This is a genomic window from Lacticaseibacillus camelliae DSM 22697 = JCM 13995, from assembly GCF_001436615.1.
GTDB classification, from domain to species: Bacteria; Bacillota; Bacilli; order Lactobacillales; family Lactobacillaceae; genus Lacticaseibacillus; species Lacticaseibacillus camelliae.
Genome location: NZ_AYZJ01000010.1, coordinates 1 through 57,671, shown reverse-complemented (window position 1 = coordinate 57,671; position 57,671 = coordinate 1). Strand labels below are relative to the sequence as shown.

Annotated in this window: 50 protein-coding genes and 1 other RNA gene (1 of these 51 running past the window's edge); 41 read left to right on the top strand and 10 right to left on the bottom strand. The window is 57.7% G+C overall.

Annotated elements, in window-relative coordinates:
• Positions 1-10: the 5' portion of a diphosphomevalonate decarboxylase gene (gene mvaD, locus FC75_RS01725; RefSeq protein WP_056988952.1), read on the bottom strand. The gene continues 953 nt to the left of window position 1, outside the view; only the first 10 of its 963 coding nucleotides appear in the window; its start codon is at positions 8-10; the stop codon falls past the left edge of the window.
• Entirely contained in the window at positions 10-951 is a 942-nt protein-coding gene (gene mvk, locus FC75_RS01720; RefSeq protein WP_054662610.1) for a mevalonate kinase, read from the bottom strand. The genes mvaD and mvk overlap by 1 nt, the downstream gene beginning before the upstream one ends.
• A gap of 105 nt (positions 952-1,056) precedes the next feature.
• On the opposite strand from mvk, the gene FC75_RS01715 reads away from it, so the two are divergent.
• From FC75_RS01715 to FC75_RS01675, 9 genes are read left to right on the top strand one after another with little or no spacing between them, the layout of a single operon-like run.
• Entirely contained in the window at positions 1,057-4,683 is a 3,627-nt protein-coding gene (locus FC75_RS01715) for a PD-(D/E)XK nuclease family protein (protein WP_056988951.1), read from the top strand.
• A complete protein-coding gene (gene addA / locus FC75_RS01710) occupies positions 4,676-8,488 on the top strand; it encodes a helicase-exonuclease AddAB subunit AddA (protein WP_056988950.1) in 3,813 nt (1,270 codons plus the stop codon). Before FC75_RS01715 ends, addA begins: the two co-directional genes overlap by 8 nt.
• A gap of 27 nt (positions 8,489-8,515) precedes the next feature.
• The gene (locus tag FC75_RS01705; protein WP_082623076.1) at positions 8,516-11,305 is read left to right on the top strand and encodes a helicase C-terminal domain-containing protein; all 2,790 of its coding nucleotides are present in this window, start codon (positions 8,516-8,518) and stop codon (positions 11,303-11,305) included.
• Positions 11,295-11,783 carry a cell wall elongation regulator TseB-like domain-containing protein gene (locus FC75_RS01700; protein WP_054662587.1) on the top strand — a complete coding sequence of 163 codons (489 nt, stop codon included), beginning with the start codon at positions 11,295-11,297 and terminating at the stop codon, positions 11,781-11,783. The genes FC75_RS01705 and FC75_RS01700 overlap by 11 nt, the downstream gene beginning before the upstream one ends.
• A gap of 21 nt (positions 11,784-11,804) precedes the next feature.
• Complete coding sequence (locus FC75_RS01695) at positions 11,805-12,983, top strand: pyridoxal phosphate-dependent aminotransferase (protein WP_056988949.1); 1,179 nt, start codon at positions 11,805-11,807, stop codon at positions 12,981-12,983.
• 16 nt (positions 12,984-12,999) lie between these two features.
• Positions 13,000-14,298, top strand: a complete 1,299-nt coding sequence (gene asnS / locus FC75_RS01690) for an asparagine--tRNA ligase (RefSeq protein ID WP_054662584.1) — start codon at positions 13,000-13,002, stop codon at positions 14,296-14,298.
• Between the two features lie 52 nt (positions 14,299-14,350).
• On the top strand, positions 14,351-14,962 hold the full coding sequence (locus FC75_RS01685; protein ID WP_054662581.1) for a DnaD domain-containing protein: 612 nt from the start codon (positions 14,351-14,353) through the stop codon (positions 14,960-14,962).
• 5 nt (positions 14,963-14,967) lie between these two features.
• Positions 14,968-15,621 (top strand): endonuclease III domain-containing protein, encoded by a 654-nt coding sequence (locus FC75_RS01680; RefSeq protein ID WP_054662619.1) that lies wholly within the window; start codon positions 14,968-14,970, stop codon positions 15,619-15,621.
• Entirely contained in the window at positions 15,618-16,085 is a 468-nt protein-coding gene (locus FC75_RS01675; RefSeq protein WP_054662578.1) for a deoxycytidylate deaminase, read from the top strand. Before FC75_RS01680 ends, FC75_RS01675 begins: the two co-directional genes overlap by 4 nt.
• 71 nt (positions 16,086-16,156) lie before the next feature.
• Here FC75_RS01675 and FC75_RS01670 read toward each other — a convergent pair whose 3' ends face one another.
• Both FC75_RS01670 and recU read right to left on the bottom strand, forming a co-directional pair.
• On the bottom strand, positions 16,157-18,445 hold the full coding sequence (locus tag FC75_RS01670; RefSeq protein ID WP_054662575.1) for a transglycosylase domain-containing protein: 2,289 nt from the start codon (positions 18,443-18,445) through the stop codon (positions 16,157-16,159).
• Positions 18,438-19,052: a Holliday junction resolvase RecU gene (gene recU / locus FC75_RS01665; protein WP_056988948.1), complete on the bottom strand. Its 615-nt coding sequence runs from the start codon at positions 19,050-19,052 to the stop codon at positions 18,438-18,440. Before recU ends, FC75_RS01670 begins: the two co-directional genes overlap by 8 nt.
• Before the next feature lie 70 nt (positions 19,053-19,122).
• Between recU and FC75_RS01660 the strand changes: the two genes are divergently transcribed.
• The 9 genes from FC75_RS01660 (at position 19,123) to FC75_RS01625 (ending at position 26,933) form a co-directional block, all read left to right on the top strand.
• The gene (locus tag FC75_RS01660; protein ID WP_056988958.1) at positions 19,123-19,686 is read left to right on the top strand and encodes an SLOG family protein; all 564 of its coding nucleotides are present in this window, start codon (positions 19,123-19,125) and stop codon (positions 19,684-19,686) included.
• Between the two features lie 56 nt (positions 19,687-19,742).
• Complete coding sequence (gpsB, locus tag FC75_RS01655; RefSeq protein WP_054662572.1) at positions 19,743-20,132, top strand: cell division regulator GpsB; 390 nt, start codon at positions 19,743-19,745, stop codon at positions 20,130-20,132.
• Positions 20,133-20,151: 19 nt separating this feature from the next.
• Positions 20,152-20,513: RNase P RNA component class B (gene rnpB / locus FC75_RS12365), an RNA gene on the top strand.
• A gap of 237 nt (positions 20,514-20,750) precedes the next feature.
• A complete protein-coding gene (locus tag FC75_RS01650; protein ID WP_054662568.1) occupies positions 20,751-21,881 on the top strand; it encodes a THUMP domain-containing class I SAM-dependent RNA methyltransferase in 1,131 nt (376 codons plus the stop codon).
• Between the two features lie 11 nt (positions 21,882-21,892).
• A complete protein-coding gene (locus FC75_RS01645) occupies positions 21,893-22,825 on the top strand; it encodes an NAD(P)-dependent oxidoreductase (RefSeq protein ID WP_082397700.1) in 933 nt (310 codons plus the stop codon).
• Between the two features lie 65 nt (positions 22,826-22,890).
• A complete protein-coding gene (locus FC75_RS01640; RefSeq protein ID WP_054662565.1) occupies positions 22,891-23,118 on the top strand; it encodes a hypothetical protein in 228 nt (75 codons plus the stop codon).
• Positions 23,119-23,274: 156 nt separating this feature from the next.
• Positions 23,275-25,173: a M13 family metallopeptidase gene (locus tag FC75_RS01635; RefSeq protein ID WP_054662562.1), complete on the top strand. Its 1,899-nt coding sequence runs from the start codon at positions 23,275-23,277 to the stop codon at positions 25,171-25,173.
• A gap of 11 nt (positions 25,174-25,184) precedes the next feature.
• A complete protein-coding gene (locus FC75_RS01630; protein ID WP_162261090.1) occupies positions 25,185-25,676 on the top strand; it encodes a GNAT family N-acetyltransferase in 492 nt (163 codons plus the stop codon).
• A 78-nt stretch (positions 25,677-25,754) separates the two neighbouring features.
• Positions 25,755-26,933 carry an iron-containing alcohol dehydrogenase gene (locus FC75_RS01625; RefSeq protein ID WP_056988946.1) on the top strand — a complete coding sequence of 393 codons (1,179 nt, stop codon included), beginning with the start codon at positions 25,755-25,757 and terminating at the stop codon, positions 26,931-26,933.
• Positions 26,934-26,985: 52 nt separating this feature from the next.
• On the opposite strand, the gene nrdF is transcribed toward FC75_RS01625, so the two are convergent.
• The 3 genes from nrdF to nrdH all read right to left on the bottom strand — a co-directional run bounded on the left by nrdF (position 26,986) and on the right by nrdH (position 30,461).
• Complete coding sequence (gene nrdF, locus FC75_RS01620) at positions 26,986-27,942, bottom strand: class 1b ribonucleoside-diphosphate reductase subunit beta (protein ID WP_056988945.1); 957 nt, start codon at positions 27,940-27,942, stop codon at positions 26,986-26,988.
• Between the two features lie 69 nt (positions 27,943-28,011).
• Positions 28,012-30,183, bottom strand: a complete 2,172-nt coding sequence (nrdE, locus tag FC75_RS01615; RefSeq protein ID WP_056988944.1) for a class 1b ribonucleoside-diphosphate reductase subunit alpha — start codon at positions 30,181-30,183, stop codon at positions 28,012-28,014.
• 47 nt (positions 30,184-30,230) lie between these two features.
• The gene (gene nrdH, locus FC75_RS01610) at positions 30,231-30,461 is read right to left on the bottom strand and encodes a glutaredoxin-like protein NrdH (RefSeq protein ID WP_054662556.1); all 231 of its coding nucleotides are present in this window, start codon (positions 30,459-30,461) and stop codon (positions 30,231-30,233) included.
• Positions 30,462-30,707: 246 nt separating this feature from the next.
• On the opposite strand from nrdH, the gene FC75_RS01605 reads away from it, so the two are divergent.
• Positions 30,708-31,034 carry a hypothetical protein gene (locus FC75_RS01605; RefSeq protein WP_054662553.1) on the top strand — a complete coding sequence of 109 codons (327 nt, stop codon included), beginning with the start codon at positions 30,708-30,710 and terminating at the stop codon, positions 31,032-31,034.
• Positions 31,035-31,069: 35 nt separating this feature from the next.
• Here the strand turns inward: FC75_RS01605 and cls are convergent, their stop codons facing one another.
• Positions 31,070-32,545: a cardiolipin synthase gene (cls, locus tag FC75_RS01600; RefSeq protein ID WP_056988943.1), complete on the bottom strand. Its 1,476-nt coding sequence runs from the start codon at positions 32,543-32,545 to the stop codon at positions 31,070-31,072.
• Between the two features lie 181 nt (positions 32,546-32,726).
• The gene (locus FC75_RS01595; RefSeq protein WP_054662550.1) at positions 32,727-33,125 is read right to left on the bottom strand and encodes a reverse transcriptase-like protein; all 399 of its coding nucleotides are present in this window, start codon (positions 33,123-33,125) and stop codon (positions 32,727-32,729) included.
• A 24-nt stretch (positions 33,126-33,149) separates the two neighbouring features.
• On the opposite strand from FC75_RS01595, the gene FC75_RS01590 reads away from it, so the two are divergent.
• From FC75_RS01590 to FC75_RS01530, 13 genes are all read left to right on the top strand, one after another.
• A complete protein-coding gene (locus FC75_RS01590; RefSeq protein ID WP_054662547.1) occupies positions 33,150-33,551 on the top strand; it encodes an EbsA family protein in 402 nt (133 codons plus the stop codon).
• A gap of 2 nt (positions 33,552-33,553) precedes the next feature.
• A complete protein-coding gene (locus tag FC75_RS01585) occupies positions 33,554-35,227 on the top strand; it encodes a formate--tetrahydrofolate ligase (protein ID WP_056988942.1) in 1,674 nt (557 codons plus the stop codon).
• Between the two features lie 12 nt (positions 35,228-35,239).
• On the top strand, positions 35,240-35,695 hold the full coding sequence (gene lspA / locus FC75_RS01580) for a signal peptidase II (protein WP_054662544.1): 456 nt from the start codon (positions 35,240-35,242) through the stop codon (positions 35,693-35,695).
• The gene (locus FC75_RS01575) at positions 35,686-36,606 is read left to right on the top strand and encodes an RluA family pseudouridine synthase (RefSeq protein WP_056988957.1); all 921 of its coding nucleotides are present in this window, start codon (positions 35,686-35,688) and stop codon (positions 36,604-36,606) included. The genes lspA and FC75_RS01575 overlap by 10 nt, the downstream gene beginning before the upstream one ends.
• A gap of 150 nt (positions 36,607-36,756) precedes the next feature.
• Positions 36,757-37,305: a bifunctional pyr operon transcriptional regulator/uracil phosphoribosyltransferase PyrR gene (gene pyrR / locus FC75_RS01570; RefSeq protein ID WP_156314304.1), complete on the top strand. Its 549-nt coding sequence runs from the start codon at positions 36,757-36,759 to the stop codon at positions 37,303-37,305.
• Between the two features lies 1 nt (position 37,306).
• Positions 37,307-38,617 carry a uracil-xanthine permease family protein gene (locus tag FC75_RS01565; protein ID WP_156403555.1) on the top strand — a complete coding sequence of 437 codons (1,311 nt, stop codon included), beginning with the start codon at positions 37,307-37,309 and terminating at the stop codon, positions 38,615-38,617.
• Positions 38,601-39,506 carry an aspartate carbamoyltransferase catalytic subunit gene (locus tag FC75_RS01560; protein WP_056988940.1) on the top strand — a complete coding sequence of 302 codons (906 nt, stop codon included), beginning with the start codon at positions 38,601-38,603 and terminating at the stop codon, positions 39,504-39,506. The genes FC75_RS01565 and FC75_RS01560 overlap by 17 nt, the downstream gene beginning before the upstream one ends.
• 9 nt (positions 39,507-39,515) lie before the next feature.
• Entirely contained in the window at positions 39,516-40,793 is a 1,278-nt protein-coding gene (locus FC75_RS01555) for a dihydroorotase (RefSeq protein WP_056988939.1), read from the top strand.
• Positions 40,790-41,878 carry a carbamoyl phosphate synthase small subunit gene (locus tag FC75_RS01550; RefSeq protein WP_056988938.1) on the top strand — a complete coding sequence of 363 codons (1,089 nt, stop codon included), beginning with the start codon at positions 40,790-40,792 and terminating at the stop codon, positions 41,876-41,878. Before FC75_RS01555 ends, FC75_RS01550 begins: the two co-directional genes overlap by 4 nt.
• Entirely contained in the window at positions 41,871-45,050 is a 3,180-nt protein-coding gene (carB, locus tag FC75_RS01545; RefSeq protein WP_056988937.1) for a carbamoyl-phosphate synthase large subunit, read from the top strand. The genes FC75_RS01550 and carB overlap by 8 nt, the downstream gene beginning before the upstream one ends.
• Before the next feature lie 8 nt (positions 45,051-45,058).
• Positions 45,059-45,778, top strand: coding sequence for an orotidine-5'-phosphate decarboxylase (pyrF, locus tag FC75_RS01540; RefSeq protein ID WP_056988936.1), 720 nt, complete (start codon positions 45,059-45,061; stop codon positions 45,776-45,778).
• A complete protein-coding gene (pyrE, locus tag FC75_RS01535) occupies positions 45,771-46,403 on the top strand; it encodes an orotate phosphoribosyltransferase (protein ID WP_056988935.1) in 633 nt (210 codons plus the stop codon). Before pyrF ends, pyrE begins: the two co-directional genes overlap by 8 nt.
• 41 nt (positions 46,404-46,444) lie before the next feature.
• Positions 46,445-47,386 carry a dihydroorotate oxidase gene (locus tag FC75_RS01530; protein ID WP_056988934.1) on the top strand — a complete coding sequence of 314 codons (942 nt, stop codon included), beginning with the start codon at positions 46,445-46,447 and terminating at the stop codon, positions 47,384-47,386.
• Positions 47,387-47,449: 63 nt separating this feature from the next.
• On the opposite strand, the gene FC75_RS01525 is transcribed toward FC75_RS01530, so the two are convergent.
• Positions 47,450-49,144, bottom strand: a complete 1,695-nt coding sequence (locus FC75_RS01525; RefSeq protein ID WP_056988933.1) for an Rqc2 family fibronectin-binding protein — start codon at positions 49,142-49,144, stop codon at positions 47,450-47,452.
• Between the two features lie 162 nt (positions 49,145-49,306).
• Between FC75_RS01525 and FC75_RS01520 the strand changes: the two genes are divergently transcribed.
• The 9 genes from FC75_RS01520 to FC75_RS01480 all read left to right on the top strand — a co-directional run bounded on the left by FC75_RS01520 (position 49,307) and on the right by FC75_RS01480 (position 56,208).
• Positions 49,307-50,179, top strand: a complete 873-nt coding sequence (locus tag FC75_RS01520) for a DegV family protein (RefSeq protein WP_056988932.1) — start codon at positions 49,307-49,309, stop codon at positions 50,177-50,179.
• A gap of 100 nt (positions 50,180-50,279) precedes the next feature.
• The gene (locus FC75_RS01515; protein WP_054665406.1) at positions 50,280-50,846 is read left to right on the top strand and encodes an NUDIX hydrolase; all 567 of its coding nucleotides are present in this window, start codon (positions 50,280-50,282) and stop codon (positions 50,844-50,846) included.
• Positions 50,843-51,658: an HAD family hydrolase gene (locus FC75_RS01510; RefSeq protein ID WP_056988931.1), complete on the top strand. Its 816-nt coding sequence runs from the start codon at positions 50,843-50,845 to the stop codon at positions 51,656-51,658. The genes FC75_RS01515 and FC75_RS01510 overlap by 4 nt, the downstream gene beginning before the upstream one ends.
• 36 nt (positions 51,659-51,694) lie before the next feature.
• The gene (locus FC75_RS01505) at positions 51,695-52,552 is read left to right on the top strand and encodes a hypothetical protein (RefSeq protein WP_056988930.1); all 858 of its coding nucleotides are present in this window, start codon (positions 51,695-51,697) and stop codon (positions 52,550-52,552) included.
• A gap of 93 nt (positions 52,553-52,645) precedes the next feature.
• Positions 52,646-53,332: a TVP38/TMEM64 family protein gene (locus FC75_RS01500; protein WP_056988929.1), complete on the top strand. Its 687-nt coding sequence runs from the start codon at positions 52,646-52,648 to the stop codon at positions 53,330-53,332.
• A 73-nt stretch (positions 53,333-53,405) separates the two neighbouring features.
• Entirely contained in the window at positions 53,406-53,744 is a 339-nt protein-coding gene (locus tag FC75_RS01495) for a S66 peptidase family protein (protein WP_056988928.1), read from the top strand.
• A 94-nt stretch (positions 53,745-53,838) separates the two neighbouring features.
• The gene (locus FC75_RS01490) at positions 53,839-54,510 is read left to right on the top strand and encodes a L,D-transpeptidase (protein WP_056988927.1); all 672 of its coding nucleotides are present in this window, start codon (positions 53,839-53,841) and stop codon (positions 54,508-54,510) included.
• Between the two features lie 294 nt (positions 54,511-54,804).
• Positions 54,805-55,257 (top strand): L,D-transpeptidase, encoded by a 453-nt coding sequence (locus tag FC75_RS12775; protein WP_082397822.1) that lies wholly within the window; start codon positions 54,805-54,807, stop codon positions 55,255-55,257.
• A 198-nt stretch (positions 55,258-55,455) separates the two neighbouring features.
• Positions 55,456-56,208 (top strand): nucleoside phosphorylase, encoded by a 753-nt coding sequence (locus FC75_RS01480; protein ID WP_054665441.1) that lies wholly within the window; start codon positions 55,456-55,458, stop codon positions 56,206-56,208.
• The last annotated feature ends 1,463 nt before the right edge of the window (positions 56,209-57,671 follow it).

Here is a 57,671-nt window from a genome sequence, read left to right as displayed (position 1 = left end):
TCGTTGTCATCAAAGCGCCTCGCTTTCAGCAAAGTCGTAGGTCCAGGTTGCGGCAGCGCCGGCAACAGTCAGCGCCTGCACCACGGCATGCGCCGTCGCATGATCCGCTGCCAATGCGATCATGCACCCGCCCTGGCCGCTGCCGGTCAACTTGGCGCCCAGCGCGCCGGCCTGAATCGCTGCTTCGATCAGCCGGTCGAGCGAAGCGGCACTAACACCCATTTGGGCAAGCGCCGTCTGGGCGACAGTGAGCTGAGTTCCCAGCGCCTTCAGGTCGTCTTGGGCGAGTGCGACCGCGGCCTTGCGACTGGCGCTGCCGATGTGCTCGATCACGGGTTGGAACTTGGTGTGATCACGGCGCAGCAAGTCCGCCACATGGCCGACTGCGGCGCCGGTTTGCCCTATTTCACCAGTGTCGGCAATCACCAGAAAGCCCCGGGTCGGGAAGTGAATCGGCTTGGGGGCCTCACCGCGAATAAACCACTGCGGCCTTTCCGCAGACGTGGTGGCCGCGTCCAGGCCGCTGGGATTGCCGTGGATCGCCTTTTCGGAAACGGCGGCCCAGTTCAGCAGGGTCGGCCGGTCCAGTGGCGTGTCAAACGCGCCGTAAAAGGCCCGGATGATGGCGATCGCGCAGGCCGCAGACGAGCCCATGCCGCGCTCGGCAGGTAAGGCGCTGTCAATCATGAGGTCAAAGCCCTGCTGCGCGGCGCTGAAAAACGTCAACAGCTGCTTGATCAGCTTCGTTAGACCGGTAAACGGCGGCTGGGCCGCGGCGAGCCTTCCGCTGTAAAAGGTCGAGTGGATCACTTGGGGACCGGCAGTGGGGGTGACGGTTGCCGTCAGCTTGATCGACTTGATGGGCAGGGCAATCGCCGGCTGACCGTACACGACCGCGTGCTCCCCAATGAGAATGATTTTGGCGCAGCTGGCGCCTTTTGCTTGATGCATGAAATCGCTCCTTTTAATTCCTATAAATGATACCCCATCGCCGCTGCCTCGACTAGTCGCTTATGCTAAACTTAGAGCAGCAAAAACGGGAACGGAGGAGCGCACATGACGTTGCAATTTTATCTGGGCACTGCGGCCAGTGACCACCGCGAGGCAATGGTCGAGGCCGTCGCCAAGGCGCTGAAAGCAGGCAAAGAGGTTTTCTACCTGGTACCGAATCACGTGAAATTTGAAGCCGAAGTCAGCCTGCTGCAGGGACTGCGGGATCTGAATGGGACGGGCCAGGCCCAGTTTGCCGTCAGCCGCCTCCAGGTGCTTTCCTTCAGTCGGCTGGGCTGGTATTTTTTGAAGAACACTGAAGCGTACCAGCGGCCGCAGCTCGATCGCGCCAGCAATACCATGCTGGTGAGCAAGGTTTTCAGCGACCTGCTGAACGATGACGCAACGAAGCAGCAACTCCACCTGTTTGCCGGCTCGGTCCACAACGCCGGCTTTTTTGCCGAGCTTGCGGATCAGCTGGCCGAGCTGCAAACCGGCCGGGTGACGTCCGCCATGCTGGCGGACGCCGTGACGCGCGGGGCAAGTCAGCTCCAGGACGCCGAAAAACTCAAGGAGCTGCAAATCGTGGCGGCCGCCTACGAAAACCAGGTGCAAAGGTTTGCGACCAGCGCAGCGCTGCTCGAGGAGTTGACCCGCTGGGTGGCTGCCCACGCGGACCGGTTGCAAAACGCGGCCTTTTTCCTTGACCACTTCAATAATCTGTCGGCCAGTGAATTCCACCTGGTCCATACCATGCTCCACACCGGCGCCGACCTGACCGTTGCCCTGACGCTCGACCAGGCGCCAGAAGCTCAGCCCCAGGGCCCGGGATTGTTTCTGCCGGCGGCCAAACTCTACTATCAGCTGAGCCAGTCGGTGGCTGATATACCCGGTCGGACTTGGCAGCCGCAAACCTTTATGTGCCGCGTGAATCACGGCCCAGAGTCGTTTCTCGGCGGGCTGGACGCGTTTTGGCGGTCGCAGTACGGCGGCGAAGCCAGCCCGGCCGTCTCGCTGACAGCAGCGGCGAAGGCGGCAGTGCAAGGCCACTTAACGCTGTACAAGGCCAGCGAGCCATACGTCGAGCTGCGGGCCGTGGCCCGTCAAATCGTGCAGGCGCTGCATGCCGATCCCACGCTGCGGTACCGCGATTTTCTCATTGTCGCTCGGCACCTGGCGCCATACGAGTCGTACCTGCAACCGGTCTTTGACGAACAGGGCCTGCCGGTTTTCATCGACCGGGAGCGGCCGATGGAGAATCATCCCTTGGTGGCGCTCATTCAGAGTCTATTTGCGGTGCAGCGGTACCATTATCAGTACGAAGACATGATGAAACTGCTGAAAACCGAGCTGCTGGTCCCAACTGGCGTGAGTGCCAAAGCTTTTCGTGACGCGCTGGACGTCACGGACAACTTTCTGCTAAAAACTGGTAAGCAAGGCGATGCCTGGGTCAAGGGGCCCAAGTGGCAGTACATTGACCACATCGAGCACCGCCCGACCAGTGGCGGCGCCGGCGATGATCAGGTGGTGCTCGATCAGGCCAAAACCGCCCAAATCAACTTGGTGCGTGATTTTGTGGCCGCAAGTCTGCCGCCGCTGTTTGCCAAGTGGGCCAAGGCCAGCAGCGGTGTTGAAGGCGCCACCGCGCTTTACCAGTGGCTGGACCAGGTCGGAGTCACGAAGGTGCTCGGCCAGTGGCGCCAGACCGCGATCGATGCCGGGGACTTAACGGCTTCGACCGCCGGCGAGCAGGCCTGGCAGCAGCTGGTCACCCTGCTGGATGACTACGCGACTATTCTCGGTGGGACCGCTGATGGGGATGCCACCGGTCAATTCGACCTGCAGGGGTTTGCCGACCTGCTGGACGCCGGCTTTGCCGGGGCCAGCTACACGCAGATCCCATCGACCTTGGATCAGGTCACGGTTTCCGAAACCGGACTGAGCCGGCTGGCAAAATTTAAGCATGTGTTTGTGATCGGGGCAACCAGTTCGGTCATGCCAGACACGCCGACCGATCATCCCATCATCACGGCGGCCGACCGGGAGGCGCTGCAGCCGTTGCTAGAGGAAGGGGCGTTTTTGCCTGAAGCCGGGGCGGAAAGTGCGCTGGGAGACGCGTTTCTCAATTATTTGGCCATGATGGCCGGAAGAACTGACCTGACGTTGAGCTACCCGGAATACGCCGATGATGAAAATCATGCGTCCAGTTATTTGACCCAGATGGCGGCCTATTTTGATGTCCCAACCCAGCCATGGCCAGAGGTCGCGCTGACCCTCAACGTCCCGCAGGACTTCAGCAGCCCGCGGGGGATGCTCGCAGACTACATGCGCGTTTTCGAGCAGGCCAAAGCTGACCACACTGCGATCCCGGCGGCCTGGGCCAAAATCATGACCACGCTGCAGGCCGCTGGTGGCGCCTTGGGCGGTTTGGCCAGTCGCTTGGCGGCCAGTGCCGGCACGCAAAATCCGATCGGCACCCTTCAGCCCGCGCTGGCCGAGCAGCTGTACTCGCCGCACATGAGCATTTCCATTTCTCAGCTCGAGCGTTTTTACGCCAATCCGTTCGAGTACTTTTTGATGTACGGACTGGGCCTGCGCAAGCGCCCTGAGTTCGAACTTTCGCCGCTGGACTCGGGCACGCTTTACCACAAGGTGATGGAGTTACTGCTCCGCCAGCATGGTAACTTGAACCAGTTAGTGCAGGACGGCACGCTGGCGCAAACCGTCGCGGCACTGGTGAAGGAAAATGTGCAGGCGTTCGGCATTGAGATTTTGGAGGCCGATGATTACTGGCGCTTTGTCGCCCGCCAAATCAGCGCGATGCTGACGCAAAGTGCCAAGATGATCGCCCGTCAGCAGCAAAACACGCGCTTTCGCCCCAAGCAGTTCGAGTTGAAATTCGGCCGCGGGAAGGGCATGAAAGGACTGGAGCTGCCACTTGACGGCGGGCGCAGCGTCACGGTAGCAGGGCGGATCGACCGGCTGGACGAGACGGTGATCGATGATCAGCGCTACTTCATGGTGCTTGACTACAAATCCAGTCCGCACGAGTTCAGCATGCAAAATGCTTACTACGGCAAATCCATGCAGCTGCTGACCTACATTGACGCCATCGATGAGACCACGGGTCCGTTTGCCGGAATGACGCCGGCCGGGGCCGAGTACTTTGTCTTCAACCTGCCGCGGATCGCCTACGCGGATTACATCGACCCGAAAAAGCCCGAGGCACTGTTGCAAAATTACCGGCTCAAGGGCCTGATCGTGCTGCCTGATGATGCGGATGCCGCTCACCGGCAGCAGCTCATCACCGCGTTTGACCAGAGTCTGACCCCAGAGCTGGCAAAGGATAAGGGTCAGCAATCGGCCATTGTGGAGCTGGCGGTGAAGAAAGGCGGCGCCCTGACGGCAAAATCTGAGAAGAAGTTGCTGCAGCAGTCGCAGCTGACCGCGCTTCTGGCGCACAATCAGCGTCTGATCATCAACGCCGCCACCGCCATTTTGAACGGCGTGATCAGCTTGGCGCCGCTGCAGTTCAAGCACGAGTCAGACATCATCACCCGCAGCGATTATCAGGCGATTATGCGCTTTGACCCGGCGACAGGCGGCGACCAGTATCACCACGTGGCGCCGCTTTCGCCTGAAGAGGTGCTGGCCAAGATTTTGGCAGAACAGGAGGACAAGAACAATGAGTGACGCTGTTAAACGCACCCCTGATCAGGAAAAAGCCGTGACCTTAAGCGGCAGCGATTTGTTGGTCTCAGCCAGCGCGGGTTCTGGGAAAACCAAGGTCCTGGTCGATCGCATTATTCACCGGCTGATCAACGATCCGACTGCCTCCCTGAGCAAAATGCTGATTGTGACCTTCACCAACGCCGCCACAGCGGAAATGAAGCTCAAGATTGAAGACAAACTGCGCGACCAGTTGGCGGAAGCAGGAGCGTTAACGACCGCGCAGCGTCAGCACCTGGCCAAAGAAGTGGCTCAAGTCAGCGCGGCGAACATTATGACGCTGGATGCTTTTTCCAAGCAGGTGGTCGACCACTACTACTACGTGATCGACCTGGATCCGGGCTACCGGATGATGACCGACGAGTCTGAAGTGCTCCTGTTCAAAACGCGAGTCTGGGAAGACTTGCGCGCGAATATCATGAGCCAACCGGACCGGCGCACCGCGTTTGCGACCCTGGCCGCGAATTTCACGACCAAGGCCACCCGCGACGGGCTTCAGGACGTGGTGTTTGCGCTATATGACTACGCCATGACCACCAAGGACCCGGCCGGCTACCTTGGTAACATTGCTGCGGCATACGGCGACCGCGACGAAGCCTGGATGACAGACGTCTGGGCTGCCGCCAAACCAATCATTGCGCAAAATGCCCGGCTGCTGGAAGAGGCGGCCAAGCTGGTCCAAGGCGACGCGCTGATGGCGCCTTGGCACGATAGCCTGGCCCAGACGACGGCGTGCGTTCAAGCGCTGCTGGCCCTGGCTCAGCCCAGCTACCGCACTGCCTATGACGCGTATCACGCGCTGACTTACCCAGGCTGGAAGGTCAGCACCGCCAAGAAGTTTGCCGACGTGAAGGCGACCATTGCCGAGGCCAAAGCGTTGCGTGATCAGGCCAAGGCCGCTTTGGATGATTTAAGCGGCTGGTTTGAGATCGCACCGGCTGACCTTGAGGCGGCAATGCCCCAAGCCATGGCGATGGCCCAAACACTGCAGGACACCATGCTGGAGTATGATCGAGCGATGCAGGCAGAAAAAACGGCGCGCCGGGTCCAGACGTTTGGTGACATCGCCCAAAACGCGTTGCGAATCTTGAACTCACCGCTTGAAGATGGTGGCGGCCACACAGTTGGCGACCACTACCAAGACCAGTTCCAAGAAGTGCTGGTCGATGAATACCAGGACATTAATCCGCTTCAGGACGCCTTATTAGATGCGGTCAGCAAGCCCGCTCCGGGAAACCGGTTCATGGTCGGCGACATGAAGCAGAGTATTTACGGGTTTCGGCTTGCCGACCCGCAAAAATTCCTTGCCCGTTATCACCAGTACTCTCAGACCGGCGCGGACGGTCAGCTGGTGACGCTGAACCAGAATTTTCGCTCGACGGACAATGTGTTGGCCTTCACCAATTTGGTGTTCACGCAGATCATGGATCAAGCGCTGGGCGACATTGATTACACCGAGGCCGAGCGGCTGCACGAAAACCAAGGTTACGACTATCAGACCGCAGCAGGTCAAACCAAAGCGTACCGCCTGAACACGGAATTTTTGCTTGAGGTTCAAGCGGCGCCTGATGACCAGTCCTCTGCTGAAGCCGCCGCGACTGACGATACAGATGAGTCTGGCGATGACCTCAGCGTCAGCCAGGCCCGCATGGTGGCGGCGAAAATCAAGGCCCTGACCGCCCCGGATAGTGACGCCCGCCTTTACACCAAAGCGGAGCACGGCGACCGTGCCAGTCATGAGCGGCGGGTGCAGTATTCCGACATTACGCTGCTGACGCGCAGCCGGACCAATAATTTGACCCTGCAGCAGGTCTTTGCGGAGGCCGACATTCCGGTGGTGATCACCAAGACTCAGAACTTCTTCAAAACCACTGAGCTGATGGTGATGCTCAGCCTGCTGCGCATTATTGACAATCCCAAGCAGGAGATCCCACTCACAGCCGTGCTGCGCTCGCCGATCGTGGGGCTGGACGCCAATGACCTGGCCCGCATTCGGATCTCGGCAAAGGGCCCGTACGATGAGGCCGTCTTTGGTTACGCCCAACGGCCGGCCAGTGCCGACCCGGATGAAAACCGGCTTCAGACGAAGTTGGCAAGTTTTACGGCGCTGCTGGACGAGCTCCGCGTTTTTGCCCGGACGCACGAGCTATCGGCGCTGATCTGGCACATCTACGAGGAAACCGGCTTTTTGGACATTGTCGGCAGTCAGGCCGGCGGCAGACAACGCCAGGCGAATTTACGCGCTTTGGCCAAGCGGGCTGCGGACTATGAAAAAGGGGGGTTCAAGGGCCTGTTCGCCTTTGTTCAGTTCATTGAAACGATGCAAAAGCAGGATAAGGACCTCAGCCAGCCGGTTTCATTGGCCGCCAATGTCAACGCGGTCCAGCTGATGACGATTCACAATAGCAAGGGCCTTCAGTTCCCGATTGTCTTTTTGCTGGATACCCAAAAGGCCTTCAACACGAGTGACTTGAGCGGGGCGGCAATTCTTGCCCAGGCACCGGCAGAACAAGCAGGGGGCCCCAAGCGCGAGCTGGTCGGGTTGAAATGGCGCGACCCGCAAACCTTTGTGGAGTACCAGCTGCCTCAGTGGCAACTGGCGAAAGATCAGAAAAAGAAACAGCTATGGACCGAGGAAATGCGTCTGCTGTACGTGGCGCTGACCCGGGCGGAGCAACAGCTGTTCATTGTCGGTACGGCCAAGACGCCACAAGGCAAGTTGCTCACCCAAGAGCAGTTGGAAACTAGTTGGCTGAGCAAGGCCGAAGGCGCAGCAGGCGATGTGTTGCCGGCAGCGACCCGATTGTCTGCGCAGTCCCTGCTGGACTGGCTGGGGATGGCCATGGCTAGGGCCGGCGTGCTCACGCAAGGCGGCGCCGCCAAGGCCTCCTTGGCGCAAGACGCCGAAAAAGCGGCAATTAAGTTCGACTATCAAGTCAAACCGGCGCGTGATGAGGCGGAAAGTACCGGCCTGCAGGAACCGGCCCAGGCCCTGCCGGCGCACTTTGACCAGGCGCTGACGGACTGGTTGGACTTCACTTACGCGGACCAACGCGCGGCGACGATGACCGGGTTTCAAAGTGTTACGGAGCTCAAGAGGATGTTTGAAGATCCTGACGTTGTGGATGCGCAGGACAGCTCGCCCAGTCGGCGAGGACGCCGGATGACTGGCGACTTTGCCCAACCGGCCTTTCTTCAGCAGAAAAATGGCGCCGGCGCCGCCGCAGTGGGCACTGCCACGCACTTGCTGCTTCAGCAGGTCCCGCTGACCGGCCCGCATGATGAGGCAACCCTGGCTCAGTTAGCGGACTCATTGGCGAGTCAACAACTGATCACGCCGGCGGTGCGGCGCGCTATGCGCCTTGACCGGGTCGCGGCATTTTTCCAGACGGCGTTGGGAAAACGGCTGGTGGCAGAGCCGGCCAACGTCCACCGCGAGCAGGCCTTTTCGCTGCTGTGGCCGGCGGCAGACTTTCCGCAGGCGGCAGGGGAGCAGCCTCAATCCGGCGAGTTGGAAGGCGACGTGCTGGTCCACGGGGTGATTGACGGGTTTATTGAGGAGCCGGATGGTATCACTTTGTTCGACTACAAGACCGATCACATCGGCGACCACCTGCACGATGTGATCGAACGCTACCAAGGCCAGCTGGAAGTCTACGCCGAGGCGCTGACCCTGATGAGCGGAAAACCGGTGCGGCACCGTTACCTGGTCCTGCTGGAAACCGGCGATGTTCATGAGGTGGCTGCGGCCAAGCACGCGCAGCGGTGATTTTGGAGAACGGAAGGAAGAATGCACATGCAGGGCGACACAGTGTACGCGGTGATCGATCTTGAAACCACCGGGACCGAGCGCGACTCGGACCGCATCATCCAGTTTGGGTGCGCGGTCATGCAAGGCGGGCACATCATCTCGACGATGTCGCAGATGATCAACCCGGACCGCCCGGTACCTGCGGCGATCCAGCAGCTGACCGGGATTCACCCGGCCGATTTGACCGCGGCTCCGTACTTCGCGGATGTGGCCGCCAAAATCCGCGATTTGATCGCGGATACAGTGATTGTCGCCCACAATGTCAATTTTGATTATCCGTTCTTGTCGCACGCCTTGACGCTGGCTGGGCAGCAGCCGCTGACCAATCCCGCAGTGGACACGGTGGAGCTGGCACAGCTCCTGCTGCCCACGCAGGCGAGTTACCGCCTCAGTGACTTGACCGCGGCGCTGGGCATCACGCATGACCATCCGCACCGGGCCGACAGTGACGCCATCAGCACTGCCAAGCTCCTGTGGCGGCTGCGCGCCGTGTTTCAGGCGCTGCCCAGTGCGACTCAGAGAAGCTTAAGTCGCCATGGTGCTTTTTTGCTGCGCGACACGGGGCACTTTTTGAGTGATGCCGTGACCTCTGACCGCCCGCTGCCCGATCAGCTCGAACAAGTGGGGGAGTTGGTGATCCGGCGGCCGCGACCGGCAGAACCCGAGGCAGGCCAGGCCGTTTATCCCGCTGATGCGACGGCCAAAAAGGCGCTGCTCAGACCGCGTTTTCGGTTCCGGCAGGTCCAGGCGCGCATGATGGATCTGATTCACGACAATGCGGTTGGTCCCCAAAAGCCGCTGATGATTGAGGCGGGGACCGGGGCCGGAAAGAGTCTGGGGTATCTGCTGCCGTACGCTTATCTGGCCGACCCCAAACACCAGCTGGTGGTCACCACCCACACCACGGTGCTGCAGACGCAACTGGTTGCCAAGGAGCTTCAAAGTGTGCGTGAGCTGACGGGCTTGACCCTGCCGGCGGTGCTGCTGAAAAGCCCGCGGCATTACTTGGACCTAGCCAAATTTGCCGCCAGTTTGCAGCTGCCGCGGCCTAACCGGCAGACGCGCCTGTTGCAACTGAAAATCATCGTGTGGCTGACGCAAACCGAAACCGGCGACTTGGACGAGCTGCAGCTGACGAATTATCACGCCCCGCTGTTTGCCCGCATTCAAGCGACCGGCGACGAGCGGTTAGCGGTGCGCGGCCCTTATGCCGATGCCGATTTTCTGGTGCGGCTGAAAGCCAAAATGCGCCAAGCGGCGATCATCGTCACCAACCACGCGTACTTAGCCCGGCATTTTCAGGCGCTTCCTGAGTCCTGCCACTACCTGGTCGTCGATGAGGCGCAACACTTTGCTGATACCACTGCGGAGGCTTTTTCCCGCACCCTGGACCTCGGCAAACTGAGGCGTCGGTTGGGCCAGTTGTTGACCTTCATTGAAGGGCAGCACGGGGAAGGGCTGAGTCAGTTGGTCGGCGACTCATCGAACCTGACGTATCAACTCTCACGCGCCATCACTGCGAGCGAAGCACTGCAGGGGCAAATTGAGCACCTGCAAGACCGGCTCTACCGGCACACGTTTGCGCCAACTGCGCACCCCAGCGGCCGGGTCAGTCAGACTCTCGACCCAGCGGGAATCGCCTGGCTGAATGAGGAGCTGGCAGGCCCGCTTACGGCGTTCAGGCGGCAGCTCCCTGCGCTGCTGACAACGGTCACGGCAGTTGCGCAGACCGTCCAAACTCAGCACAGTCACTTTGGGACCGCCCCTGTGCTTGAAGGCCTAGCCGGTCTGCTCAGCGCGCTGCAGCGGCAAAGCGACCGCTTGGGTCAATTGGACATTTCTGCCTTGGCCAAGGCCCAGGTGGTCGTCAGTTTGACGCTGGCCAACCAAAATGACCGACTGAGTTTGGCCGTGACTTGGACGCGTTTCGCTGCGGGTGCTATCATTCAAGATGAACTCTCTAGGTTCACCGCGCCGGTGTTTGTCGGCGCGACTTTGACCGTGGGCCGCAAATTTGACTTTCTGGCCGCCCAGCTGGGCTACCAGGACTTCCCAGAAGCGCAAACCCTGCGCTTGCGCAGCCCGTTCCACTATAAGCAGCAGGCCCAGGCGTTTCTGGCAAGTGACGCGCCGAATGCGCAGGATTTGCCCACTGACGTCTACGCGGACTACCTCGCCCGCGCAATCGCCCAACTGGCCGATAACCGGCACCAAACGCTGGTCCTGTTTACCTCACTGAAGATGATCGAAAAGGTCTTCGCGCGGCTTTCGGCGATGCCCATTGCCGGCCGCAAGGAACTGCTGGCCCAAGGGGTCACCGGCACGGCCTCGCGGATCGCCAAGCGCTTTGCGGTGGGGGACCAGACACTGCTGCTGGGCGCGGCCAGCTTCTTTGAAGGCGTCGATTATCCGGATAAGCAGCTCGAGCAGGTGATCCTCACTCGGCTGCCGTTCGATAACCCGGAGCGCCCCGAGGTCAAGGCGCGTGAACAGGCGCTGACCGCACGCGGAGAGGACCCGTTTGCGGCCGACATGCTGCCGCGCGCGATCCTGCGCTTTCGGCAGAGCTTTGGCCGGCTGATCCGCACCGAGCGCGACCGCGGCGTCTTCGTCGTTTTGGATCCGCGCCTGGGCACCACGGCTTACGGCCGGCAGATGGCCAAAAGCCTGCCCAACCTGAAGCCGATGAGTTTGCCGCTTGCGGAATTGGTCCCCTTGGCGGCGGCCTGGCTTGATCACACAATCATTAACAAGGAGGCGCACGATGCGCAGTAATCGAATGCAGTGGCGGAACCTGATCGGCCCCGCCATCGGCCTCGTGATTTTGGCCATCATCATTGGCGCTTATGTTCGCGCCTTAAGCCCGCTCCACTCAGTTCGTCGTCAGGCAATCGCGATTGCCCGCAAAACGGCTGACGTGGATCAGGTTTCTAATTTCTACTGGGACAAAGAGGATAACGCCTACCTGACAGTGCAGGGCACCACCAGTAAGAACCAGCCGGTGTATGTCCTCATTCGCCAGAAAACCGGTAAGGTCCGGGTGACGCCTCAGCGCAGCGGCATCAGTCGCAGCACTGCCGTTGCCCAGGCTCAGGCCAAATTTGCTCCGCGCAAGATCCTGAACGTGGGGATGCGCTGGCGGGCAAAGAAATTCGTCTGGGATGTTGGCTATATCACAAAGTCTGGTAAACTGGGATACGTGACATACGATTTCAAGACCGGCTCACAGGTCAACGCGATTAACAACTTGTGACCGTCTTCGAGGAGGAATTAGATGCATCTGTCTAAGCGTATCAACAGTGTTTCCCCATCGGCCACACTGGCGATCAGTACCCTCACCAAGCAAATGAAAGCAAAGGGGCAGGACGTGATCGACCTGTCGATCGGCCAGCCCGACTTCACGACGCCTCAGTTCATCGACGCCGCGGCAACTGCTGCCATCAATTCCGGCCAGGCCAGCTTCTACACGCCGGCGACCGGGATCGCAGAGCTGAAGGACGCCATCGCCGCTCACGTGGCCAAGCAAACAGGCGTGACTTACGCCAAATCGCAAATTGCCGTGACGACCGGTGCCAAGCTGGCCCTGTACGGGCTGTTTCAGGTGCTGCTCGACCCCGGTGATGAGGTCCTTGTCCCGACGCCGGGCTGGGTGTCCTATGTTGAACAGATTCGCCTGGCTGGTGGGGTGCCACGCGCAGTCGTGGCGGCTGCCCACTTCAAGGTGACTGTGGATGAGCTGGAGGCCCAGCGGACGCGGAAGACCCGCGCCGTGATCATCAATTCACCGCAAAATCCTAGCGGCGCGGTATACGCCCGCCAAGAGCTGACCCTGATCGGCAACTGGGCACTGCAGCACGGGATTTTAGTCGTGGCCGACGACATTTATCGCGACCTTATTTACAACGGGGCGAGTTACACCTCGATGATCGAGATTGATCCGGCTATCACTGCCAATACGGTGCTGATCTCCGGGGTGTCGAAATCATACGCGATGACCGGCTGGCGCATCGGCTTTGCGGCCGGACCCGAGAAGCTGATTGACGCCTTGGGTAAGTTGTTGGGCCACGCGACTGGCAATCCGACTGCGGCCAGTCAGTACGCGGCGGTGGCCGCCTTTACCAGCGACGGCACAGCGGTGGAAACCATGCGTCAGGCGTTTGAGGACCGGCTGAATACGATTTTTCCGCTGGTGCAAAAGCTGCCGGGCTTCGACCTGCCTGAAAAGCCGCAAGGGGCGTTTTACCTGTTTCCGCAGGTCAAGCGCGCCGCCGCGCTCACGCACTACACCAGTGTCGACGACTTCGTGGCTGCGCTGCTGCAGGAAACCGGCGTGGCCCTGGTGCCCGGCCGGGCGTTCGGCATGCCGGACTATGCCCGCCTGAGTTACGCCACAGACAAGGCATCGCTGCTTGATGCAGTGGGCCGCATCGAAAATTTTGTTGGAAATAACTAGTAAGGGGAAATAACCAATGACGCAAGAGATCCGCATCAAAGACGCAAAGGATCACGTAAATGAAGAAGTTCGTATCGGGGCCTGGCTGACCGACAAGCGCTCAAGCGGGAAAATCGCTTTTCTGCAGTTGCGCGACGGTTCGGCCTTTTTCCAAGGGGTCGTGCTGAAAAATAAGGTCAGCGAGGAAGTTTTCCAGACGGCCAAGGAAATGCGGCAGGAAACCAGCATGTGGCTGACCGGCGAAATTCATGAAGATTCACGCAGCCACTTTGGCTACGAGATCGAAGTCCACGACATCGAAGTGGTCGGAGAAAGCGAAGACTACCCAATCACGCCCAAGGAACACGGCATCGAGTTCTTACTCGACCACCGGCACCTGTGGCTGCGCAGCAAGCGCCAGTTCGCGATCCAGCAGATCCGCAACGAAATGGTGCGGGCCACTTATGAATTCTTCAACAAGGAAGGCTTCATCAAAATGGACCCGCCGATTCTGACTGGCAGTGCGCCAGAAGGGACGACGGAGCTGTTTGAAACCGACTACTTTGACCAAAAGGCCTACCTGAGCCAGTCCGGCCAGTTGTACGCCGAGGCCGGGGCGATGGCGTACGGCAAGGTCTTCACGTTCGGCCCGGTCTTCCGCGCCGAAAAAAGCAAGACGCGCCGTCACCTCACCGAATTTTGGATGATCGAACCCGAGATGGCGTTCACGCATCAGGCCGAGAGCCTGAAGGTTCAGGAAAACTACATCGCCTTTCTGGTCCAGTCCGTCCTTGATAACTGTGCGTACGAGCTGAAGCTGATCGACCGCGATCCGGAGATCCTCAAGCGCTACACCAAGACCCCGTATCCTCAGATCCGCTATGACAAAGCCATCGAGATGCTGCAGGAAGGCGGGTTTGACACCAAGTGGGGCGACGACCTCGGGTCACCTGAGGAAACCTATTTGTCCGAACAGTTTGAACAGCCGGTCTTCGTCCTGAACTACCCGAAGGCAATCAAGCCATTTTACATGCTGCCGGAAGAAGGTCGCGACGATACTTACGTCTGCGCCGACCTGCTGGCACCGGAAGGCTACGGCGAAATCATTGGTGGCTCCGAGCGGGAGACTGACTATGACAAGCTGAAGGCCGCCATTGAGGCCAAGGGCTTGGATCTTTCCGAGTACGAATGGTACTTGGATCTGCGCAAGTACGGCAGCGTGCCACACTCGGGCTTTGGCCTGGGCTTCGAGCGCGCCATCACGTGGATCTGCCACCTGGACCACCTGCGCGAATCGATTCCGTTCCCACGGATGATCAACCGTTTAAAGCCGTGATATCAGGGCTGGGCTTAGGCCCGGCTTTTTTGTCAAGAAAGGGGGTGCCGTCATGGCAGAGCTAAGCAGTTACCTCGCCGCCGGCCAAACCAGTTTGTCGCAGGCGTTGTTTGCGCATTTCAGTGAGACGACGTTGACGCACCGCGAATTTATCGTTTACCTGTTTCTCGCGAACTGGGGGCAGCACCACACTGAGGCCCCGGAGCTGGGGGCCCTGGCCGCCGCGACCAAGCTCAAAAAGCAGGATTTATACACCGTGATCGAAACACTGATTCAAAAAAAGGCGATCCAGCTGGTGCAGCGGCCTGGCAAAGGCGGCCGCACGCTGGATCAGTACGACGTGACACCACTGCTGGACCAGGTGCTTAAACCCGCGGGAGGCCAAGCCGTCTCACCTGCGCAGGCGCCGAATCAGCAGGTGTTCAGCCAAATCGAGGCTGAGTTTGGCCGGCCGCTGTCGCCCATCGAGCAGCAGACTATTACCGACTGGCTGACCATTGACCACTACGCACCGGACATGATCAACCTGGCCCTGCGCGAGGCCGTTTTGAACCAGGCGTACTCGCTGCGGTACATGGACCGGATCTTGCTCAACTGGGAGAAAAAGCACCTGACGACCCCGGCTCAGGTCCAAGCCGAGCAGGAAAGGCACTTGGGCCTATGAGCAAAATGACGAATGCACGGGCGCAGCAGTTGCTGCGGCTCGTGCTTGACCTTTACCCGGATCCGCAGCCGACGCTGAATGCGACCAGTCCGTATCAGATCCTTGTCGCGGTGATGTTGTCGGCACAAACCACCGATGTGGCAGTCAATGCCTGCACGCCGGCGTTGTTTGCCGCGTATCCAACCCCGGCGGTCATGGCCGCCGCACCGCTGGCCGAAATCGAGGCCAAAATTGACCGGCTGGGACTTTATCACAACAAGGCAAAATACCTCAAGGCGCTTTCCGCAGCCTTAGTTGACCATTTTAACGGTCAGGTCCCGCAAACCTACGCAGCCCTGACAAGCCTGCCAGGCGTCGGCCGCAAAACCGCGACCGTGGTGCGCACCGATGCGTTTGGCATCCCAGGCATCGCGGTCGATACGCACGTCAGCCGCATCATCAAGGGGTTTGGCATTGCGCCGCAAAAAGCCACGCCCGACCAGATTCAAGCGCGGCTTGAACACCTTATGCAACCGGAGACGTGGATCCGCCTGCACCGGGGGTTGATCCGCCTGGGCCGCGAATGGCTGACCGCCCGGCACCCGCAGCTGCCGCCTGACCCTGCGTGGCAGGCGTTCAAGAATGAGTACAAGCCACTGAAAGAAGGTCAATCAAAATGACAGATCAAATTGTGTCTTCGACCCGGCATCAGCACCGCGAATCCTGGGATCACTACTTCATGCAGCTCGCAACCGTTGTCGCCCAGCGCTCGACCTGCGAGCGCGCGACGGTGGGGGCGCTGCTGGTCGTCGATCATCGCATTATTGCCACCGGCTACAATGGCAGTATTTCCGGCGATCCGCACTGCGATGACGCCGGCCATCTGATGCGTGATGGGCACTGCATTCGCACGCTGCACGCCGAGATGAACGCGATCTTACAGTGTGCCGAAAATGGGGTCTCAACGCGCGGCGCTGCTGTGTACGTGACGTATTATCCGTGCCTAAACTGCACCAAAGCCTTGATCCAGGCCGGGGTCAAGCGTGTCTACTATGCGCATGACTACCATAACGACCCGTACGCGGTCCACCTTTTCCGGGACCATCACATTGAAACGACCCAAGTCACGGTGACAGCGAAATGACGAAAAAGGCCTTGCCGTTTTCATTAAACGGCAAGGCCTTTGATTTTGTGTTCAAAATCTCTGGTGGGGGATCATTGCTGATGCGAGGACGATGTCTCGCTGGTCTCTGAGGACGAGCTTTCCGCCGAGGAGGAGCTGGTGGCCGGCTCACTGGAGCTGACTGCGCTGCTTGAAGTACTCGACACGCTTGAACTTGACGACGAAGACGAGGATGTTTCACTGCTCGACGTCGAGCTGACCGAAGAACTGGTACTTGAGCTGCTGGTCGGCGTGTCGGCAACAGCGGTCTTGGTGGATGGCCCATGGCCGCGGACGTACAGCTCGCGTGTGGTGTTGGCCATATTGCCCGTCACGGCAGTGCCCGGGTTCGACCCCTTGAGGATGTGCTCGACTAGGACTGAGCTAGGCTTGTGCCAATCCTTGTTTGGCAGGTTTTCACTTTCGACAAGGTAACTCATCATTGCCTTGTAGATTTGCTGGGCAATCAAGTTCGAGTCATTGCCCAAGCCGTTTTGCAGCGGCTTGTCGTAGCCCGTCCAAATCGACATTGTGCGCTGGGTCGTGTAACCCGTGAACCAAATATCCTTGGCCAACCCGGAGAGAGCGGGATTCGATTTAAGTTCCGGATCACCGTAATCGGAAGTCCCGGTTTTGCCGGCTTCGTGTAGCCCGGGAATCCGAGCGTAAACGCCGGTCCCGCCGGTGAGAACGCCCTTGAGCATGTCTGTGATCATGTAAGCAGTGCTGGCCTTCATTGCCCGGGTGCCATTGCTGGTGAAGTTGGTGGTGCGGCCTTCCATGTCAACAACTTTCCGGACATAAGTCGGCTTGTAGTACGTGCCGCCATTGGCAAAGGCGGAATAGGCGGCAGCTTCCTGTTCTGTGGTCACCGAAGCGCCAATCGCGCTCGGATAAACCTGCTGGTCTTTGGGCAGGGTGATGCCAAGCCCCTTGAGGAAATTCAGCCCCCTGGAAAGGCCAACCGCTTCCAGTGTCCGGGCAGCGACGGTGTTGCGTGATTTGACTAAGGCCTCGCGAATAGAGATTCGGCCCAGGTAATTATGGTCAATGTTGTTAAGGGTCGCGGTGCTGTTCGGCCAGGTATACGGCGCGTCATCCATTTGCTGGTAGGTGGAGTAGTTGAGGTACTCGATTGCCGGGCCGTAGTCCAGCAGCGGCTTCATGGTCGACCCGTTGCTGCGATCGTTTTGAGTGGCCCGGTTGTACGCCAGGCGCACATCACCAGTCTTGCGGCCGCCAATTTGGGCGATCACACGACCGTTGTTCGGGTTGGTGATGGTCACCGCCGTCTGCAGCGAATTGTTGGGGAACTGAACATACTGGTCGGTGTTCACAATATCGTACAGGCGTTGCTGCGCCTTCATGTCGATGTTGGTGTAAATCTTGAGATTTTCGCTGTAAGGATCGACCCCGGTTTTGGCCTTGACTTCCTTGATGACGGAAGTGAGGTAGGAATCGATGACCTTGTCCGTGCCTGAGTTCGTGGTCTGCGCCTTTTTCGTGACCAGACCGTCAGTCACCGGTTTGGCCTTGGCGGCATCCGCTTGCGCTTGGCTGATCTTCTTGTTCGTCACCATTGCCTGCAAGACTTCGTTGCGACGCGTCGTGGCGGCCTGCGGGTGCTCATAAGGGTCATACCCGGCAGGGGACTGCGGCATCCCGGCCAGCAGTGCGGTCTGCGAAAGGTCAAGCTGCTTTAGGTCCTTGTTGAAGTAGTACTTGGCTGCAGTGCCCATGCCGCGCTGGGCGTTATCCATGTAGACCTTGTTAATGTAAAATTCCAGGATCTGTTCCTTGCTGTACTGCTGTTCCAGTTTAATTGCCAGCCAAGCCTCTTGCGCCTTGCGCTTGAGGGTCTGGTCAGAAGCCTTGGTCGAAAAGACCGACAGCTTGATCAGCTGCTGCGTTAGCGTCGAGCCGCCTTGCAGGCCTGACCCGCGGCCGGTCACGCGGCCGACGACGTTATTCATCGCCGCACTGGCGATTCGAATGGGGTCGATGCCCCAGCGCTCTTGATAAAAGCGGCGGTCTTCGATTGAGACCACAGCGTCCTTAAGCGTCTGGGGGATCTGATCGGCCTCGACGTAGGTACGACTTTCAACGCCCAAGGTCGTGATAGCGTTCCCTGAGCGATCGTAAATCGTGGAGCTGCCGCCTGATTTCAGTGCGGCCTCGGTCACTTTGGGAGCACTGGATGCGTAATACGCAAACAGTCCGATGCCGGCGACCACAGCGACCACAAAAACAACCAGCAAGGTTTTTAGAACGGTGAGCCACCGCCGCTTTTTCTTCGGGTGCCGCGCTTGCTTACGCGCCATTCGTGATGGGGTATTAGCCATTTTCAGTGCCTCTCTTTGTTTTGATTAACCAGTCCACGCCGTCCAGGTAAGGAATCAGTGGCTGCAGCTTGGGGTGGAGTTCGAACCCGGCTGTTTCAATTGCTTTAAGGGGAATCGACTTGCGGCCGTTTTTCAAGCTCTCGGCCCACCAGCGGTTCAAGTCACTGACCGGGTACACAAACAGCCGATTCAACGTCACAAAGCGAATCAACGCAAAACAGATCCCGCCTTGTTCGAGACAAGCGTTCAGGTGCCTGACCTGATGCGGATGAAAGTTCTTGAGCGGGAAGCTTTGCCTGTTTTTGGTCTCTTTGGCGTCAAAGTCAACATAATAACCCTGGTAGACGCCATTATAGTCGGTCGTCGAAGGGGTTTTGAAATAAGCCTCTTTAATGACCGCCTGACTGCGCTGAGGGTAGTCGACCTTGACGATCTGGATCGGGGTCGGTTTTTTATAAATCACCGCGCGTTTGGCCGCCCGGTAATACTGATTACTCGCATTGAGCTCGGCTTCCAGCGTCATGCCCCGGCCGCCGTAGTTGACGGCGTCTTCGGCAGTTTGCTTGCCGCTCTCGTATGCTTTACCATTGGGGTAATGAATTGCCATATGTCCACGCTCCTAGCGCCATTATATCAATCTTGGCCGGTTGTGACCTAATGAGAAGGGAACCGTTATGCTGACACGCCTTTGGCTGACCGGGTATCGCTCGTGGGAACTGAGCACTCACGGGGAAGACGACCCTAAAATCACGGTGATTAAGTATAGTTTAAAAAATGCCTTGATTCCACTTCTGGATGATGGCCTCAAGTGGGTGATCACAGGCGGGGAGCTCGGCATCGAGCAGTGGGGTGCTCAAGTTGCGATGAGTTTGAAGCCTGATTACCCGGATTTAAAAGTGGCGGTCATGCTGCCATTTGCGGACTTCGGTCACCAGTGGAACGAAGATAATCAAAATCGCCTGCAGACGTTGATCAGTCAGGTGGATTTTAGCCAGCCCACTTCTAGCGCCCCATACCAAAACCCACGCCAACTTTCGGGCTACACGCAGTTCATGCTGCACCACACAGACGGGGCGCTGCTGGTTTACGACCCGGACTTTGAGGGCAAGCCGCGCTTTGCGTACCAAGGCGCGCAGGCGGAAAGTAATCGCCGTGCGTATCCGCTGACACTGATCACGATGGAGGATTTGGAAGAGGCCGCCCGCGATTGGGGCGAAAACCATGCAAATGAGCAGTTTTAAAGCGATTAGTGGTATGATACAATAGTTTCAGTAAGTCTTCGAATGAGGTGCTGGATATGGATAGCAAGGAAACAACATTCAATGTTCAACTTGACCCCAAGGCCATTTTGGATAAGAATTTTAAAAAGGTCATGCGCGGTGACGATCCCGACGAGGTCGATGAATTTCTCGATCAAATCATCAAGGATTACGAGAATTATAACGCCGAGCTGGATCGCCAAAGTGAGGAAAATGCCCGTTTGCGCAGTCGCGTTGACGAGCTGACCAAGCAGTTATCCGTTTCGAAGAACGTGGCCGCGGCCACCCCGCAGCAGCCGAATGCCACTGCGACGAACTACGACATTTTGAAGCGGCTATCCAACCTGGAGCGTCACGTCTTTGGCAGCAAGTTGTCTGATGGCGGCCAAAGCACCCACGACGACCAATCTGGAATCGATCAGTACTAAATTTGTGAATTCATTTGCAGTTCTCGAGTAATCGCGCCAGGCTGATGTCTGGTGAGGAAAGTCCATGCCCGCCCAAGCTGCGATGCTTGGAGTGTTCGCGTCAGGCCCAATAAGCCTGAGTACCGTTTTACGGTAACGGCGACCCAAAGCGCTAAGGCTTCGGCTATGCGTGAGTCGGTCTGAAAAGTGCCACAGAGACGATGCTGACGGGAAACCGTCAGCTTGGAACGGGTAAACCCCGCGAGCGAGTAACCCAAACTTTGGTAGGGGCGCAAGGCCTAGGAAATTGAACCGATGGCCCTAACAGCGAAAGCTGAGATAGATGATTACTGAAGGCACCTTGGCCTGACTTGGTGCTGGAACAAAACATGGCTTATAGAGGACTGCAAACAGGCGCGGCTCGGGGTTTCCCCGGGCTGTTTTTTGTATGGTGCGAAGGGTTCGCGCGCTTAGCTAGGCTGGATGCTCCATCGTTGAGAACCCGAAGCCCGATTAATGGTGCGAAGGCCTGGCGCCGTTTAGCCCGATGACCAGACGATCAAGGCATTGCCGTGTTCGTTTCCGGTGACACAGCCCCTTTTCTGGGGTAACATTGAAGCGACAGAAAAGGAGACTATTATGCAATATAAATTACTGGCCACCATGGCTTCCGGACTGGAAGCATTGACCGCCCGCGAGATTCGCGACTTGGGCTTTGACGAGCAGACTGACAACGGCAAGGTGTATTTTCAAGGCGACGAAAAAGCCATTGCGAAGGCCAACGTGTGGCTGCGTACCGCCGACCGCGTGAAGATCATTGTCGGCCAATTCACGGCCACGACCTTTGACGAGTTGTTCGAAGGCGTCAAGGCACTGCCTTGGGATCAGTACCTGCCACTGGACGCGGCCTTCCCAGTCGAAGGCCGCAGTGTGCGCTCGAAGTTGCACTCCGAGCCTGACGTGCAGGCAATCACGAAAAAGGCCATTGTCGATAAGCTGGCCACGGTGTATCACCGGCGCGGACGGCTGGCGGAAACCGGCAAAACGTATCCGCTTGAGGTCTCGATTCTCCGTGACGTCGCGACGCTGACCATCGACACCACCGGCCCCAGCTTGTTCAAACGCGGCTACCGGATCGCCAAAGGGGAGGCGCCGCTAAAAGAGAACTTCGCGGCCGCGCTGGTGATGCTGACGAATTGGCACCCGGACATGCCCTTTGTTGACCCGACCACTGGTTCTGGCACAATTCCGATTGAAACCGCGCTGTGGGGCTTAAACATTGCCCCTGGGCTGCAGCGGCATTTTGCGTTCGAGAATTTTGCCTTCATGGCTCCGCAGGTGCTTCAGGATGTGAAGGACGAGGCGCTGGATGCAGCCGACTTTGACCGCGAGCTCGACATTCAGGGCTTTGATTTGGACCCGAAAATGATCGAGATCGCGCAGGAAAATGCCAAGCAAGCCGGGCTGGGCCAGACAATTCGATTCAAGCAGCTCGCCGTCAAAGACAATCGGCTGGACAACGACCAACACGGGGTGCTGGTCTCGAATCCGCCATATGGGAAACGACTGGGTGAGCTTGACGCCGCCCGCACGCTTTACCGCGAGATGGGGCAAGTTTACGGCGACCTGACTAACTGGAGCCGCTACATTCTGACCGCGGACCTCGAATTTGAAAAAGCGTTCGGGCACAAGGCCACAAAGCGGCGCAAGCTATACAACGGGACAATTCGCACGGATTACTTCCAGTTCTGGGCGCAGCGGCGCCACTAAGGAGTGGTAGCATGAACATTTTAACTTTGTACGGCCTGCCGGATAGTGCGGCTGATGACTTTGCTGAGCACCCGGACTGGCATGTCATTTCCAAGGCTGCTTTTACCTCTGCTCAGGCCGAAAGCATCGATGTGATCCTGGGCTGGGACGCGGTCGGCGCTGAGCTGATTGCCGGGCCGAATCACGTTAAATTCGTTCAGGCCATGTCAGCTGGCGTCGATTACCTGCCACTGACGCAGTTCCAGCAGCAAGGCATTCAGCTGGCCAACACCAGCGGCATTCATGCTGAGCCCATTGCCGAGTCAACGCTGGCGATGATTCTTGCCTTTGCGCGCGGACTAGTGCCTGCTGCGCGGCAGTGGGACAATGAAGCAAGGCGGCCTTCGATGTGGCTACCAGCCGGCAAAACGGCGGTGATTTTTGGCACGGGCCACATCGGCCGGGCCATCGCCCGCCGGCTCAACCAGCAGGGAATGACTGTCTGGGGAATTAGCCGCCACGGCAACGCCGCCGAAGGGTTCGCGAAGGTCGGTACCGATGAGCAGGCTGCTTCGTTTGCGGAAAATGCGGATGTGCTGATCAACGTCATGCCGCTGACTGGCGCCACACAGCACTTTTTCAACGCTGGTTTCTTCAACGGCCTCAAGCAGGCCCCGCTGTTTGTTAACGTCGGGCGCGGTCAGACTGTGGACACCGTGGCGCTGCGCAATGCGCTCCACGCCGGCCGCCTCTCAGGGGCGGCGCTGGACGTCTTCGAGCAAGAGCCGCTACCGGGCACCGATTCGCTCTGGCAGGAGCCGTGCGTGCTGATCACGCCACATATTTCGGGCACCGTCCCGCACTTGCGCGAGGCGGTTTACCAAATTTTTAAACCGAACCTCGAGGCCTTAGCCGCCACGGGTCAGATTGTCAAAAATCGCGTTGACTTGACCGCTGGCTACTGATTTTTGACCGGATAACGCGTATACTGAAAGCGTTATCAAAAGCACCCAAAAGGAGGTTCTTGCTCATGGCGCAACGCACCACTGAGATTATTAGCTTACTGGAGGACGCATTACTGACCAAACGCAAGGTGTCGATTCACACCATCGACAAAAAGGTCTTGAAGGGGATCATCTCGGAGATTCACCCCGCCACGGTGAAGCCGTATCAGGAACGCAGCACGGTGATCATCGAAACCACCAAAGGGGCGAAACGGCTACAGGAATACGCGATCACCAAGATCGCCTGGGCCTGAGCCCTGCGGCACGACGTTCAATGTCGTGCCTTTTTTTTGCCTTATTGGTGCAGAACGGTGGTAAGGGGAATGTATGGGTGAAAACCCTTGCGGCTTGCGCTATAATTAGCATTACATTAAACGCTGGTGAGAGCCAGCGAAGGGAGCGACAGGAACATGGCAGAAGCACGATACCAAGACGACTTGTACGAGTCAGTCAATGGCGAATGGGAAAAAACGGCGGAAATCGCGCCAGACAAAACGGCGACTGGGGGCTTTAATGACCTCGCAGACGACGTTGAGGCCAAGTTAATGGCCGATTTTGCGGCGGTCAGTGACGGCAGTAAAAAGGCGCCGGATGCCTACTTTGCGGAGGCCGTTAAGCTTTACGACAAGGCGAAGGACTTCACTGCGCGCGACAAGGCGGGGATTAAGCCGGCTCTGGACCGCCTAGTACCACTGAATGACACCTCTGATATTGCGGCGTTCAACGCCAAAGCCGCTGACCTGTCAGCGTCGTTGTTCCCAATGCCGTTTGAAACGGATGCGGAACCCGACCTGAAGGATACCAGCGTGAATAAGATCACGCTGACTGGTCCTTCGACCATTTTGCCTGACGTGCCTTACTACGCTGAAGATAACCAGCAGGGCCAGGCGCTGCTCAAGGTCTGGGCCGACATGGTCAAGGAAATTTTGGCGCAAACGGACCTTTCTGCCGGCGACCAAGAGACTTACCTGAACGATGCGTTGGCGTTTGACCGCGAACTCGCCAAGCACGTCAAGACGCGCGAGGAATGGGCGGACTACCCGAAAGCTTACAACCCGCAATCCTTCCAGGAAGTGGCCGATCAGCTAGGAGACTTTGATTTGGCGCGCTTTGCCAAGGACGCGTGGCCGGCAGTGCCGGAAACCATTATTGTTGGCGATCCGCGCTTTTTGAAGGAGTTCACGCAGCTGTTCTCCGCCGCGACTTTTGAGCGTTACAAGCACTGGGCCTATGTCTCCGACTTGGTTTCCAACACCGGGTACCTGAGCGAAGACCTGCGCCAGCTCGGGGGTAAGTTTGGCCGCGCTTTGTCAGGCAATCCCGAAGCGCCTAAGCAAATCAAGCACGCCTACCGACTGGCCAACCGGGTCTTCTCGGAACCGGTCGGTATCTACTACGGCCGCACGTACTTCGGCGAAGCAGCCAAGCAGGACGTGACCCAGCTGGTCAAAAACATGATCGCGACTTACAAGCGCCGCCTGGCGCACTCCGACTGGCTCAGTCAGTCCACCAAGGACAAGGCCATCGTCAAGCTCGACAAAATGGTCCTGAAAATGGGCTACCCGGAGCGCCCGAACGAAGTGTACGACCGCATGCACGTGCAGGAAGACCAAGGCCTGCTGGAAAACGTGATCCAGCTTGCCGAGGCCCGGCATGCCTTCAACGTTGAGCAGCTGACCAAGCCGGTCGACCGCAACGTCTGGAACATGCCAGGCCACCTGGTCAACGCCAGTTACGATCCGTCGCGCAATGACATCACGTTCCCGGCAGCGATCCTGCAGGCGCCGTTCTACTCCCTGAAGCAGACCGCCAGCGAAAATTACGGGGGGATCGGCGCGGTCATCGCCCACGAGATCTCACACGGGTTTGATAACAACGGGGCCCAGTTTGACGAGTACGGCAACATGACGAACTGGTGGCAGGAAGCCGACTACGCGCACTTCAAGGAACTGACCCAGCAGATGATCGACGAGTTCGATGGAATCGAAACGCCGGCCGGCAAGGTCAACGGCAAGCAGATTGTCTCCGAAAACATCGCCGATGCGGGTGGCTTGGCCGCCGCACTGGAAACCGCGCAGAATCAGCCGGACGCTGACCTCAAGGCCTTCTTCACCAACTGGGCCCGGGTCTGGCGTCAGAAGTCTCGGCCGGAGTACGCCAAGTTTATCCTGTCGATTGATGTGCACGCCCCAAACAAGTTGCGCGCCAATGTGCAACCGCAAAACCTCGACGAATTTTACACGACCTTCGATGTTAAACCAGGCGACGGGATGTACACCGCACCGGAAAAGCGGGTCCACATTTGGTAACCGAAAAGATATTGGCGCAATATTCGCGTCTGGAAACGGTCCGGCTGACGCTGCGGCCGTTTTTGCTGTCTGATGCCGAGGCCCTGCTGGAGAATGGTCGCGATCCACGCGCCAATCAGTGGTCGTTGCGGTTCGCCGACCTGAGCGCCGCCGAGGCCAACATTCGCCGCTACTGGTTGGGCCAACCGGCGGGCAAGTGGGTGATCGAACAAGACGGCGTGTTCCTGGGTGCGGTCGAGTGTCACCTGCATCAAGATATCGAGGCGGTGGAAATTGGCTACTTGCTGCTGCCCAAGTACTGGGGGCAGGGGGTTGCGACTGAGGCGGCCCGCGCCGTGATGCAGCTGGCGTTCGGCCCGCTCGAGGCGCAATCCGTCCTGATCGGCTGCGATGAGTCCAATCAGCAGTCTGCCAGTGTCGCACGGCGGTTAGGGCTGCACTTAGCCTGGCTGGTCTTTTCCGCACACCAAGATGCGGAGACCTGGTGGGTGCGCTACCGATAACGGCTTGCCAATTCCAGCCACTTGGCTCACAGTAGAAATGACAGCTTCGCCTGCCAAAGAAAGTATTGGAGGTCAATCATGCAAGCTTTTCGCTTAAATAATCAAACAGATCTGCGTTTTGGACCGCTCAAGGAAGCGGACCTGAAAGCGGCCGTCAGTCAGTTCGGCGACCGTGTGCTCTTCGTTTACGGTGGCCATTCAATTAAGGCCAGCGGGCTCTACGACCGCGTCATCAAGGCGCTCTCCGGCCTGCACGTGACGGAACTGCCAGGCATCGCACCTAATCCTAAGATCGATTCCGTGCGCGCCGGCCAGAAGCTGGCGAAGGCCAACAATATTCAGGTGATTCTGGCCGTCGGTGGCGGCTCGGTCATTGACGCGTCCAAAGTAATCGGCGAGGCTGCGAACTACGACGGTGACCCGTGGGACATCGTGCGCGACAGTGAGTTGGGCAAAAACACCCCGCAGCTGCCGATTGTCGATGTCGTGACCCTGGCCGCGACCGGCACTGAAATGAACATCAACGCAGTGATCTCAAACCCTGAGACCAAACAGAAGCTGGGCGCTCGCAGCAGTCGCACGCCGGCCGTTTCCTTCATGGATCCGACCCTGACCTTCACGGTTCCGGCGCGGCAAACGGCGGCGGGCGCCATGGATATTTTCAGCCACCTGTGCGAGCAGTACTTTGACCGCGAGCCCGATAATGATGCCACCAAAGGCATGATCGAAGGCCTGCTGCGCAGCGTGATCAAGTGGGCGCCGGTCGCCATCAAGCACCCCGATTCATTGCCCGCTCGTCAGAACCTGATGTGGACCGCGACCGCCGCGCTGAACGGGGAAATGGGCGCCGGCAACCGCAACGGCTGGTCGTGCCACCCGATGGAGCACGAGCTTTCCGCCTACTACGACATCACGCACGGCGTCGGGCTGGGCATTTTGACGCCGCGCTGGATGCATTATGTCCTGACGACCGATCCCACGACCACCGCGCTGTTTGCGCGGTTCGGCCGCAACGTCTGGCACCTGACCGATGCCGAAGACGAAGACCTGGCAGGGCACGCCATTGCCAAAACGCTGGCCTGGATCACCAGCCTGGGCTTTGGCATGACGCTCCCAGAAGTCGGCATCCCCGATGACAAGAACTTCGCTCCAATGGCTCAGGCCGCGGCCAAGCGGTTGGGTAATGCTTATCTGCCACTGGACGAAGCGGCAGTCACCGCCATTTACCAAGCCAGCATGACGCCTGGTCTGGCTTAGCCCATAAAAATAGCGCTGATCGCCGCGAAGCGATCAGCGCTATTTGTTTGGCCTAGAACTTGTAATCGTCGTCGCTCATGGCTTCCACTTGGCCCAGCCGGTAGCCGTTGCCGACCTGAGAGAAGAAGTCGTGGTTTGAGGTCGACGTTGAGATCCCGTTCATGACGATCGGGTTGACGTCTTCAGCAGTATCCGGGAACAAGGGGTCCTGACCGAGGTTCATCAGCGCCTTGTTGGCGTTGTAGCGCAGGAAGGTGAGGACTTCGTCAGTCCAGTCGGTCTTGGCGTACAGGTCGTTCGTGTAACCTTCCTCATTGGCGTAAAGGTCGTACAGCAAATCGTACATCCAATCCTTCATCTTGCCTTGCTCGTCTTCTGAGAGCTCGTTGAAGCCGAGCTGGAACTTGTAGCCGATGTAGGTCCCGTGAACGGACTCATCGCGAATGATCAGCTTGATGATCTCGGCGACGTTGGTCAACTTGTTGTTGCCCAAGTAGTATAGCGGGGTGAAGAAGCCGGAGTAGAACAGGAAGGTTTCTAGGAACACCGACGCCACTTTTTTCTCCAGCGGCGAACCGTTGTGGTAAATGTCGTTGATCTTGTTCGCCTTGTACTGCAAGTGCTTATTGGAGTTGGTCCACTCAAAAATCTCGTCAATTTCCGCCGGCGTGTTCAGCGTGGAGAAAATCGTCGAGTAGGACTTCGCGTGCACGGACTCCATGAACTGAATGTTGTTCAGCACGGCCCGTTCCTGCTGGGTGCGGATGTTATCCATCAGGCTGCGCATGCCGTCCTGGCTCTGCAGGGTGTCCAGCAGGGTCAGCCCGCCGAAGACGTGCCCGACGACCCACTGTTCGTCATGACCCAGCGTGCGCCAATCATCCAAGTCGTTTGAAACCGGAATCCGGGTGTCCAGCCAAAACTGTTCAGTCAGCTTCTCCCAGGTCGCCTTGTCGATCTGGTCTTCAATGTCGTTCCAATTGATCGCAATGTACTGCTTTTCAGCCATTTTGCCACTCCTTAAAATTGTTTGCCGCAAGACCCGCAAAAGGCAGGGCCAAGCCCTGCCCGCTGCAGTTTAGATCGAGCAAGATTCGCAAGCGTTTGAGCCGATTTCTTCCTGGTCATCCGTGTAAGTGCGGATGTAGTAAATCGATTTAATCCCCTTGTGGTGCGCATAGTTGCGCAGGATGTTCAGGTCGCGGGTGGTCATCTTGTTGGTGCGACCTTTCTTCCACGGGTACATGCCTTCTGGAATCGTGGAGCGCATGAACAGGGTGAGGGACATGCTTTGGTCAACGTGCTGCTGAGCCTCGGCGTAAACATCGATTTCCTTGCGCATGTCGATGTCATAAGCGCTCTTGTAGTAGGGCATCGTGTCGTTCGAGAGGCCGGGGGCCGGGTAGTAAATCGTCCCGATCTTCTTTTCCTGGCGGTCCTCAATGCGGTTAACGATCGGCTGCAGGGAGGCGCTGGTGTCGTTGATGTAAGAAATCGAGCCGTTCGGGGCCACGGCGAGGCGGTTCTGGTGGTACAAGCCGTCCTTCATCACTGCGGCTTTCAGATCAGCCCAATCCTGCTGAGTCGGGATCTTGACGTCCTTAAACAGTGCCTGCACCTTCTCGGTTTTCGGGGCCCAGGTCTGGTCGATGTATTTGTCGAAGTAGGAGCCATCGGCGTACTTGCTGGCCTTGAAGTTGTGGAACGTCTCGCCGCGCTCGGCGGCAATCTTGTTTGAGGCCTTCAGGGTGTAGTAGTTGAGCAGCAGGAAGTAAATGTTGGTGAAGTCCAGCGACTCCTCATCCCCGTACTGCATGTGGTTCAGGGCAAAGTAAGTGTGCAGGCCCATCGCGCCCAGACCGATGGAGTGGGCCAAGTGGTTGCCGTGCTGAACCGACGGCACGACATCGATGTTGCTGCTGTCGGTGACGTAGGTCAACGCCCGCACCATCGCCTCAACGCTCTTGCCGAAGTCCTTGCTCTTCATCAGGTTGGGAATGTTGGTCGAGCCCAGGTTGCAGGAAACATCCGTGCCCATCACGTCGTATTCCTGCTTGTTGTTAATCACGCTCGGGGTTTGGACCTGCATGATCTCGGAGCACAGGTTGGACATGATGATTTTACCGGCGATCGGGCTGGCATCGTTCGCCGTGTCGATGTTCACAATGTACGGGTAACCGGATTCCTGCTGCAACTTGGAGATTTCGTTTTCAAGGTCGCGCGCCTTGATCTTGTACTTCTTGATCTTGGGATTGGCGACCATGTTGTCGTACTCCTTGCTGATGTCGACATAGGAGAACGGCTGACCGTACTCGCGCTCGACAGAGTAAGGGGAAAACAGGTACATGTCGGCATCCGCGGCGACCAGTTCGTAGTACTTGTCCGGCACAATCACGCCGAGGCTCAGGGTCTTAACGCGATACTTTTCGTCCGCATTTTCCTTCTTGGCGCCCAGGAAGCTGATGATGTCCGGATGGAAGACGTTCAGGTAAACGACCCCGGCCCCTTGGCGCTGGCCCAGTTGGTTGGAGTAGGAAAAACTGTCTTCCAGCAGCTTCATGACTGGCAACACGCCGCTGGCGGCGCCTTCGATGCCCTTGATCGGGGCCCCGGCTTCACGCAGGTTCGACAGCGTCAAGCCGACCCCGCCGCCGATGCGAGACAGCTCCAAGGCGGAGTTGACGGCGCGACCGATCGAGTTCATGTCATCGCTGATCTGAAGCAGAAAACAGGAAACCAGCTCACCGCGGCGCTGACGGCCGGCATTGAGAAACGATGGCGTCGCCGGCTGGTAGCGCTGGTGGATCATTTCGTCGGCGATCGCCATGGCGAGGGCCTCGTTGCCGTCCGCGAAATACAAGGCATTAGAAAAGACCCGGTCCTTGAAGTCTTCCAGGTAGTACTGGTTGTCGTCAGTCTTCAGCGCATACTGCGCGTAGAACTTATAGGCCGCCATAAAAGACTTGAAGTGGAACCCGGCGTGGCTCAGAAAAGTGTTGAGTTTTTCCAAGAAAGCGGGACTGTATTTATCGAGCATCGCCTTTTCGTAATAGTTGTGCTTGACGAGGTAATCCAACCGCGCCTGAAGCGAGTCAAAGTGCTTGGTGTTGGGGTCAACGTTTTCTTTTAAAAATGCCGCGAGCGCCTGCTTGTCCTTGGCCAACGGGATCTGACCGTCAACTGGAATGTTGATCTCGTTATTCAAGGCGTAGTAGGAAACGTCCTCTGGTTTTAATGTGCTTAATGCCATAATGTCACCACTTTCACAAAGTTAGGGAGATGAAAAAAGCTGGCCGATTAGCCAGCCAGCTGCTTCAGTGCTTCCGGCCGAAAGCCGTAGAAGGATTTCACGCCGTCGGCCTCAAGTACCGGCACTGCCTGGAAGCCTTGGTCCTTCAAGTAGCTGATGTATTGGGGCTCTTCGTTGATGTTGTGTTCAGTGAACTGAATGTTGTGGCTCCGCAGGTAATTTTTCGTCATGCGGCACTGCGGGCAGCCGTTCTTGGTAAACAAAGTAATGTTACTCATGCTGATCACTCTTTCTTGTTATCTTATGGGACTATCATACTCAATGTTGGGGGTGGGGTCAAGCAAAAACACCACATCTTGTGGCCGACGACGATCGTTGGCTCAAGGTGTGGTGCTAAAGGTTTTGTACGTCTAGTATACCCCGGCTGTCCACGTAAAAACAATACTTGGACACTGCTTTTTTGTAAGTTTCCTCAGGCTCAGCCAATGACCTATAATGAAGATGAAGGCATCGGAGGTGAAAACATGAATGATGATAAGAAGGCGGACCAAGCGGCGGCGGTCGACATGATCGACGGCCTCATTGATTACGCCAGCAAGCACGGGGTCAAAAGCGACGACTTGGCCAAGACGTTGATCGACGCCACGCAAAACGGATTGGACGGCGTCGATGCCTTGTTCAAGGATGGCGGTCTGGAGCGGCAAAGCGTTGAGGACCTCGCCACCGGCTACTTGGTCGATCGTTATCACCTGGAAGGCGACGAGCTCAAGGCGCGCCATGACGACATGGTCAAAGCAGCCTTGGAAACCCTGCGCAAGCATCCCGAAAGCTTTGATAAATGGGTCAAATAAAAACAGTTCGCATCCGGCGGACTGTTTTTTTTAACTCATAGAATTGGCGACAACAGCCGCGAGAAGTACTGCTTGAACCGCAGCCAGTGCCCTTGCTCTTTGATCAGTGCCGGCGTCAGCAGTTGACTGTGCGTCACATCCTCGTCAAACGCCGCCGTCAGTTGCTGGGCGATCTTGGCGTCGTAAATGAACGCATTCACTTCAAAATTCAGCTTGAACGACCGAATATCGAAGTTGGCCGAGCCCACACTGGCGATCGCATCATCGATCACCAAGGTCTTGGCGTGCAGGAACCCGTTTTGGTAGTGGTAAATCTTGATCCCGTAGCGGCTCAGGTAATTGGCGTAGTACTGCGTGGCACGGAAAATGAAGGGGTGATCCGGCATGTCCGGGACCATGACCTGCACGTCGATGCCTGCTAGCGCTGCCGTGATCAAAGCGTCCATCGCGGTATCGTCCGGAATGAGGTAAGGCGTCTGCAGCCGGATCGACTTGGTCGCGCTGGCAATCATTTTCACGTAGCCGTACTTGATCTGCTGCGCCGAAGAATCCGGCCCGCTGGCCACGATCTGCATGGGGGCTTCTCCCAGGTGAATGTGGCGCGTGGCCAGGTTCTCAGGCGATAGCGGGGCCACATCGATGGCGTAAGGCTCAGCCTGGTCATCCGGGACAGTGGCGTTCCAGTCCATCAGGAACTGGACCTTCAGGGCGTAAACCGTGTTGCCGCGAATGCGCAGGTGGGTATCGCGCCAGAACCCGAACTTCTTCTTGCGCGACACGTACTGGTCACCGACGTTGAACCCACCGATGTAGCCGATGGCATCGTCGATCACGACGATTTTGCGGTGCAGCCGATAGTTCAGACGAAAATCGGTGATCAGGTGCTGCGAGGAGAAGTAGGCCTCAACTTTGGCCCCGGTGGCTAAAAGCGGCGCCCAAAATTTCTTGTTCGCCCCAATCGAGCCCCAGGCGTCGTACAGCACCTTGACCGCCACGCCTTGCTTGGCCTTTTTGATCAGCAGATCTCGAAACTGGTTGCCCAGCTCGTCGTTATAGAAGGTGTAGTACTCGACAAACACGTGGTCCTTGGCGGCCTCAATGTCTTTAAACAACTGGGCGAATTTTTTTTGGCCGTCGAAAAACAGGTCGACCGAGTTATCGCCGAGGACCGGGGCGCTGGCCGTGTTGAGAAACAGCGTGGTCAACTCCTTGGCCGCCGTGGAGGACACTGCAGCAGGCAGCAGGCGGCCATGGGTGTTCGCGTGCTTTTGCATCGCGACAAACGCCTTGGTCCCACGCCGGTACTCGGTTTGAATCGCGTGCACTTTTTTGGTCGACAGGCCGCGGCCGGCAAACAGGTATATCCCAAACCCGATCACCGGCAGAAAAATCAGCACCAACAGCCAGGCCCAGGTCGTGGAAATATCGCGCACCGACCGGAGCACCGTAAAAATCGCCGCAATGGTGTTGAGTAGGAGTACCAGTAAAATAATGATCGTGAGTAAAGACATAAGACACCGCCTGTCATCGAATTTTTGTCGCTGGACCGGTGTAACAACGTAGAGCGCTGGCAAATCACGTCAATAATCCCGGGGCGGCTATCACTAGGCATTTTGCCACGCGCCGAGGCTTAGCACAAGGCACCTAGTTTCATTATATAGAAGCCACAGTCAAAGCGCCCAGCCGGCACGCTTATTGCGCTGCCGCCTCTGCCTCGTGCAGGCCCTGCTGCGCCAGCATGTGGGCGCCGCGGTTTTTATGGTCAGGAAGCCACTGCCACAAGACCAGCGGGAATTGCTTGGTCAAAGTGACCAATTCTGTGACATAATCACCGTAGTGCTTGGCGTAGGACTTATCCAGCGCCTCGATCACCAGCTTGGAATCGCTGTAAAAAGTCACCGGGCCGGTCAGCCCGAGAGCCAGCAGGCGCTTGAAGCCGGCAATGGCGGCCTCGAACTCGGCCTGGTGGTTGCTCATTTCGGCAAGTGGCAGGTGGGTCTGGTCCTGATGGCCTTCCGCGATGATCAAGATCCCGATTCCGCCGAGACCGATATTGCCTTTTGTCGCTGCATCTGTGTATAGTTTATTCATCGTTCTCCTTAAGGAAGTGTGTGTGTGAAAAACCGATTTTACGTTCAACCGGACTGGCTCGATTTTACCATGTTTTGGGCGTTCATTATGATTGGCGTGAGCTTGGCGGTGATTTTACAAATGGAACTCATCGGCTATGGACCGGTCAGTCTGCCCGCCACGCTGCTGTTAGTGCTTGTTTTGGCACTGGCGGTCGTGCAAGTGCGGCGGTCACGTTTGACGATTTCATCGGGCCGCATCACGCTGCGCCGCCTGATTCCCGGCAACTCGCTGGAAATTTCACCAGCAGACGTGACCCATGTGGCGTGGACCAAGCGCGCTTGCACGCTGACGACCCGGTCTTACGGTAAAATTACGTTTATTCACCTTGGCAAGAGTGGTGCACTCAAACAGGCGTTGGCAGCAGTGCTGCCAGAAAGGGGTTAGCCGTGTCAGATATCGATATTGCGCAGGCAAACGAACAAAGCGAAATGAAGCCGATTCAGGAAATCGGGTCAATGGTCGGGCTCTCGCCGGACGAGCTGGAACCATACGGCCGCAGCAAGGCGAAACTCACGCTTGCGGCCATTAAGCGGCTCAAAAGCAAACCGCTGGGTAAGCTGGTCCTTGTGACGTCGATCAATCCCACGCCGGCTGGTGAAGGCAAGTCGACGGTGACCATCGGTCTGGGGGACGCGCTGCGGCTGCGCAAGCAAAACGCGGTGATCGCCCTGCGTGAGCCATCGCTGGGCCCCGTCATGGGCATGAAAGGCGGGGCGACAGGCGGCGGCTACTCCCAAGTGGTCCCGATGGAAGACATCAACTTGCACTTCACAGGGGACATGCACGCGCTGACGACCGCCGTCGACACGCTGGCGGCACTGATCGACAACCACCTGCAGCAGGGCAACCAGCTGAACTTGGACCCCCGCCGCATTCAGTGGCGGCGGGTGCTTGACATCAACGACCGCGCGCTTCGTCACGTCACCATCGGGCTGGGCGGCACCACGTCCGGGGTCCCGCGGGAAACCGAGTTTGACATCACCGTGGCCAGCGAACTGATGGCGATTCTTTGTCTGGCGGACAGTCTGGGCGATTTGAAGCGCCGCATCGCGAAAATTGTTATCGGCTACACCTACGACCGCAAGCCGGTCACCGTGGCGGACTTGGGCGTGACCGGCGCCATCGCCATGCTGCTGAAAGACGCCGTCAAGCCCAACCTTGTGCAAACGCTGGCGCACACGCCGGCGCTGATTCACGGCGGCCCGTTTGCCAACATCGCGCACGGTTGCAATTCGATCATCGCGACCCGCGCGGCGCTTGAAATGGGCGACATTGCACTGACCGAGGCCGGCTTTGGCGCAGACCTGGGCGGTGAAAAGTTTATGGACATCACCGCCCCGGCGTTGGGCAAAACCCCGGATGCGGTCGTCATCGTTGCCACCGTCCGCGCCCTTAAGTACAACGGCGGGCAGAAACTTGCTGACCTGAAGGCGGAAAATCTCGCCGCGCTGGAAAGCGGTTTTGCCAATCTGAAGCGCCACATTCACAACATGAAGCGCTACGGGGTGCCGGTGATTGTCGGCATCAATGAATTCACGTCTGACACGCCGGCCGAGATCAAACTCCTGGTCGAGCTTTGTGAGCAGGAAGGCACCACTGCCATTCCGGCCGACGTTTGGGGCAAAGGCGGCCAGGGCGGCCTGGCGCTGGCCGATGCGCTGCTGGAGGCCCTCAAGCAGCCGGCTAACTTCCAGCCGCTTTACGCCAATACCGATGCAGTCAAAGATAAGATCAACACGATTGTCACCCAAATATACGGCGGCGCCAGTGTCGACTATGATCACAAGGCGGAGTTGGCGCTGCGGACCATCGCCAAAAACGGCTGGGCTGACCTGCCGATCTGCATGGCCAAGACCCAGTACAGTTTTTCCGATAACGCCAAGGCGCTGGGCGCGCCATCTGGCTTCACCATCAACGTCCGCGACGTGACCCCGCGGCTCGGCGCCGGGTTCCTGGTCGTCATGACCGGAACCGTGCTGACCATGCCGGGACTGCCGAAACAGCCGGCGGCGCTCAACATGGACGTCTCAGACGACGGCGTGATCACAGGATTGTTCTAACAAGGAGAAAATATGGGTTTATATTTATTGCTGGCGGCCGGGTTGGTCGTGGTCGATCAACTGGTCAAGGCGTGGGTGGTTGCCCACATCGCTGTGGGGGAAACCGTGGCGTTTCTGCCAGGGCTTGCGCTGACTCACCTGCAAAATGACGGTGCCGCGTTTTCGATCCTGCGCGGTCAGCAGTGGTTCTTTTACCTGATCACGGTGGTGTCGCTGATCGTGGTTTACTGGCTGTGGCGAGACGCCGGCACCAGCCGGTTCTACAAACTTTCGCTGGCGCTGATCCTCGCTGGCACCATTGGCAACTTCATCGACCGCGTGCGGTTTGGGTCCGTCACGGACATGTTTGAGACGACGTTCATGAACTTCGCCATTTTCAACGTGGCCGATGCGTGCCTGACCGTTGGGGTCATCATGGTCGTCATCTACCTGCTGTTCATGGATGGAAAAGGGGAACAATCACGCTAGAATTGACCATCACGACGGAAACCGGGCGGTTGGACAAAGTGATCGCCGATCATTTTCCGGATATCTCCCGGTCGCAAGCCCAAAAATGGCTGGCTGCTGGGCTGGTGACCCTGGGCGGCAAGGCAGTGAAAGGCAAGGAAAAGGTCGCACCAGGGGACGTGATCCGGCTTGATCCGCCCAAGCCCAAGCCGCTGGAAGCTGTGCCGCAGGACATCCCCCTTGACATCATCTACGAAGATGACCAGGTCATAGTCGTCAACAAGCCGCAGGGAATGGTCGTGCACCCCGCACCGGGCCATCCGGATGGCACACTGGTCAACGGCCTGCTTTACCACACCAGTTTTCCCGGCATTAACGACGTACTGCGGCCGGGGATCGTGCACCGCATCGACAAGGACACTAGCGGCCTTTTGATGGTCGCCAAAACCGCCCAGGCGCAAGTCAGCCTGTCCGCACAGCTAAAGGCCAAAACCACCAAACGCGAGTACTGGGCCATCGTACATGGAGCCTTTCGCCAGACCAGCGGCACCATCGATGCGCCGCTGGCTCGCGACCCCAAGGACCGCAAGCGCCAGGCGATTGTCCCAGGCGGCCGCCACGCGGTGACCCATTACCAGGTGCTGGAGCAGTTTCCCCACTACGCGCTGATTAAGTGCGTGCTCGAAACCGGGCGCACTCATCAGATCCGGGTCCACATGGCCTCGATCCACCACCCGCTGGCCGGCGATCCGCTGTACGGGCCGCGGGTCACACTGCCTGGCGCGGGCCAGTTCCTGCACGCGCGCACGCTGGGCTTCGTCCATCCGACGACCGGCAAATTCATGGAATTTTCCGTTGAGCCGCCGGTGCTGTTTCAAAAAACTTTGGCGGATCTGCGGGCTGGCATTGACAAGACAAGACGCGTTCGCTAGACTAAGAACAACTTGATAAAGCACCTTTAACTAAGTCCAGAGAGGCTTGGAAGGGCACGTGTTTGCTGCGGCAAACGAAATTTTCGGCTGAAAGCCGCCTTCTATACCCGAACTGGATATGGCAGGCGGCTTTTTCGTGCAGAAAAGGAGATCATTATGGCAAAACAAGTAGTGGATGCAGTGACCATGCAGCGCGCACTGACGCGTATCTCATACGAGATCATTGAGCAGAACAAGGATCTGTCCGACCTGGTGATTGTGGGGATCAAGACCCGCGGCGTGTACTTGGCGAACCGGATCGCCGCGCGCCTGAATCAACTGGAGAACTTGGATGTGCCGGTCGGCGATCTCGACATTCGCCTGTACCGCGATGATGTGCACACCGCCGACTACCGGATGCAGCCCGACGTGAAGGGCTCAGACCTGCCGGTTTCGATCACCAACAAGCACGTCATCCTGGTCGACGACGTCATTTTCACCGGCCGCACGATTCGCGCTGCCCTGGACGCCTTGATGGATCAGGGCCGGCCGCGTCAGATCAGCCTGGCGGTCCTAGTCGATCGCGGCCACCGCGAGCTGCCGATCCGGCCCGATTTTGTCGGTAAAAACATTCCGACTTCCCGGCACGAGGAAATTAACGTGCAGGTGAAGGAAATTGACGGGCAAGATGGCATCAGCATCGCCCAGCTGGAGGCGTAGCATGAAGGAATTTCATGATGATGACGCGGTTTTAGACATTCACGATAAACCTGGCTTCGGTCAGTGGGTGGGCCTTTCCATCCAGCACTTATTCGCCATGTTCGGCTCCACCGTGCTGGTGCCGATCCTGGTCGGCCTTGATCCCAGCATTGCGCTGTTTTCCAGCGGGGTCGGGACGCTGATCTACATCCTGATCACGCGCGGCAAGATTCCGGCCTACATGGGTTCCAGTTTTTCCTTTATCGTCGTGATGGAGTCGCTGATGAAGACCACCGGCTATCCGGGCATCGCGCAAGGGACCATCGCCGTCGGGTGCGTGTACCTGATTGTCGCGTTGATCGTCAACTTCGCGGGCTCGGCGTGGATCGACAAGGCACTGCCGCCGATCGTGGTTGGCCCAATCGTCATGGTCATCGGCCTGAGTCTGGCCGGCACCGCTGCCACTGATGCGACCATGCGCGCCGTGTCTGCTACCAAGAGTGTGTACGACATCCGCTACTTTGCGGTGGCCATGCTGACTTTGGCCTTCACGATCATCTACAACATGTACTTGAAAAAGTTCATCAGCCTGCTGCCGATCCTCTTGGGCCTGATTACGGGCTACATCATTGCGCTGATGTTCGGCATCGTCGACTTCACGCCGGTCATGCAGGCCAAGTGGTTCTCACTGCCGGCGTTCCAGATTCCGTTTGTCAACTACCAGCCGAAATTTTACTGGGGCGCGGTGCTCTCCATGGCGCCAATCGCCTTCGTCACGATGACCGAGCACATGGGGCACATCATGGTGCTGGACGAAATGACCCACCGCAATTTCTTCAAGGATCCCGGCCTGAACCACACGCTGGCCGGGGACGGCACGGCGTCGATCATCGCCGGTTTTGTTGGCGGCCCGCCTGTCACCTCGTACGGTGAAAACATCGGGGTTATGGCCATGACCAAAGTCCACAGTGTCTACGTGCTGGCCGGCGCCGGGATGTTCGCGGTACTCTTCGCCTTCATCGGCAAGCTGAGCGCCTTGATCCGCACAATTCCCAGCCCGGTTATCGGCGGGATCTCCTTCCTGCTGTTCGGCGTCATCGCCAGCAACGGGCTCAAGGTCCTGATCGACAACAAGGTCGATTTTAATAAGAAACGCAACCTCATGATCGGCTCGACTATCCTGGTCATCGGGATCGGCAACGCCAGCCTGCAATTCGCCGGCTACACCTTCTCGGGCCTGGCTATCGCCACCGTGATCGGCATTTTGTTAAATTTCATTCTGCCGCAACAAGCAGCCAACGAGGAGGAGCCAGTCGATGCTAAAAAACTTTGAGCACTTTGTCTCAGAAACCCAAGTGACGCCCGAAATTGCCGAAGACCTGATCGATCGGGCCGAGGCCTTCAAGCAAGGCGCCAAGCCGGAAGTCGCGACCCCGTACTATGCGGCCAATCTATTCTTTGAAAACAGCACGCGCACGCACACCAGCTTTGAAATGGCCGAGCGCAAACTGGGCATGACCGTGATCCCGTTTGATCCGGTTCACAGCTCCGTCACCAAGGGCGAAAGCCTGGAGGACACGCTGCGGGCGCTGGCCGCGATCGGCATTCAGGTCGCCGTGATCCGCCACTCTCAGGATAACTACTATCAGCCGCTGATCGAGGCCAATGTGCCGCTGCACATTGTCAACGCCGGCGACGGCGCGGGGCAGCATCCCAGCCAAATGATGCTGGACCTCATGACGATTCGCGAGGAGTTCGGGCACTTCAAGGGCCTGCACGTCGGCATCGTCGGTGACCTGGTGCACTCGCGGGTGGCACGCTCCGATATGGCCATGCTCACTCAGCTGGGCGCCACGGTCAGCTTTTCCGGGCCCAAGAGCTGGTACACCAAGGACTTCCAGCAGTATGGTGACTACGTGCCGCTGGACGACCTGATCCCCCAGGTCGACGTCTTGATGCTGCTGCGGGTCCAGCTGGAGCGGCTGACGGCGGCGGAGAAGACCGAATTTTCCGCCGAGTCTTACCATGAACGCTTCGGCATCAATCAGGCGCGTTACGACCGCATGAAGCCGGGCGCCATTATCATGCACCCGGCGCCGGTCAACCGCGGTGTTGAGCTGGCTTCCGACTTGGTCCTGGCTGACCGCTCGCGGATCTTTAAGCAGATGCACAACGGCGTCTTCATGCGGATGGCAATGCTGGAACTGGTTTGCGGCAAGTAGGAGGGCATTATGCATACACTGATTAAAAACGCCAAGGTGATGGGCCCACAGTCCTTCACCGGGGACATCCTGATCGCAGACGGCAAAATCAGCGCACTTGGGCGGCACCTTTTTGCGCCCGCCGACGCCACGATCATCGACGCCAAAAACAACGCGGTGCTGCCCGGCCTGGTCGATGTGCACGTGCATTTTCGCGAACCTGGCTTCGATCAAAAGGAAACCATCAAGACTGGGGCTGCCGCGGCGGCACACGGCGGCTTCACCACCGTGGTGGCCATGCCCAACCTGGACCCGGTGCCGGACAACGTCATTGACCTGCGCCAGCTGATCAAGAAAAATCACAGCGACGCGAAAATTCACGTTGAACAGTTTGCCGCCATCACGAAGGGGTTACACTCCAATGACGTCGCGGACTACCAGGCGCTAAAGGACGCTGGCGCGCTGGGCTTTTCCAACGACGGGGTCGGTATTCAGGACGCTGCCACGATGTACCAGGCCATGCAGGCGGCCGCCCGCGTTGACGCGCCGATAGTTGCCCACATTCAGGACGACGGGCTGATGGCCGGCGGCGTGATCAGCACCGGCACTAAGGCCCAAGCCTTTGGGCTGCCGGGCATTAACCACGTCAGCGAATCCGCGCAGTTGGCCCGCGACCTGACCCTGGCCGAAGCGACCGGTGTGCACTACCACGCCTGCCACGTCTCGACCAAGCAAAGCGTTGAGCTGATCCGCGACGCCAAGGCCCGCGGCGTCAACGTCACCGCTGAGGCCACGCCGCACCACCTGCTGCTGGACTACGAACACATCCCAGCAAACGATCCGAATTACAAAATGAACCCGCCGCTGCGGGCGGAAATGGACCGGCTGGCGCTGCTCGATGGGCTGGAAGACGGCACCATCGACATGATTGCCACCGACCACGCACCGCACACGGCTGAGGACAAGGCGGGAGACTTCAGCACTGCCGCGTTTGGTATCGTTGGCAGCGAGACTGCCTTTGCCCTGCTTTACACCAGTCTGGTCAAAAGCGGCCGCTTCACGCTGGATCAGCTGATTCAGTGGATGAGCACCAACCCGGCCAAAGCGTTTGGCCTGCCGGCCGGTACCATTGGCATTGGCCAACCGGCCGACCTGACCATCATCGATTTGAACAAGCAGTACAAGATCGATGCGAACACGTGGCTGTCGAAGGGGAAGAACAGTCCGTTCATCGGCCGCGAAGTGTCTGGACAGGTCCTTTACACGCTGGCCGATGGGCAGATCGCATACGAGGAGGAGAACAAGTGAAACGCTATTTGATCCTTGAAGACGGCTCGGTTTTCCCCGGTGAGGGGTTTGGGGCCGAAACCGTCACTACCGGCGAAATCGTGTTTAACACAGGCATGAGCGGCTATCAGGAAACCATCACCGACCAAAGTTATAACGGGCAGATCATCACGTTCACGTACCCGCTGATCGGCAACGCCGGCATTAACCGAGACGATTACGAAAGCATCAACCCGACCGCTAAGGGCGTCGTCGTGCACGAGACCGCGCGGGTGACCGGAAACTGGCGGGCGCAAATGACGCTGGATGAATTCCTCCGCCGCAAGCACATCCCCGGCATCTCCGGCATTGACACGCGAGCCTTGACCAAGCGCCTGCGCGAAGCTGGGACCATGAAGGCCAGCATCGTCGACGCAGCTGATGAGCACGCATTCGATCAGCTGCGGGCACTGGTGCTGCCGAAGAACCAGGTCAGCCAGGTCGCCACGACTCAGGCCTACCCGGCGCCAGGCACCGGCAAGAACATTGTGGTAGTGGATTTTGGCCTTAAACACAGCATCCTGCGGGAGCTGTCCAAGCGTGAGTGCAACGTCACTGTGGTGCCGCCGACCATCACTGCTGGTGAGATTCTGGAGCTGAACCCGGACGGCGTCATGCTGACCAACGGCCCTGGCGATCCCAAGGACGTGCCTGGCGCCTTGGACATGATTCGCGGCGTGGAAGGGCACATTCCGATGTTTGGCATCTGCCTGGGTCACCAGCTCTTCGCCTTGGCGAACGGCGCCGACACCTTCAAGATGAAGTACGGCCACCGCGGCTTCAACCACCCGGTACGCGAAATTGCCACCGGCCGGATCGATTTCACGAGCCAGAACCACGGCTACGCGGTCGCGCGGGATTCTATCGATCCGGATCAGCTGCTGATCACGCATGAGGAAATCAACGATCACACCGTCGAAGGCCTGCGCCACCGGCTGTATCCAGCCTTTTCGGTGCAATTTCACCCGGACGCCGCACCTGGTCCGCATGACGCGGACCACTTATTCGACGAATTCATGGAAATGATGGACGCCTTTTCGGCCAACAAAGGAGCGAGCCATGCCTAAACGTACTGATATTCACAAAATTCTAGTCATCGGGTCGGGCCCGATCATCATCGGCCAGGCTGCCGAATTCGATTACTCGGGCACCCAGGCATGTCTGGCGCTGCGCGAGGAAGGTTACGAAGTCGTGCTGGTCAATTCCAACCCGGCGACAATCATGACCGACAAGGAAATCGCCGACAAAGTTTACATTGAGCCGCTGACCACCGAGTTCGTCAGCCAAATCCTGCGCAAGGAACTGCCGGACGCCATTCTGCCGACCATCGGCGGGCAAATCGGCCTCAACCTGGCCATGGAGCTCGCCAATTCAGGCATTCTGGATGAGCTGCACATCGAACTCCTGGGCACGAAACTCAGCGCTATCGATCAGGCCGAGGACCGCGAGCTGTTCAAGAATCTGATGCAAAAACTGCACCAGCCGATCCCCGAATCTGCCATTGCGCACAACTTTGACGAGGCGAAGGCGTTCGCCGAAAAAATCGGCTATCCGGTCATCATCCGGCCGGCCTTCACCATGGGCGGTACCGGTGGCGGCATTGCCAAAACCGAGGACGAGCTGCGTACCATCACGGAAAATGGGCTCAACCTCAGCCCAGTGACCCAGGTGCTGGTCGAGCGGTCGATCGCCGGCTTCAAGGAAATCGAATTTGAAGTCATGCGCGATGCCGCGGACAACGCAATTGTCGTCTGCAACATGGAGAACTTCGACCCGGTCGGCGTGCACACAGGCGATTCGGTCGTCTTTGCCCCGGTCCAGACCCTGACGGACAAGGAAGTGCAGATGCTGCGTGACGCGTCGCTGAAAATCATCCGGGCGCTGAAGATCGAAGGCGGCTGCAACGTGCAGCTCGCGCTTGATCCGAACTCCTTCAAATATTATGTGATCGAAGTCAATCCGCGGGTGTCGCGTTCGTCGGCGCTGGCTTCCAAAGCCACTGGCTACCCAATTGCCAAAATGGCCGCCAAGATCGCGGTCGGCCTGCACTTGGATGAAATCAAGAATCCTATTACAGACGCCACTTACGCCGAGTTCGAGCCGATGCTGGATTACGTCGTCGCCAAGATCCCGCGGTTCCCGTTTGACAAGTTTGAACACGGGGACCGCACCCTGGGGACGCAAATGAAGGCCACCGGCGAGGTGATGGCGATTGGTCGCAATATCGAGGAGTCGCTGCTCAAGGCAGTGCGCGGGCTGGAAGTCGGCGCCACTCACTTGGAGCTTGCGGCAGCCAAGAAGCTAACGGATCAGGAGCTGACGGACCTCATCGTCACGCCGACGGATATGCGGCTGTTCTACCTGGCCGAAGCCTTTCGCCGGCACTTCACGCTGGAAGAGCTGGCCGAGCTGTCGCACATCAACGTCTTCTTCTTGGATAAGATCAAGCACATTATCGAAATTGAAGACGCGCTGAAGGCGCACCCCGGCGACTTGGAAACACTGCGCGTGGCCAAGCGCAATGGGTTTGCCGATCAGGAGGTTGCCAAGCTCTGGGGCCAGACCATGGATGAGGTCCGGGACCTGCGGCGGGCCAATGACCTGACGCCGGTGTACAAAATGGTCGACACCTGCGCCGGCGAGTTTGCCTCCACCACACCGTACTTTTACAGCACCTATGAAACCGAGAACGAAAGCAGCAAGAGTGGACGCAAGAGTGTCCTCGTGCTCGGGTCCGGCCCGATTCGCATCGGTCAGGGCGTCGAGTTCGATTACGCGACGGTCCACTCCGTCAAGGCAATTCAAAAAGCCGGGTACGAGGCCATCATCATGAACTCCAACCCCGAAACGGTCTCCACCGACTTCTCGATTTCCGACAAGCTGTACTTTGAACCGCTGACCATCGAGGACGTCCTGAACGTGATCGATTTGGAACAGCCGATGGGCGTCATCGTGCAGTTCGGCGGGCAAACCGCCATCAACTTGGCGGCGCCGCTGGCAGCGCATGGCGTCAAGATTCTTGGCACCAGTCTGGACGACCTCGACGCCGCCGAGGACCGCGATCGGTTCGACGAGATCATCACCAAGCTGAACATTCCTCAGCCAGTGGGGGACACGGCCACCGACAAGACCGGGGCTCTCGCCATTGGCGAAAAAATTGGCTACCCAGTCCTGGTCCGCCCAAGCTACGTGCTGGGCGGCCGGGCGATGGAAATCGTGCACTCGTCTGCGGAACTGGCAGATTACATTGACCGCGCGGTGTCGGTTTCTAACGACCACCCGGTTCTCATCGACCAGTACCTAGTCGGCAAAGAGTGTGAAGTCGATGCCATCTGCGACGGCGACACAGTCGTCATTCCAGGCATCATGGAACACATTGAGCGCGCCGGCGTCCACAGCGGCGACTCCATGGCGGTTTACCCGCCGCAGGACTTCAGCCAGGAGATTCAGGGCGAGATCGAGCGCTACACCATTGATCTGGCTCACGAGCTGCACTGCATCGGCATTATGAACATTCAGTTCATTGTGCACGAAGGCCAGGTTTACGTGATTGAAGTCAATCCGCGCGCGAGCCGCACCGTGCCATTTTTGAGCAAGGTCACCGACATTTCCATGGCGCAGCTGGCCACTCAGGCCATTTTGGGCACCAAGCTGGCCACGCTGGGCTTCAAGAACGGCCTACAGCCGCTGCGGTCGGGCGTGCACGTCAAGGCGCCTGTGTTCAGCTTCTCCAAGCTCAATAACGTGGACAGCACGCTGGGGCCGGAAATGAAGTCGACCGGTGAGGTCATGGGCTCGGACAGCACACTGGAAAAAGCGCTGTACAAGGCCTTTGAAGCCAGCCACACGCACCTGCCGGACCATGGCATTGCGCTGTTCACGGTGGCTGACCCAGACAAGCCCGAGGCCGTGGCACTGGCCAAGCGTTTCCGCGAAGTTGGTTACCAAATCGACGCGACTGTCGGCACCGCGCAGGCGCTGCGCGCAGCCGGGGTGCGGACCAACGTGATCGCCAAGCTCGGCGAAAGCGGTGAGGACGCAATTCTGGATGCCATCTCAGACCGCAAACTCCAGCTGGTGATCAACACCACCAGTCAGGACAAGGCCACCACCAGTGACGGCTACCGGATCCGGCAGGCGGCAATCATGCATGGCGTGCCGCTGATGACCAGCCTTGATACGGCCCGCGCCATCGTGCAAGTGCTGGAATCCCGCGCTTTCACGACCAAACCTTTGTAGGAGGAAACATGGCACCCATCATTGCACTGGATTTTCCCACCCTTGAAGACACCACCGGCTTCTTGAAACGCTTCGAAGGCGGTGAACCGCTGACTGTCAAAATTGGCATGGAACTCTTTTATGCCGCAGGGCCGGCAGCCATCAAGGCCGTTCGGCAGGCCCATCCCGTCGAGATTTTTCTCGACCTGAAACTGCACGACATCCCGCACACGGTCGAGCGGGCGGCGTATCAGCTCGGCCGGCTGGGTGTGCAGCTCACCACGGCGCACGCGGCAGGTGGCAGCGCGATGCTGGCCGCGGCGAAGCGCGGGCTGGTGGCCGGCGCCGCCTCACAAGGCCTGCCGGCTCCTAAGCTGCTGGCGATCACGCAGCTGACGTCAACGTCTGCGACCATGATGCACCAAGAGCTGCAAATCGAAGGCCCAGTCGTGGATTCGGTCCAGCACCTCGCCGCTGTGGCGCAGGCGGCTGGGGCCGACGGGGTGGTCGCCAGTGCCCAGGAAGCACCCCTGATTCGGGCCATCACGCGGCCAGACTTTTTGATCGTCACGCCTGGCATTCGGCCAGCGGGCAGTCAAAAAGGGGACCAGGTCAGGATCACGACGCCGGGTCAAGCGGCACAGCTGGGCAGTTCGGCGATCGTGGTCGGCAGACCGATCACCCAAGCGGCTGACCCAGTCTTGGCTTATCAGCACATTACTGAGGAATGGAGGCACGCAAATGTCTGAAATTGAAACCACCATTGCAACCGACTTGTTGACGATCGGCGCGGTCACCCTGCGGCCAAAAGAACCGTTTACCTGGGCCAGCGGCATTCATAGTCCCATTTACACGGACAACCGCCTGACCATCTCGTATCCGGCGGTGCGCACGCGCATTGCCGACGGGCTGGCCGCACTGATCAAAACGCAGTACCGAGACGTGCAAGTGATCGGCGGCGTGGCCACGGCGGGGATCCCGCACGCGGCGCTGGTCGCCGAGCGGTTGAACCTGCCGCTGGTCTATGTCCGCAGCAAGCCCAAGGACCACGGCCAAGGGCGGCAAATCGAAGGAAAGCTGGACCCCGGCGCTAAGCTGGTGTTGATCGATGATTTGCTGAGCACCGGCGGCTCGGTCCTTAAGGCGGCAGCCGCGGCCCGGCAGGAAGGGGCGGATGTCGTCGGCGTAGCGGCGATTTTCAGCTACCAGCTGCCGGCGCTCACCGCTAATTTTGAAGCAGCCAAGACCAAGTTCGTCACCCTGACCAATTACACCACGCTGATCCAAACGGCGCAGGCGCACGGGCAGATCGATGCGGATGAACTGGCGCTGCTGCACGCCTGGCGCAAGGATCCTGCGCACTGGCAGGCCTGACTTGTTGTCCTTGATGCAACCAAAGAAGAGGAGCGTATCGTATGCTGAGCCTTGAAACCACGATTGCCGGTCGCCACTTTGACCGCTGCTTGATGAATGCGGCAGGTGTCCGCTGCCAGTCCAGCCGCGATTTAGACGCGCTGGTGCAGTCACATGCCGGCGCCTATGTCACGAAAAGTGCTACCCCAGCGCCGCGCCCGGGGAATCCATCGCCGCGCATGGCCACCATGCCACACGGCAGCTTCAACTCCATGGGTCTACCCAATAACGGCCTGGCGTATTACCTTAACTACGTGCTGGCGGACGAGCAAAAACGCCCAGGGAAAACAAATTTCCTGTCGCTGGCTGGTACCAGTCTTGATGACAATCTGGCGATGCTTCACCAGATTAACGACTCGGCCTACCAAGGCTTTGTGGAACTGAATCTGTCTTGTCCCAACGTGCCGGGGCACCCGCAAACGGGCTACGATTTTGAGGCCACCCGGCAAACCCTGGAAGCCGTGTTCGAATTTTACCAGAAGCCGCTGGGCGTCAAGCTGCCGCCGTACTTCGACATGGCGCACTTTGATACGATTGCTGACATTCTCAATCAATTTCCACTGAGTTTCGTCACGACCATCAACAGCGTCGGCAACGGCCTGATTGTCAATTTCGAGACCGAAACGGCGGCGATTAAGCCCAAGGGCGGCTTTGGCGGGATCGGCGGCGCTAGTATCAAGCCAACCGCACTGGCCAACGTGCGTGCCTTGGCCCAGCGTCTGAACCCCGACATCGCCGTGATTGGTGTCGGCGGCATTATGAGCGGCCGCGACGCTTTTGAACACATTTTGTGCGGCGCCTCGATGCTGCAGATCGGCACGCAGTTTGGGTACGAAGGGCCGGCAGTCTTTACCCGGATCGAAAAAGAGCTTGGCGACATCATGCTGCTAAAGGGCTACACTAGCATTGACGACTTCCGCGGCAAACTTAAGACCCTCGATTAACCACCAGCAACGCCAAAGCGGCACCTCAGATTTGCTCTGGGGTGCCGCTTTTTGTAACTGCTTTTACATCGTGGGCTGGCGCCGGAGCCGCTCGACAACGGCCTCGTCCGGGGTCACCACGACGGTGCGCTGGCCTTCATAGACCACAAACCCCGGCTTGGCCCCGTTAGGCTTGCGGATCTTCTTGACCTCGATCCAGTCGACCTGGACATTCGCCGAAGCGCGACTCTTGGAAAAGTAGGCGGCGAGCATCGCGGCCTCCATGAGGGTCTTGTCACTGGGTTTGGCGGCATCGATGATGACGTGGGAACCCGGGACGTCCTTGGCGTGCAGCCAAATATCCGTTTTGGCCGCCTTGTGCAGGGTGAGCTGGTCGTTTTGCAGGTTGTTCTTGCCGACCCAGATCTTGGTGCCATCCGAGGCGTAGAACTCCTCGGGCTTGGCAATCTTGTGCTTTGGCGCCTTCTTGCCTTGCTTGTGGACTTTGAGGTAGCCGCCGTCCTGCAGCTCGGTGCGAATATCATCGAGGTCTTTAGGGCTGGCGATTTCGATCTGCGCCATGATCCCGGTCAGGTAATCCAGCTCGCTTTGGTTCTGCTTCATTTGCTCGTTGACGTAGGCCACGGCGTTGCGCAGCTTCTGGTAGCGGGAAAAATACTTCTGCGCGTTTTTTGACGGTGACAGCTGGTTGGACAGACTGATTTTCAGCGGCTTCATGTCGTCGTAGAAATTCGGCAGGGTGACGCTGGTGTCGCCGCGCTTGACCTGGGCCAAGTAGGTCGTGAGGATCTCACCGCGGATGCGGTAGTCGTCCGCTTTTTCGGTGTCCTTCAGTGTCTGCTTCAGCTTCTTCTGCTTTTTTTCGTCGCGCTCGATCAGCGTCTTCAGCGGCCGGATCAGGTTCTCGCCCTGCGTGCGGACGCGGTCGTGCTCGGCCTTCTGCGCGTAAAACGCGTCCAGCATTGCGCTCAGCGTGTTAAAGGTCTGCTGCTTGCCTTCATGCGTCTGGTAGGGCAGGGCGGAGAAATTCACCTTGGTGCCGGTCGTGATGGTCGGCGTCGGGTGATCAAGCTGCGCAAAAAAATCGTCCCAGGCGGCGTCGGGCTCGCCGGCGCTGAGGCGGGCGGCCAACTCCTTGGCGGAATCGCCGGCCAGCCCTTGGTAGTGACGCTGCAGGAGTTGCGAAAGTGGCACGTCTTTGGTCTTCATCAGTTCCCGGTAGCCGCGGGTGTCATCGGTAAAGGGATCGACCTTATCCTGCGCCGGAGCGGGAATGTACGGCGCACCCGGCAGCAGCGTGCGGAAGCGGTCCTGATCTGGGCCGACGTGGCGGATCAGGTCGATGATCTTGCCGGTTTTCAGGTTGACCAGCGTGATGTTCGAGTGGCGCGCCATGATCTCGACCACCAGGCGGAGGCTCAAATCGTCACCCAGCTCATCGCGGGTGGAAAAATCCAGCTGCAGCACGCGGTCGTTGGCCACTTGCGTCATGGATTGTAAAGTGGCACTGGCCAGGTACTTGCGCAGCGTCATGGTAAAATTAGTTGGCACCTTCGGGTTTTCGTAGGGGATCTGGGTGATCTGGACCCGAGCAAACTGCGGATTCGCCGACAGGAGCAGCGGCCAATTCTTGCGGTTGGCCCGAATCGTGATGATGACTTCATTATTGTAAGGCTGGGTAATTTTATTGACCCGGCCGCCCACCAGGGGCTGCAGTTCTGCGTTCATCGCATGCGTGAATAAACCGTCAAATGACATCGCGCACCTCTTTTCTGCCGGCGTTCAGCCGGTCAATTACTGCTACTCATTTTACCGGTTTTCAAGGCCCGACGCAAAGCGCCAGCCGCGCGTTATTCTTCAAAAATAAGAGAGATAATGTTATGCTGTTCTAAGCAAATTCAGAAAAAGTGGGTGTAGCAAATGAAGATCGCCGTCGTGACCGACAGCACCGCCTATCTATCCGAGCAGGAAATCGCGGCCAATCACATCAAAATCGTGCCGATTCCCGTCATCTTGGACGGCAATGTGTACGATGAAGGCAAGGACATCACCACTGCAGAATACTACGCTAAATTACGCACCGCCAAGACCTTTCCCAGCACGTCCCAGCCGCCGCTGGGTGAGGTGCTGAAACTCTACGAAAACCTGGCGAATGAAGGCTACGACACCATCATCTCGATTCACCTGGCCAGCACCATTTCCGGCTTTGTGGAAACGCTGCGCGCCGCCGTGGCCGACTTCAAGCCGGCACACGTGATCGTTTACGATTCGCAGATCACGGTCATTTTAATGGGGGAACTGGTCCTGACAGCCGCCAAAATGGCGGCGGCCGGCAAAGCGGCAGACGAAATCATTCAAACCCTGGATGCGCTGCGGGCAACCATGGGTGAGTATTTCATCGTCAACGACCTGCAGAACCTGGTCCGCGGCGGCCGTTTGAGCAACGCAGCGGGGTTCATCGGCGGCATGCTGAAGATCAAACCGCTTCTGACCTTCGACGACGACTCCCACAAAATTGTCGCCTTTGAGAAGGTCCGCTCGCTGAAAAAGGCCTACTCGCGCGTTGAAGAACTGCTGGCCGCGGAACTTGCGAAGGTCAATTACCCGGTCAAAGCTTGGGTCATCCACGCGAACGACCCCGACGCCGCCATGGCCTGGCAAGCCGACCTGAAGCAGAAATTCCCGCAGGTGCCGTTTGAGATTTCGTACTTCGGGCCCGTCATTGGCACCCACTTGGGGGAAAAGGCCATTGCCGTCGCCTGGATCCAGGACCTTAGCCGCACCACGAAGTAATCTCAAACCAGCCGCTTATTCGACTGGTTTTTTGGTATGATTGAATAGACGCCTGACGTACCTGCGTCGGCAAATAAATCAGTTAATAATCGAGGCAATTATGTTTATTCATGCATCCCAAAAGAAGGGCCGCGTGCTATCGGCCCGCACCGTTTACAGCGGCCACATTTTTGATGTGATCCAGCAAACCATCGACACCCCTGACGGCCTGCGCGTTGAGCGCGACCTGATCAAGCACGCACCAGCCGTCGCCATGCTGGCGCTCACACCGGACGATCAGGTGCTGATCAACCGGGAATACCGGGTCGGCATCAACGGGGAGTCCTTCGCGCTGCCGGCAGGCTTGATGGACCCGGGGGAAAATCCGACGGTCGCAGCCAAACGCGAATTGGAAGAGGAAACCGGCTACGTCACCGATGACATCACCGAAATGTGCGCCATTCGGTCCAGCGAAGGCATGACCGACGAGCTCGTGCACCTCATGCTGGTGCACATTGATCCGGAAAAGCGCACCCCGAAGCACTTTGACCAGGACGAGTTTGTGACCAGCCAGCTTGTGCCGCTGGATGAGGTCGTGGCCGCCGTCAAAAGCGGCAAGATTGCCTCCGCGCAAAGCGTTGGCGCCATCAGCTACTACGAGGCATTCATTAAAGGAGACCGCGCATGAGTTTGAAAGACGTGAAGTTTATCGCCACCGACATGGACCACACGCTGCTGACTGAAGCCAGCGTGCTGCCGCCGCGGTTTCAGGACCGGCTGGACGCCCTGGAGCATCTGGGCATTCAGTTCGGCATTGCCAGCGGCCGGCCGCTGTACACGCTGCAGGATATTTTTCCCAGCTACCACCAAAAGCTGGCACTGATCTGCGACAACGGCGGGGTGATCAGCTATCAGGGGCAGATCATCAGCAAAACCCTGATGCCGACCGCAACAGTGCAGGAAATGGTGCGCGTGATTCGTGATGAAACGGACGGTCTGCCGCTGATCTGTGGCATCGACGAGGCAATCGGCCAAACCAAAGATCAACAGTACGACTCAGTTTACCGCGAGTTCTACCACCAGCTGTCCTACCGCGAGGACTTGAGCAGCTGGACCGGTGAGGCCGATAAAGTCACGATTTACCTGCCAAACGGCGATGCCAAGGCGGTCTTTAACGATGTGATCAAACCGCGGTTTGGCCAGAATTTCTCAGCGGCCATCTCCGGCCCGGTCTGGATCGACATCATGATGCCCGGCATCAACAAGGGCAACGGCATGCGCGCCATCGGGAAGCAAATGGGCATCACCACCGATGAAATGATGGCATTTGGCGACAATTTCAATGATGCGGAAATGCTCAAGGCCGTGAAGTACAGCTACCTGGTCAATAATTTTGCGCCGGGCATGGAACAGTACGCCAGCTACCGGACGGGCACGAACGAGGAATTCGGGGTCGTGCAGGTGCTGGACCAAGTCATCGCTGCCCACCAGGCCAACTAGTACTGAGCTGCTGAGACGCAAAAATGAGGCAAAACCATGAATTTTGACTATTCTGCTTATGATAACGCGGCCGTGCAGTGGGCTGGGACGCCGGAGGACCGTGAGCTGTTTAAGGCGCATCGCGACGGCGCCACTCTCCTGAGCACTAACGGCGAAGTGGTGGGCGCGCTGACCACTTGGCGCAACCCGCTGCATCCTTATTTGCTGCGGTTTGTGACCGTGGCCACGGCCAAAGCCGCGGCATTGCCGCAGGCGGAGCTGGCGGACGCGCTGCTCACGCCCGTCGTTGATCGGGCCAAAAATGCGGGCCAGCGCGGGATCCTGACAGTCAGCACCGACACGCAGTCGGCGCTGCGGTCGGCGACAATTTCCCGCGGTCTGCGCCGGATCCGGACGACGTTTAAGCCCAAGCTGGTGCTGAAAACGGCCCAAACCGCAACCGTGTCTTTGACCCCAGGGACGCGCCTGCTGTCGCAAAGCGATTTGCTGCAAAGCACACCCTTAAGCACCGCGCTGATCCAAACCGCCTACCTGACTTACCAAAAGCGGCACGATGTCGACCCGGTCAAGCCGTTTTCGGATAACGACTGGGCGCCGCGCATCCTGACCGATTTGGAGCCAACTGCCCCGCTGGCCCTAGCGCAAGGGGACAACGTGGTTGCGTACTGCCTGACCTATCTGCGTGGTAACACGCTCGAATTCGGCGGTGCCTGGGGCCAGGACCATGGCCTCCTGGATGGCCTGCTGGCATACACGTTGCCAGCCTTGGCGAGTCGCTATGAGACCCTTGAAGGCGCCTTCGCCGACGTTGACGAAGGCGGCATGCAGGTTTACATGTCGTTTCCTGATCAGGCGACGGCGCAGGAACTTGCCGCGTTTGCCATTCTGTTTTAACGATTCTGACCCGCTCGCGGGTCTTTTTTTGACGGATTTTCATGCGTAAGTCGCGGCGTTCAGTTAAACTAGGGGCAACTGGGAGGTGGTCTCGTGAAACGCCAGCTGAAAATTGCCTTATCGCTCCTTGGGGCGCTAGTGGCAGCGGGCATTGGCTACGGTCTGTGGCTGCAGTACCGCGGTTCCGTTTCACTGCTGCTTGACACCACCACCCGGGCGGAAAACGCGATCGCCAGTCTCCGCGACTACGGGCCTTTGGAGGTCATTCTCTTCTTCGGGCTGCTGGTGCTGATGTGCTGCATTCCCGGCGCCCCGTCCTCTGTGGTCGCCATTTTTACCGGGGTCTGCCTCGGCGACTGGGCGGGCTTTCTGGTCAGCGCCGCGGGACTCACCGCCGGCAATCTGATCCAAAGTGGCGTCTTGAAACTGCTGGCCGACCGGCGGGATAAGGCACCGACCAACCGGCTGTACAAGGCCTTGGTCAGCATGAAGCACCCCAGAATTGGTCTGCTGATTGGCTACGCGGTGCCGATGATTCCCACCATGCTGGTCAATGTGGCCTCGGTGCGGCTGCGAGTGTCGGCGCGCTCACACGTGCTGGTTTGTTTGCTTGGCAGCACCTTGGTCGCCGCCATTTACGCGTTTGGTGGTGACGCGTTGATCCGCGGCAATCGCCGGCTGTTGATCACGGTGATCATTGCCTTTGTCGCGCTGTCTGCCCTGATCCTATTCATCAGGAAGGACCGCCAGCGCCACCGCGATGCTGAGCCTGAAAAGTAGGGTCGAAACCGATGTGAAACACCTGCAGCAAGTCTGGCCGACTATCTGCCAATGAACGAGCCATCATGGCCTGATGCCCAAGCGGGCAGAGTGGCAGGGCAAAATCCTGTTCATTGAAACCAGCGAGGAACGGCCTGAACCCGCCAGTTATCGCCTGATGCTGGCGCACCTAAAGGCTTACGGCATCTTTGACCAGGTGGCGGCAATCGTTGCGGGCAAGCCACAGGACGAGCAGTATTACAATGATTATAAGCAGATCTTGCGCGATGAAACTGCCGCTTGGAACCTGCCATTGCTGTTCAACGTCAATATCGGGCATGCTTATCCGCGCACAGCCCTGCCGTACGGCGCCGAAGCAGTCCTCGATTGTTCGCAGCAAACGCTGACGAGCACCGAGCCTTTTTTCAGCTGAAGGCCCGGTCCAGGCCGGTTCACCATATCGAGCTGTGCAATTGTATGGTACAATAAGTAACCGAAAATACTCAGGTTTTTAAAGGAGAACGCACATGCGTCAGGTTCATTTTCCGCATCTCAAGAAACGCTATCAGCCTTGGTTATGGGGCCTAGTGGCGATTCTCGTCGTTTTGGCAGTGGGTGTGCAGGTGACTGGCCACCTGCAAGCCGCCTCATCGACGCCGCGGCAGGAGAAGACCAGCCGGCAAGCAAAGCCGGTTAAAAAAGTCCCAGCCAAAACGGCTAAGACTAAGCCCGCGGCAAAGCCGGCAGCGCCTTCGGTGATGCGCAAGCCCATCGATTGGCACCAGCCATCCGAAACCGTGGCATATCCGAAAATCACCAGTGCCGACAAGGTGGCCATGTACGTGAACGTGGCCAAGCAGCGCGTGTACGTGTTGGTCAATGGGAAAAAGGCGTACACAATGTATTGCTCAAGCGGGATCGATAACCGCACGCCCAAGGGCCACTTTCAAATCGGCACTCGCGGCGATCACTTTTACACGCCGTCAGAAAAAATGGGCGCGAATTACTGGACGGCTTTTTACGGTACCGGGTATCTGTTCCATTCCGTTCCGACAGACGTGAACGGCCATTATCTGCCCAAGGAAGCCGCTAAGCTGGGCAAGGAACCGGCTTCTCACGGCTGCATTCGCCTGAGCATTGCCGACGCCAAGTGGGTCAACCAGACGATTCCGACCGGAACGCCAGTGGTTATCAGCTAAGGTCACAGATACAATCGTGAGTTAAAATCGGGAAGGGGCCTTTGGGGAATGCTTCAACGCAAACAAAATGATTCAGCAAATTCTACTCGGCGGCGCTTTCCTCGCTGGGCCGGTTTAGTCGCGCTACTGGTTGCCGTCATGCTGCTCGCAATCGGTGCCGCTGCGCTTCGCCGCCAGCAGGTGCAGGCCGTTCATCACGAGCGAGTGCAACGTGTGGCCCGAACGTCTCTTAAAAAAAGGTCACATGCGAAAAAGGCGCGGTCAGCCGCGCATCCAAACAAGAAACCATCTTTGATGAGAAAACCCATCGATTGGCATCAACCCTCTGAAACGGTCGCTTATCCAAATCTGGATCACGTTCAACACTTGTCAATGGAAGTGCGCCTGGATCGTCAGCGCGTCTACATTCGTGGCAACGACAAGCTTCTTTACACGATGTATGCGTCAACCGGGATTGACGGCCGGACGCCCGAGGGTCACTTCAGTATCGGTCAGCGCGGGTTGCACTTCTTCAATTCGAGCCCGGCGGTGCGGTTGGGCGCCAACTACTGGACGTCGATTTACCAGAACCGGATCCTATTCCACACCGTACCATTTGATGCCCAAGGCCACTACGACATTAAAGAGGCCAGCGACTTAGGAATCCGCGCGGGGTCACACGGCTGCGTGCAGCTGAGCATTCCGGATGCCAAATGGATCTACGACAAGATTCCCGAAGGTACGCCAGTCACAATCGATCATCACTAAAATAAACGCTAAGTCTTTCCGCAATATGCCAGTGACTCTTTCATTACTGGAAAGTTGCGGAAAGACTTTTTTGATTCAGTGCCAACAAAAAGCCGAGATTTCATAAAACGTGTTTTTCATAAACATTTCCATGGTAGATACTGACTAAGTTTTTGTGATACATTTAGTTCAATAACTACACGAGGAGGCGGTTTAGTCATGGATCTATCACTGCTAAAATATGATGCCAACCCAGACGCGGTGATCAATCCCTTCCGCGATGAAGGTTATCATTTTCCAGCGCGCATGGCATTCCCAATCCTGAAAGATGAAGAGGTCAACCTGTTTGCGGCCGCACACAACGGCGAGCAGCTAGGCATTTTCGAAACTGTCTCAGCAAATTTCCCCGTTTACGCCGTCACGATTGACGGACAGCGAATCGGGCTTTGCCGCTGTCCGCTTGGTGCACCAGCAGCCGCCCAGGTGCTGGAGTATTTGATTGCTTACGGTGCTCGCCAAATCATCGCAGTCGGTTCCTGCGGCGTGCTGACCAGCCAGCCGGAAAATAAGATGCTGGTTGTACAGTCGGCTCTGCGCGACGAAGGAACTTCCTTTCATTATCTGCCCGCCGCTGAGATCATTCAATTGGATGCGAAGTTTGCTGCACAGATTCAGAGCAGTCTGGCGGTGCAGCACATCAATTTTGAGGTTGTGAACACCTGGACCACCGATGGCTTCTTTCGGGAAACGCGAAAGCAGGTGCAAAACCGGCTTCAGCGCGGATTCACCGTTGTTGAAATGGAGAGTGCGGCACTAGCGGCATGTGCCGAATTTCGCGGCGTTCAGTTTGGTCAAATTCTCTTCACAGGCGACTCGCTTGCTGACGTTGAAAACCACAACCCGCGTGATTTCGGCACAGCGTCCCACGATATTGCCTTGAAGATGACGATTTCCTGCCTGGCATCACTCTAGCAATACGTTACTCTGGAGGCATTATTACTACGCCAAACCAGTCCAGGGGGCATCGTACCAATTAAATGAGAGCAGAGAAACTGATACTAATATCGATTTTTTAAGAGTCGTGAAAAGCCGTGGACGTTTAGTCTGCGGCTTTTCTGTGTGCCAACCAGCTGTACTAGAAATTTGTGAATTCGCAGTCGAAAACAAAAGGGCGCCAGCTATTCTGAAATATACATTTGCGTGAGCAGAACGCGGTATAAATGAAGCCTGATGGAATTCTGCAAAAATTCAGGCACATTTGCCTATTGTCTGTGTGTGGTGGCATTCATCATACATAGTCAGCGTTCAGGACAAACCAGTCTGACTTGAAGCACTTGAACCAATCAACGATAAATAACCGTATACAGAGTATTTGCCATCGTTGATTGTGATCACGGTATCGAGTTTGCCATAAACGTCAAGGCTCACAAAAACGCGAAGAACGAGATATACAAACTCGCATGCACTCGGAAAAAACCGAAGTTCAAAAATTAACAGGCTTTGATTTCATACCAATCCTGTTCAAGGATCAGCTGTCAGCAAATCGACGACGCTTGGTTTAGTCAATTCTCATGTCATGATTGCTGCTGAAGACACAACGACATAGTCAGTCATTTAACTGAGCGGCAAATGGACAGTGGGGCGTACGACATTTAGGGGTGAATTTAGTCCTTTTGCTTTTTGATATATTCTAGTTCACATAATATATATTATACGAAGTTGTTCCTGAGAGCCGAAGAGACGGGCGCTTAGCCAAATCTCGGCCGAAATATCTTGTCTGTCTTCGATTGTCGATCAAATTGACTACCCGTAACCTCATCAATCGATACAACGGCTTTAACTTTCTATACATCATCGCCGTTCAGAATCTCCATCAGCAACTCAGCAGCCATAAGTCTTCCGTAATTATCTACAATTATCTAAGCATTGGATTTCAATCATCCATGAGCAGACGTCTAGTATGCATCTTGCTGACATCGTGATTCTGAGCAATTAGACCATCAACTATACGTGCTGCTATCTGAACTCGCGTCAGAATCACGACAGGTCATCCTGCCTTGAGCGATTGCCAGCGGCTAAGGAAAACGAACCGCATGGTCGGCCTTTGACACCAATTCATCATCATCTGAGCTTAAGGCCGCATCAGCATGACTGAAAGCGCGATTCATTGTGCGGCGATTCTCACAACCGACCTTAACTAAAATGTCGCTGACCCGCAGTGCTAGACAAACTTGCTGCCGAGGCCAGACAGCTAAAATGTGTATTCGTATCAAGAACTATGAATAACGGTTATTAAAGCTAGAAAATAATTATAGAAAATAAAGTTAGACACGGCTAAACTTATTAAACAACAAAAAATCGGCAGCCAGGACAAATGACCACCTCAATTTTCAAGTCAAGTGCAACGATGATAACGAATCCTTGATAGTGGTCTA

What these genes read in the sequence shown, in the direction of transcription:
- FC75_RS01695 (WP_056988949.1), top strand. Translation starts at nt 11,805, where the DNA reads ATGCATCTGTCTAAGCGTATCAACAGTGTTTCCCCATCGGCCACACTG.
- FC75_RS01685 (WP_054662581.1), top strand. Translation starts at nt 14,351, where the DNA reads ATGGCAGAGCTAAGCAGTTACCTCGCCGCCGGCCAAACCAGTTTGTCG.
- FC75_RS01480 (WP_054665441.1), top strand. Translation starts at nt 55,456, where the DNA reads ATGGATCTATCACTGCTAAAATATGATGCCAACCCAGACGCGGTGATC.
- FC75_RS01495 (WP_056988928.1), top strand. Translation starts at nt 53,406, where the DNA reads ATGCCCAAGCGGGCAGAGTGGCAGGGCAAAATCCTGTTCATTGAAACC.
- FC75_RS01670 (WP_054662575.1), bottom strand. Translation starts at nt 18,445, where the DNA reads ATGGCTAATACCCCATCACGAATGGCGCGTAAGCAAGCGCGGCACCCG.
- FC75_RS01700 (WP_054662587.1), top strand. Translation starts at nt 11,295, where the DNA reads ATGCGCAGTAATCGAATGCAGTGGCGGAACCTGATCGGCCCCGCCATC.
- nrdH (WP_054662556.1), bottom strand. Translation starts at nt 30,461, where the DNA reads ATGAGTAACATTACTTTGTTTACCAAGAACGGCTGCCCGCAGTGCCGC.
- FC75_RS01530 (WP_056988934.1), top strand. Translation starts at nt 46,445, where the DNA reads ATGCTGAGCCTTGAAACCACGATTGCCGGTCGCCACTTTGACCGCTGC.
- FC75_RS12775 (WP_082397822.1), top strand. Translation starts at nt 54,805, where the DNA reads ATGAGAAAACCCATCGATTGGCATCAACCCTCTGAAACGGTCGCTTAT.
- mvk (WP_054662610.1), bottom strand. Translation starts at nt 951, where the DNA reads ATGCATCAAGCAAAAGGCGCCAGCTGCGCCAAAATCATTCTCATTGGG.
- FC75_RS01705 (WP_082623076.1), top strand. Translation starts at nt 8,516, where the DNA reads ATGCAGGGCGACACAGTGTACGCGGTGATCGATCTTGAAACCACCGGG.
- FC75_RS01490 (WP_056988927.1), top strand. Translation starts at nt 53,839, where the DNA reads ATGCGTCAGGTTCATTTTCCGCATCTCAAGAAACGCTATCAGCCTTGG.
- addA (WP_056988950.1), top strand. Translation starts at nt 4,676, where the DNA reads ATGAGTGACGCTGTTAAACGCACCCCTGATCAGGAAAAAGCCGTGACC.
- FC75_RS01565 (WP_156403555.1), top strand. Translation starts at nt 37,307, where the DNA reads ATGAAGGAATTTCATGATGATGACGCGGTTTTAGACATTCACGATAAA.
- FC75_RS01715 (WP_056988951.1), top strand. Translation starts at nt 1,057, where the DNA reads ATGACGTTGCAATTTTATCTGGGCACTGCGGCCAGTGACCACCGCGAG.
- gpsB (WP_054662572.1), top strand. Translation starts at nt 19,743, where the DNA reads ATGGATAGCAAGGAAACAACATTCAATGTTCAACTTGACCCCAAGGCC.
- pyrE (WP_056988935.1), top strand. Translation starts at nt 45,771, where the DNA reads ATGTCTGAAATTGAAACCACCATTGCAACCGACTTGTTGACGATCGGC.
- FC75_RS01650 (WP_054662568.1), top strand. Translation starts at nt 20,751, where the DNA reads ATGCAATATAAATTACTGGCCACCATGGCTTCCGGACTGGAAGCATTG.
- nrdF (WP_056988945.1), bottom strand. Translation starts at nt 27,942, where the DNA reads ATGGCTGAAAAGCAGTACATTGCGATCAATTGGAACGACATTGAAGAC.
- recU (WP_056988948.1), bottom strand. Translation starts at nt 19,052, where the DNA reads ATGGCAATTCATTACCCCAATGGTAAAGCATACGAGAGCGGCAAGCAA.
- FC75_RS01520 (WP_056988932.1), top strand. Translation starts at nt 49,307, where the DNA reads ATGAAGATCGCCGTCGTGACCGACAGCACCGCCTATCTATCCGAGCAG.
- nrdE (WP_056988944.1), bottom strand. Translation starts at nt 30,183, where the DNA reads ATGGCATTAAGCACATTAAAACCAGAGGACGTTTCCTACTACGCCTTG.
- carB (WP_056988937.1), top strand. Translation starts at nt 41,871, where the DNA reads ATGCCTAAACGTACTGATATTCACAAAATTCTAGTCATCGGGTCGGGC.
- FC75_RS01675 (WP_054662578.1), top strand. Translation starts at nt 15,618, where the DNA reads ATGACAGATCAAATTGTGTCTTCGACCCGGCATCAGCACCGCGAATCC.
- FC75_RS01525 (WP_056988933.1), bottom strand. Translation starts at nt 49,144, where the DNA reads ATGTCATTTGACGGTTTATTCACGCATGCGATGAACGCAGAACTGCAG.
- FC75_RS01645 (WP_082397700.1), top strand. Translation starts at nt 21,893, where the DNA reads ATGAACATTTTAACTTTGTACGGCCTGCCGGATAGTGCGGCTGATGAC.
- cls (WP_056988943.1), bottom strand. Translation starts at nt 32,545, where the DNA reads ATGTCTTTACTCACGATCATTATTTTACTGGTACTCCTACTCAACACC.
- FC75_RS01605 (WP_054662553.1), top strand. Translation starts at nt 30,708, where the DNA reads ATGAATGATGATAAGAAGGCGGACCAAGCGGCGGCGGTCGACATGATC.
- FC75_RS01595 (WP_054662550.1), bottom strand. Translation starts at nt 33,125, where the DNA reads ATGAATAAACTATACACAGATGCAGCGACAAAAGGCAATATCGGTCTC.
- pyrF (WP_056988936.1), top strand. Translation starts at nt 45,059, where the DNA reads ATGGCACCCATCATTGCACTGGATTTTCCCACCCTTGAAGACACCACC.
- asnS (WP_054662584.1), top strand. Translation starts at nt 13,000, where the DNA reads ATGACGCAAGAGATCCGCATCAAAGACGCAAAGGATCACGTAAATGAA.
- FC75_RS01680 (WP_054662619.1), top strand. Translation starts at nt 14,968, where the DNA reads ATGACGAATGCACGGGCGCAGCAGTTGCTGCGGCTCGTGCTTGACCTT.
- FC75_RS01555 (WP_056988939.1), top strand. Translation starts at nt 39,516, where the DNA reads ATGCATACACTGATTAAAAACGCCAAGGTGATGGGCCCACAGTCCTTC.
- FC75_RS01640 (WP_054662565.1), top strand. Translation starts at nt 22,891, where the DNA reads ATGGCGCAACGCACCACTGAGATTATTAGCTTACTGGAGGACGCATTA.
- FC75_RS01505 (WP_056988930.1), top strand. Translation starts at nt 51,695, where the DNA reads ATGAATTTTGACTATTCTGCTTATGATAACGCGGCCGTGCAGTGGGCT.
- lspA (WP_054662544.1), top strand. Translation starts at nt 35,240, where the DNA reads ATGGGTTTATATTTATTGCTGGCGGCCGGGTTGGTCGTGGTCGATCAA.
- FC75_RS01560 (WP_056988940.1), top strand. Translation starts at nt 38,601, where the DNA reads ATGCTAAAAAACTTTGAGCACTTTGTCTCAGAAACCCAAGTGACGCCC.
- FC75_RS01515 (WP_054665406.1), top strand. Translation starts at nt 50,280, where the DNA reads ATGTTTATTCATGCATCCCAAAAGAAGGGCCGCGTGCTATCGGCCCGC.
- FC75_RS01635 (WP_054662562.1), top strand. Translation starts at nt 23,275, where the DNA reads ATGGCAGAAGCACGATACCAAGACGACTTGTACGAGTCAGTCAATGGC.
- FC75_RS01625 (WP_056988946.1), top strand. Translation starts at nt 25,755, where the DNA reads ATGCAAGCTTTTCGCTTAAATAATCAAACAGATCTGCGTTTTGGACCG.
- FC75_RS01510 (WP_056988931.1), top strand. Translation starts at nt 50,843, where the DNA reads ATGAGTTTGAAAGACGTGAAGTTTATCGCCACCGACATGGACCACACG.